Annotated in this window: 55 protein-coding genes and 1 tRNA gene (1 of these 56 running past the window's edge); 19 read left to right on the top strand and 37 right to left on the bottom strand. The window is 40.1% G+C overall.

Annotated elements, in window-relative coordinates; genetic code table 11:
• Positions 1–474, bottom strand: partial view of an LA_2272 family surface repeat-containing protein gene (locus B3394_RS05560; RefSeq protein WP_286913921.1) — the 5' portion only. 312 nt of this gene lie to the left of the window's left edge; the window shows 474 of its 786 coding nt (coding positions 1–474); the start codon lies at positions 472–474; its stop codon lies off the left edge, out of view.
• Positions 475–577: 103 nt separating this feature from the next.
• Between B3394_RS05560 and B3394_RS05555 the strand changes: the two genes are divergently transcribed.
• The 3 genes from B3394_RS05555 (at position 578) to rpe (ending at position 3,407) form a co-directional block, all read left to right on the top strand.
• Positions 578–1,537, top strand: a complete 960-nt coding sequence (locus tag B3394_RS05555) for a hypothetical protein (RefSeq protein ID WP_286913920.1) — start codon at positions 578–580, stop codon at positions 1,535–1,537.
• Between the two features lie 79 nt (positions 1,538–1,616).
• Positions 1,617–2,480: a sigma-70 family RNA polymerase sigma factor gene (locus tag B3394_RS05550; RefSeq protein ID WP_020212501.1), complete on the top strand. Its 864-nt coding sequence runs from the start codon at positions 1,617–1,619 to the stop codon at positions 2,478–2,480.
• Positions 2,481–2,744: 264 nt separating this feature from the next.
• Positions 2,745–3,407, top strand: a complete 663-nt coding sequence (gene rpe / locus B3394_RS05545; RefSeq protein WP_286913918.1) for a ribulose-phosphate 3-epimerase — start codon at positions 2,745–2,747, stop codon at positions 3,405–3,407.
• 58 nt (positions 3,408–3,465) lie between these two features.
• Here the strand turns inward: rpe and B3394_RS05540 are convergent, their stop codons facing one another.
• The 6 genes from B3394_RS05540 to B3394_RS05515 all read right to left on the bottom strand — a co-directional run bounded on the left by B3394_RS05540 (position 3,466) and on the right by B3394_RS05515 (position 11,384).
• Positions 3,466–4,485, bottom strand: coding sequence for a T9SS type A sorting domain-containing protein (locus tag B3394_RS05540; RefSeq protein ID WP_177730007.1), 1,020 nt, complete (start codon positions 4,483–4,485; stop codon positions 3,466–3,468).
• 73 nt (positions 4,486–4,558) lie between these two features.
• On the bottom strand, positions 4,559–4,978 hold the full coding sequence (locus B3394_RS05535) for a CBS domain-containing protein (RefSeq protein ID WP_177730008.1): 420 nt from the start codon (positions 4,976–4,978) through the stop codon (positions 4,559–4,561).
• A gap of 88 nt (positions 4,979–5,066) precedes the next feature.
• A complete protein-coding gene (locus B3394_RS05530) occupies positions 5,067–6,368 on the bottom strand; it encodes a TolC family protein (RefSeq protein WP_273245113.1) in 1,302 nt (433 codons plus the stop codon).
• 2 nt (positions 6,369–6,370) lie between these two features.
• Positions 6,371–9,448, bottom strand: coding sequence for an efflux RND transporter permease subunit (locus tag B3394_RS05525; protein WP_177730010.1), 3,078 nt, complete (start codon positions 9,446–9,448; stop codon positions 6,371–6,373).
• Between the two features lie 48 nt (positions 9,449–9,496).
• Positions 9,497–10,555: an efflux RND transporter periplasmic adaptor subunit gene (locus B3394_RS05520; protein ID WP_286913910.1), complete on the bottom strand. Its 1,059-nt coding sequence runs from the start codon at positions 10,553–10,555 to the stop codon at positions 9,497–9,499.
• A gap of 175 nt (positions 10,556–10,730) precedes the next feature.
• The gene (locus B3394_RS05515) at positions 10,731–11,384 is read right to left on the bottom strand and encodes a zinc-dependent peptidase (protein ID WP_286913905.1); all 654 of its coding nucleotides are present in this window, start codon (positions 11,382–11,384) and stop codon (positions 10,731–10,733) included.
• 36 nt (positions 11,385–11,420) lie between these two features.
• Between B3394_RS05515 and B3394_RS05510 the strand changes: the two genes are divergently transcribed.
• Positions 11,421–11,672, top strand: a complete 252-nt coding sequence (locus B3394_RS05510; protein ID WP_286913904.1) for a hypothetical protein — start codon at positions 11,421–11,423, stop codon at positions 11,670–11,672.
• Between the two features lie 43 nt (positions 11,673–11,715).
• On the opposite strand, the gene B3394_RS05505 is transcribed toward B3394_RS05510, so the two are convergent.
• From B3394_RS05505 to mraZ, 15 genes are all read right to left on the bottom strand, one after another.
• A tRNA-Arg gene (locus B3394_RS05505) sits at positions 11,716–11,789 on the bottom strand.
• A 50-nt stretch (positions 11,790–11,839) separates the two neighbouring features.
• A complete protein-coding gene (locus B3394_RS05500; protein ID WP_177730012.1) occupies positions 11,840–12,289 on the bottom strand; it encodes a GatB/YqeY domain-containing protein in 450 nt (149 codons plus the stop codon).
• Between the two features lie 191 nt (positions 12,290–12,480).
• Complete coding sequence (ftsZ, locus tag B3394_RS05495) at positions 12,481–14,463, bottom strand: cell division protein FtsZ (RefSeq protein ID WP_177730013.1); 1,983 nt, start codon at positions 14,461–14,463, stop codon at positions 12,481–12,483.
• Between the two features lie 12 nt (positions 14,464–14,475).
• Positions 14,476–15,876, bottom strand: coding sequence for a cell division protein FtsA (ftsA, locus tag B3394_RS05490; RefSeq protein WP_177730014.1), 1,401 nt, complete (start codon positions 15,874–15,876; stop codon positions 14,476–14,478).
• Between the two features lie 3 nt (positions 15,877–15,879).
• Entirely contained in the window at positions 15,880–16,605 is a 726-nt protein-coding gene (locus B3394_RS05485; RefSeq protein WP_286913895.1) for a cell division protein FtsQ/DivIB, read from the bottom strand.
• A 14-nt stretch (positions 16,606–16,619) separates the two neighbouring features.
• Positions 16,620–17,981: a UDP-N-acetylmuramate--L-alanine ligase gene (gene murC, locus B3394_RS05480; RefSeq protein ID WP_177730016.1), complete on the bottom strand. Its 1,362-nt coding sequence runs from the start codon at positions 17,979–17,981 to the stop codon at positions 16,620–16,622.
• A gap of 35 nt (positions 17,982–18,016) precedes the next feature.
• Positions 18,017–19,111: an undecaprenyldiphospho-muramoylpentapeptide beta-N-acetylglucosaminyltransferase gene (gene murG / locus B3394_RS05475; RefSeq protein ID WP_286913894.1), complete on the bottom strand. Its 1,095-nt coding sequence runs from the start codon at positions 19,109–19,111 to the stop codon at positions 18,017–18,019.
• Between the two features lie 4 nt (positions 19,112–19,115).
• Positions 19,116–20,411: an FtsW/RodA/SpoVE family cell cycle protein gene (locus B3394_RS05470; RefSeq protein WP_273245109.1), complete on the bottom strand. Its 1,296-nt coding sequence runs from the start codon at positions 20,409–20,411 to the stop codon at positions 19,116–19,118.
• Between the two features lie 49 nt (positions 20,412–20,460).
• A complete protein-coding gene (gene murD, locus B3394_RS05465; protein ID WP_286913892.1) occupies positions 20,461–21,792 on the bottom strand; it encodes a UDP-N-acetylmuramoyl-L-alanine--D-glutamate ligase in 1,332 nt (443 codons plus the stop codon).
• 2 nt (positions 21,793–21,794) lie between these two features.
• Positions 21,795–23,027 (bottom strand): phospho-N-acetylmuramoyl-pentapeptide-transferase, encoded by a 1,233-nt coding sequence (gene mraY, locus B3394_RS05460; protein WP_273245108.1) that lies wholly within the window; start codon positions 23,025–23,027, stop codon positions 21,795–21,797.
• Positions 23,028–23,033: 6 nt separating this feature from the next.
• Positions 23,034–24,497 (bottom strand): UDP-N-acetylmuramoyl-L-alanyl-D-glutamate--2,6-diaminopimelate ligase, encoded by a 1,464-nt coding sequence (locus tag B3394_RS05455; protein WP_286913883.1) that lies wholly within the window; start codon positions 24,495–24,497, stop codon positions 23,034–23,036.
• Positions 24,494–26,494 (bottom strand): penicillin-binding protein, encoded by a 2,001-nt coding sequence (locus B3394_RS05450; RefSeq protein WP_177730022.1) that lies wholly within the window; start codon positions 26,492–26,494, stop codon positions 24,494–24,496. The genes B3394_RS05455 and B3394_RS05450 overlap by 4 nt, the downstream gene beginning before the upstream one ends.
• Entirely contained in the window at positions 26,485–26,829 is a 345-nt protein-coding gene (locus B3394_RS05445; RefSeq protein WP_177736106.1) for an FtsL-like putative cell division protein, read from the bottom strand. The genes B3394_RS05450 and B3394_RS05445 overlap by 10 nt, the downstream gene beginning before the upstream one ends.
• A gap of 24 nt (positions 26,830–26,853) precedes the next feature.
• The gene (gene rsmH, locus B3394_RS05440) at positions 26,854–27,762 is read right to left on the bottom strand and encodes a 16S rRNA (cytosine(1402)-N(4))-methyltransferase RsmH (RefSeq protein WP_177730023.1); all 909 of its coding nucleotides are present in this window, start codon (positions 27,760–27,762) and stop codon (positions 26,854–26,856) included.
• Positions 27,737–28,207: a division/cell wall cluster transcriptional repressor MraZ gene (gene mraZ / locus B3394_RS05435; RefSeq protein ID WP_177730024.1), complete on the bottom strand. Its 471-nt coding sequence runs from the start codon at positions 28,205–28,207 to the stop codon at positions 27,737–27,739. Before mraZ ends, rsmH begins: the two co-directional genes overlap by 26 nt.
• Positions 28,208–28,619: 412 nt before the next feature.
• Between mraZ and B3394_RS05430 the strand changes: the two genes are divergently transcribed.
• The gene (locus B3394_RS05430; RefSeq protein WP_286913872.1) at positions 28,620–29,384 is read left to right on the top strand and encodes an alpha/beta fold hydrolase; all 765 of its coding nucleotides are present in this window, start codon (positions 28,620–28,622) and stop codon (positions 29,382–29,384) included.
• A 73-nt stretch (positions 29,385–29,457) separates the two neighbouring features.
• Complete coding sequence (gene yihA, locus B3394_RS05425) at positions 29,458–30,075, top strand: ribosome biogenesis GTP-binding protein YihA/YsxC (protein ID WP_177730026.1); 618 nt, start codon at positions 29,458–29,460, stop codon at positions 30,073–30,075.
• A gap of 28 nt (positions 30,076–30,103) precedes the next feature.
• On the opposite strand, the gene gldC is transcribed toward yihA, so the two are convergent.
• Together gldC and gldB are read right to left on the bottom strand one after the other, a co-directional pair.
• Positions 30,104–30,439: a gliding motility protein GldC gene (gene gldC, locus B3394_RS05420; RefSeq protein ID WP_177730027.1), complete on the bottom strand. Its 336-nt coding sequence runs from the start codon at positions 30,437–30,439 to the stop codon at positions 30,104–30,106.
• Complete coding sequence (gldB, locus tag B3394_RS05415) at positions 30,439–31,398, bottom strand: gliding motility lipoprotein GldB (RefSeq protein ID WP_286913870.1); 960 nt, start codon at positions 31,396–31,398, stop codon at positions 30,439–30,441. Before gldB ends, gldC begins: the two co-directional genes overlap by 1 nt.
• A 165-nt stretch (positions 31,399–31,563) precedes the next feature.
• Here gldB and nadE point away from each other — a divergent pair, with 165 nt between their 5' ends.
• Positions 31,564–32,370 (top strand): NAD(+) synthase, encoded by an 807-nt coding sequence (gene nadE, locus B3394_RS05410; protein WP_177730029.1) that lies wholly within the window; start codon positions 31,564–31,566, stop codon positions 32,368–32,370.
• A gap of 76 nt (positions 32,371–32,446) precedes the next feature.
• Positions 32,447–33,076: a LuxR C-terminal-related transcriptional regulator gene (locus B3394_RS05405; RefSeq protein ID WP_136402182.1), complete on the top strand. Its 630-nt coding sequence runs from the start codon at positions 32,447–32,449 to the stop codon at positions 33,074–33,076.
• Here B3394_RS05405 and dnaG read toward each other — a convergent pair.
• The 5 genes from dnaG to B3394_RS05380 form a co-directional block, all read right to left on the bottom strand.
• Positions 33,073–35,055, bottom strand: coding sequence for a DNA primase (dnaG, locus tag B3394_RS05400; RefSeq protein WP_286913862.1), 1,983 nt, complete (start codon positions 35,053–35,055; stop codon positions 33,073–33,075). The two genes, B3394_RS05405 and dnaG, sit on opposite strands and share 4 nt — an antisense overlap.
• A 118-nt stretch (positions 35,056–35,173) precedes the next feature.
• Positions 35,174–36,232 carry a hypothetical protein gene (locus B3394_RS05395; protein WP_286913861.1) on the bottom strand — a complete coding sequence of 353 codons (1,059 nt, stop codon included), beginning with the start codon at positions 36,230–36,232 and terminating at the stop codon, positions 35,174–35,176.
• 35 nt (positions 36,233–36,267) lie between these two features.
• Complete coding sequence (locus tag B3394_RS05390; protein ID WP_286913859.1) at positions 36,268–36,954, bottom strand: hypothetical protein; 687 nt, start codon at positions 36,952–36,954, stop codon at positions 36,268–36,270.
• Positions 36,941–37,501 carry an RNA polymerase sigma factor gene (locus tag B3394_RS05385; RefSeq protein ID WP_177730033.1) on the bottom strand — a complete coding sequence of 187 codons (561 nt, stop codon included), beginning with the start codon at positions 37,499–37,501 and terminating at the stop codon, positions 36,941–36,943. The genes B3394_RS05390 and B3394_RS05385 overlap by 14 nt, the downstream gene beginning before the upstream one ends.
• Positions 37,502–37,640: 139 nt before the next feature.
• Positions 37,641–38,621: a polyprenyl synthetase family protein gene (locus B3394_RS05380; RefSeq protein WP_177730034.1), complete on the bottom strand. Its 981-nt coding sequence runs from the start codon at positions 38,619–38,621 to the stop codon at positions 37,641–37,643.
• A gap of 113 nt (positions 38,622–38,734) precedes the next feature.
• Here B3394_RS05380 and B3394_RS05375 point away from each other — a divergent pair, with 113 nt between their 5' ends.
• Entirely contained in the window at positions 38,735–39,574 is an 840-nt protein-coding gene (locus B3394_RS05375) for a hypothetical protein (RefSeq protein ID WP_286913853.1), read from the top strand.
• A 40-nt stretch (positions 39,575–39,614) separates the two neighbouring features.
• Here the strand turns inward: B3394_RS05375 and rlmN are convergent, their stop codons facing one another.
• On the bottom strand, positions 39,615–40,658 hold the full coding sequence (rlmN, locus tag B3394_RS05370; protein WP_177730036.1) for a 23S rRNA (adenine(2503)-C(2))-methyltransferase RlmN: 1,044 nt from the start codon (positions 40,656–40,658) through the stop codon (positions 39,615–39,617).
• A gap of 79 nt (positions 40,659–40,737) precedes the next feature.
• On the opposite strand from rlmN, the gene B3394_RS05365 reads away from it, so the two are divergent.
• The 9 genes from B3394_RS05365 (at position 40,738) to B3394_RS05325 (ending at position 50,281) form a co-directional block, all read left to right on the top strand.
• Complete coding sequence (locus B3394_RS05365; protein ID WP_177730037.1) at positions 40,738–41,379, top strand: O-methyltransferase; 642 nt, start codon at positions 40,738–40,740, stop codon at positions 41,377–41,379.
• 773 nt (positions 41,380–42,152) lie between these two features.
• Positions 42,153–42,854: a VIT1/CCC1 transporter family protein gene (locus B3394_RS05360; protein ID WP_273245081.1), complete on the top strand. Its 702-nt coding sequence runs from the start codon at positions 42,153–42,155 to the stop codon at positions 42,852–42,854.
• 316 nt (positions 42,855–43,170) lie between these two features.
• On the top strand, positions 43,171–44,169 hold the full coding sequence (locus B3394_RS05355) for a sensor histidine kinase (protein ID WP_286913844.1): 999 nt from the start codon (positions 43,171–43,173) through the stop codon (positions 44,167–44,169).
• Positions 44,166–44,930 (top strand): LytR/AlgR family response regulator transcription factor, encoded by a 765-nt coding sequence (locus tag B3394_RS05350; protein WP_286913840.1) that lies wholly within the window; start codon positions 44,166–44,168, stop codon positions 44,928–44,930. Before B3394_RS05355 ends, B3394_RS05350 begins: the two co-directional genes overlap by 4 nt.
• A gap of 416 nt (positions 44,931–45,346) precedes the next feature.
• Positions 45,347–45,712 carry a DUF2147 domain-containing protein gene (locus tag B3394_RS05345; protein ID WP_286913839.1) on the top strand — a complete coding sequence of 122 codons (366 nt, stop codon included), beginning with the start codon at positions 45,347–45,349 and terminating at the stop codon, positions 45,710–45,712.
• Positions 45,713–45,834: 122 nt separating this feature from the next.
• Entirely contained in the window at positions 45,835–47,151 is a 1,317-nt protein-coding gene (locus B3394_RS05340; protein WP_286913836.1) for a TolC family protein, read from the top strand.
• A 23-nt stretch (positions 47,152–47,174) separates the two neighbouring features.
• Entirely contained in the window at positions 47,175–48,284 is a 1,110-nt protein-coding gene (locus B3394_RS05335; protein ID WP_286913830.1) for an efflux RND transporter periplasmic adaptor subunit, read from the top strand.
• Positions 48,285–48,336: 52 nt separating this feature from the next.
• Entirely contained in the window at positions 48,337–49,578 is a 1,242-nt protein-coding gene (locus tag B3394_RS05330; protein WP_286913828.1) for an ABC transporter permease, read from the top strand.
• Positions 49,579–49,603: 25 nt separating this feature from the next.
• Positions 49,604–50,281, top strand: coding sequence for an ABC transporter ATP-binding protein (locus B3394_RS05325; RefSeq protein ID WP_273245069.1), 678 nt, complete (start codon positions 49,604–49,606; stop codon positions 50,279–50,281).
• A 358-nt stretch (positions 50,282–50,639) separates the two neighbouring features.
• Here B3394_RS05325 and B3394_RS05320 read toward each other — a convergent pair whose 3' ends face one another.
• From B3394_RS05320 to B3394_RS05290, 7 genes are all read right to left on the bottom strand, one after another.
• On the bottom strand, positions 50,640–51,206 hold the full coding sequence (locus B3394_RS05320; RefSeq protein ID WP_286913998.1) for a phosphatase PAP2 family protein: 567 nt from the start codon (positions 51,204–51,206) through the stop codon (positions 50,640–50,642).
• Entirely contained in the window at positions 51,206–51,499 is a 294-nt protein-coding gene (locus B3394_RS05315) for a Sec-independent protein translocase subunit TatA/TatB (RefSeq protein ID WP_177730045.1), read from the bottom strand. Before B3394_RS05315 ends, B3394_RS05320 begins: the two co-directional genes overlap by 1 nt.
• A 111-nt stretch (positions 51,500–51,610) precedes the next feature.
• Complete coding sequence (locus tag B3394_RS05310; RefSeq protein ID WP_286913826.1) at positions 51,611–53,881, bottom strand: M1 family metallopeptidase; 2,271 nt, start codon at positions 53,879–53,881, stop codon at positions 51,611–51,613.
• 23 nt (positions 53,882–53,904) lie between these two features.
• Positions 53,905–54,408, bottom strand: a complete 504-nt coding sequence (locus B3394_RS05305) for a DUF6702 family protein (protein WP_286913824.1) — start codon at positions 54,406–54,408, stop codon at positions 53,905–53,907.
• 15 nt (positions 54,409–54,423) lie between these two features.
• Positions 54,424–55,218 carry a hypothetical protein gene (locus tag B3394_RS05300; protein ID WP_177730048.1) on the bottom strand — a complete coding sequence of 265 codons (795 nt, stop codon included), beginning with the start codon at positions 55,216–55,218 and terminating at the stop codon, positions 54,424–54,426.
• Complete coding sequence (locus tag B3394_RS05295; protein ID WP_286913817.1) at positions 55,208–55,951, bottom strand: carboxypeptidase-like regulatory domain-containing protein; 744 nt, start codon at positions 55,949–55,951, stop codon at positions 55,208–55,210. The genes B3394_RS05300 and B3394_RS05295 overlap by 11 nt, the downstream gene beginning before the upstream one ends.
• 36 nt (positions 55,952–55,987) lie before the next feature.
• Entirely contained in the window at positions 55,988–56,734 is a 747-nt protein-coding gene (locus B3394_RS05290) for a carboxypeptidase-like regulatory domain-containing protein (RefSeq protein WP_177730050.1), read from the bottom strand.
• A 166-nt stretch (positions 56,735–56,900) separates the two neighbouring features.
• Between B3394_RS05290 and pepE the strand changes: the two genes are divergently transcribed.
• A complete protein-coding gene (gene pepE / locus B3394_RS05285) occupies positions 56,901–57,608 on the top strand; it encodes a dipeptidase PepE (RefSeq protein ID WP_177730051.1) in 708 nt (235 codons plus the stop codon).
• Positions 57,609–57,671: the final 63 nt, after the last annotated feature.

The following is a 57,671-nucleotide window of genomic DNA, read 5'->3' as shown; positions in this document are numbered from 1 at the left end:
AAAGCCCCCCGAACTCACATTCAATCCGTTAATCCGGGTATGTATTATGGCGTCATCCCGCTTTAAAAAGGTCCTCCTTAAAGAAAAACTGTCATAAGGCTCCTTTCTTGCTCCAACAATAAGACTTTCAAAAGCAATACCCAGTCCAAAAGTAAATAACCCGACTGCTATCGGGCTGGCTTCGATATTTAAACCGTTCACTTCCTGAAATTTTATTTTACTGTTTCTATAATGTCCCACACCTAAAGTCAATCCGTTTACCTTATTGACCCGACTGTGAATTGGCGACAAACTGAATATCCGGACACTGTCTGCCCGACTGCCCTTTTCAGACAGTTCTTCAGCATACACCGTGCTATGCCCGTCATCAACCGCTACAGCTAACTGCTCATCAGTTGTAAACTTTGCCGTTTCCTGCGACAAAACAGCGTTTGAAAGCAGCAGCATAAAAAAAGCAACGAATTTTAGTTTCATAATGTTCCTGTTTAAAATTACCATCCAAACCTATTGCAATTTTCACATGTAAAATTGTGCATAATAATATTTAAAAGTTTTAAATTTGTGATTATCGCAAATCATGAAAGAACAGGAAATCCTTTTAAAAGCTATCCGGAAACAGCTTCCGGACAATACTTCGCTGATTAACGAGCTCTCCGCAGTCTTAAACATAAGTTATGATGCCGCTCATCGCCGCATTTCCCAAAAAAGCAAATTCACCATAGAAGAAACCGTAGCCCTTTGCCGGCATTATAAAATCTCTATGGATACCTTATTTTTCCAAAACCGGAAAGTAATCGTAGAGAAAACGAAGGAAATCAATTCGATGGATGACATGATTGAATATTTCAAACATTCTTCCGAAAAATTACAGTTGTTCACGGCACTTTCCGAAACAAAGATGTTTTATTCGGCAAAAGACATCCCGCTTTTCTATACTGCCGATGGTACGTTGCTGTCTAAATTCAAACTATATGTGTGGATGAACCTTCTAAACGGCAATAAAAACCAGGAATCCTTTGAGAAATTTTCGATTGACGGACAGTTGTCTGAATATACCCAGATCCTGAAAAAAGTGTACGAATCGGTTGAAGTGCATGAAATATGGAACGACACGACCATAAACAGCAGCCTGCAGCAGATCTTATATTTTTTTGAAGCCGGTTTGGTCACCTTTCAGAATGCGATCGTACTATATGACGATTTAAAAGCCATACTGAATAAAGCGGAAGAAAAATGTGCTAAAAACCCCTTATATAACCTTTATTATAACGAACTGCTTATCTTAAACAATAATGTATTGTTAACCGACGGTAACCGGCAGGCGCTTTTTATCCCATATACCATGCTGGGCTATTTTATTACGGACGATGCCGAAACCTGTTCCGGCACGCAACGCTTTTTTTCACACCAGATCCAGAATTCAAAATCACTCAAACAGTCCGGCACTAAGGATCGTAAGCAATTCTTTAACAAATCCTTACACAAAATAGATTTTTATATCGAGCGTCTTAAAAACGAGGTCAAAATAGATTTTTAAAATATTTTTTAAATTAATGTAACTTTTTTATAACCTGTTACGTATAATTACTGAATACTTAAAAAGAGGAGATTCTTAAATGAGACAACTTAAAATTACCAAGCAGGTAACTAACCGTGAAACTGCTTCCTTAGACAAGTACCTACAAGAAATTGGAAAAGTTGACTTGATTACCGCCGATGAAGAGGTAGAATTAGCACAAAGAATTAAAGCCGGAGACCAGAGAGCCTTAGAGAAATTAACAAAGGCCAACCTGCGTTTTGTGGTATCGGTTGCTAAACAGTATCAGAATCAAGGTTTAACTTTACCCGATTTGATTAATGAAGGTAACTTGGGGTTAATTAAAGCTGCACAACGTTTTGACGAAACACGTGGTTTCAAATTCATTTCGTATGCGGTTTGGTGGATTCGTCAGTCTATTTTACAGGCTTTGGCAGAACAATCTCGTATTGTTAGATTACCATTAAACAAAATTGGCTCTATCAATAAAATCAACAAGATGTATGCTTTATTAGAGCAATCTAATGAACGTGCTCCTTCTGCTGAGGAAATTGCAAAAGAACTGGACATGACTGTTAATGATGTTAAGGAGAGTATGAAAAACTCCGGGCGTCATTTATCCATGGATGCTCCGTTAGTGGAAGGTGAAGACTCTAATCTTTATGACGTATTACGTTCCGGTGAATCACCAAATCCTGACAGGGAACTGATTCACGAATCTTTACGTACAGAAATCGAAAGAGCTCTGGAAACCTTAACACCTCGTGAGGCTGACGTAGTAAGATTGTATTTCGGATTAGGTGATCAGCACCCGATGACATTGGAAGAAATCGGAGAAACTTTTGATTTAACCCGTGAGCGTGTACGCCAGATTAAAGAAAAAGCGATCAGAAGATTAAAACATACCTCCAGAAGTAAGATTCTAAAAACTTATTTAGGATAAATTTTATATGAAAATTAAATGTTTATTATATCTTTATAACTTGAACATTTAAGCTAAAAATATTTAAAGTAACAACAGTTTCAATAACTGTTCGTTTTTTGATTGATGATTGAAACTCCGGCTGATTACCGGAGTTTTATTTTTATAGCAGCTTTTATAATCCTGTCAACAGAAGCCGGCTGCCGGATTTAACAATTCTTATGCACTTCTGTTCCTGATAATTTTAACATTATAACTATCTTTGCACAAACACAACACAACATAATGAAAAATAGTATTATAGCTCCTTCTGTACTGGCTGCTGATTTTGCTAATCTGCAACGCGATATAGAAATGATTAACAACAGTCAGGCCGACTGGTTTCATATTGATATTATGGACGGCGTTTTCGTTCCGAACATCTCTTTCGGAATGCCGGTTCTTGAAGCAATCAACAAACATGCTAAAAAAACAATCGATGTACATTTGATGATCGTAGATCCGGATCGTTATATCAAAACCTTTAAAGATCTGGGCACGGATATCCTTACCGTACATTACGAAGCGTGCACGCACCTGCACAGAACCCTTCAGGCAATAAAAGTAGAAGGTATGAAAGCCGGTGTAGCCTTAAACCCGCACACCAATGTCGCTTTACTGGAAGATGTGATTAACGACATCGATTTAGTATGCATCATGAGCGTAAATCCGGGATTTGGAGGTCAGTCTTTTATTGAGAATACCTATAAAAAGGTAAAACAGTTAAAAGAGATCATCACCCGTAACAATGCGGCGACCATTATTGAAATTGACGGTGGTGTAACCGATAAAAATGCACGACAGCTGGTGGAAGCCGGTGCCGATGTACTGGTTGCAGGAAGTTTTGTATTTAAAGCTACTGACCCGATCGCTACCATTGCCGATTTAAAAAAGATCACAACCTTATAGTTTGAACATAAAAAAAGCAGTCCGGATGGACTGCTTTTTTGTTTTATATAGGTGTTCCTTATTCTTTGATCAATTTGGTTTTAACAATTTCATTATTGTCAACATCAAACGTTTTTACCAGATACACTCCTTTATTTAATCCGGAAATATTAACCGGATAATTGTCTGCATCTGCAACAACCAGTTTCTGATCCATTACTTTAGCACCTTTTAAATCATAAATTTCAACACGTCCCGGCACAGCCTGCGTGGCATTGTAATTTACTCTTAAGTTAAAAGACTCCAAAGCCGGATTCGGGTAAAGGGAAACTTTATTATTTGAAATAAAACTCTCTGTTCCCAAGAATGCCTGGTAGTTAATGATAAATGGCATATCCACCGACAAACCCGAACCTCCGTCTGCCAATGCTGCCCATGCTGTTCCACTGTGCTGTTTTGCATTCCATGCCGGTAAATTCACTGTTCCCGGAATGGTTACAGCAGGAAAGAAAATAGACGAATCATTGGTAGCATGAACCTGGTAATCTACCCAATAGGTTCCCGGAGCAAGGTTAGCCGTGATGTTACCGCTTACACGCCAAACTTTACGGGTTGTACCGGCATTGTTATTCCCAATCCGATACATTAACGCATCTCCGCTGTTTGCAGCGCTGTAAACGTTTGTAATCAAATCTCCCGCAACAATACTTGAAGTTCCTACAGACGGGTCGCCGTTCCATATCTGAACTCTTAACTGGTCAATTGGCGGTGTTGTTCCCGTATAACTTGTCTGGTAACAGAAAAAGTCAACAGAAGTGACATTTAACGCCGAGGTAATTGTGAAATTATCCGCTAACCGGAAGTTACTGGTACCAGCCGTGTTGAAAATACCTCCGGATCCCAAAGTGGTATTGGTAACTCCGCCCACACTCTGTAATTCACTCCAGGTGTAGCCTGCCGGCGATGTTGAAGTACCGTTTGATGTAGTGGTACCGGTGCTCACAGCACCATTGTTGTAGAAATTCTGCGCGGAAGCAGTCACTCCTAATAAGGCCAAAGATAATGCGGCCAACACATTCTTTTGAGTAGTTTTCTTCATAATATTCAAATTAATTGTTTTTCAGCATTAAAATTAACAATTAATTTGAATATTACTCACTATGATAACAATATTAATACTGGCTAACCAAATATTTAATAAGATCTGTAGTCGTTACAATACCTACAAGCAGGTCGCCTTCCACTACCGGTAAGGCATGGAACTCTTTGTTCGCTAAAATTTCGGCTGCTTCTTTTATGGTACTATCCGGCGAAATCGTTACTAATTTCTTAGCCATTACCTGTTCAATAGTAAACATATTATACACGGTAGTATCGACAATTTCATCATCGTCGTCTACTGCATCCACGAAAGAAATGCGGAGCAGATCGGTATAACTTAACATCCCTACAATAACGCTGCCGCGAACTACAGGAATATGCCTGATGTTATTTTTTTTAAAGAGTAACTCCGCCTTGGTTAAATCATCAGACACGTTGAGTTTAACCACATTTTTAGTCATAATGGACGATACCGGAACACGATGTTTCATAACTTTATGTTTTTGATTATGAGCTAATTTAGCCTAATAAAGTTACAAAAACATTGACAAAAATCATGTTTAAATAGAAAGTTCTTGCTTAAAATTCCACCGATCCGGTTAATTCTTTTAAAGCCACTTCTGAAATTTTTGCCTGGAATTTTGCCGCACTATGACGCGTACGTGCCGTAATATAGTTCAATTGTGCATTACGGAATTCTATAGTAGTGATGGTACCGATTTTGAATTTCTCCAAAGTAATTTCCAGATTCTGCCGGGCAATTTCTTCGTTCTTTTCTTCCAGTTTGGACAGTTCCAGATTGGTTAAATACGACTGGTAAACCGTTGCCAGCTGAACATTCAGATTCTGCTTTTGTTTATCCAGCAGAAAGCTTGAGTTCTCAACCTGCAAATTGGCTATTTTCTCATTACGGTGCTGTAAAAAACCATTGAAAATATTCAGCGTGGCACTCAATCCGTAATTCAGTCCTTTTGTAGAAGATTGGGTCACGAAACCTAAACTGGATTCTGTTTCCGAGAAATTATAACCGGTATTGACCCGCACCACCGGGTAACGGCTCGATTTTACCTGTTTTAAGTCGAGTTCCGCCACTCTTTTGTTAATAATGGCTATTTGTACATCCGGGTTTTGTTTGTCGGCTAAAGCGATCAAATCGACCAATACCAGTTTGTCATCAATTTTCACGGTTTCCACCACACTAAAATCGGTGGTAACCGCTCTTGCCAGCAATTCGTTTAAAGCCGATTTTGTATTGGCAAAAAGTTCTTTCTGGCGCAGTAAATTTGATGCATCCGTATTCAGGTCCACCTGTGCATTCAGCACTTCCAGTTTGGATGCTTTCCCAATTTTAAAACGGTTGTCGGCCGTTTGCAGTCTTTGCTTGGAAATAACGATAGTGGTATCCAGCGTTGCCAGCTGTTGCTGTTGCTGTACCAGATCATAATACATGGATAATACATCGGCAATTTTGGTTACTATAGCCGATTTTAATTGTGCTTCACCCTGCTTTTCCAGTTCTTTCAGCTGATCGTAACGGGCGAACATTTTAAATCCGTCAAAAACGGTCCAGCCTAACGTAACGCCATAATTCAAGCTGTTGTTTTTGGCATTATCCAGTTTTCTTTCCGTTCCGTCCGCCTGTGTTTGCGTCGAATTCTGGATATTGTTGTTCTGGGTTAATGTGGCGTCCAGTTTGGGCAGCATTCCGGCATTGGCAATGCCCACATTTTTTTCACTTATTTTAGCCTGATTTGCTGCTATTAAAATATCGTAATTGTTTTTCAGCGCAATTTCAACAGCTCCCTGCGCTGTTAAAACTTCCTGCGCATCAGCCGTTCCGACAAATAATACCGCTATAAAAATAAATAGATAACTCTTCATAATTAATCCTTAATATTATCAAACTCCGGGCGATGTTTACGGGCTCTGGACCACATTAAATAAATAGCCGGAATAACAAATAATGTCAACACCAATGAGAATATCGTACCTCCAACGATAACGATTCCCATACCCATTCTACTTTGTGAAGCAGCTCCAAGCGACATCGCAATTGGCAGTGCACCCAAAGCAATCGCCAAACTCGTCATCAGGATCGGTCTCAAACGCGATTCGGCAGCTTCCACTATTGCTTCATATTTATCTTTTCCTTCTTCCCTCAGCTGGTTGGCAAATTCCACGATTAAGATACCGTTCTTCGTTACCAGACCAATTAACATAATGGTCCCAATCTGGCTAAAGATGTTCCAGGTCTGACCAAACAACCAAAGCGACAATAAGGCTCCGGCAACCGCCATTGGAACGGTCAGGATAATGATAAAAGGATCTATAAAACTTTCAAACTGTGCCGCTAAGATCAGGAAGATCAGGAGCAGGGCCAAACCAAAAGCAAAGGAAGTATTCGAGCTACTTTCCACAAAGTCGCGGGATTCTCCTCCCAGATCGGTTGTAAAACTATCGTCCAGTACTTTCGCACGCACTCGCTCCATGGCTTCAATACCCTCACCCAGACTTTTTCCCGGTGCCAGACCAGCCGAAACGGTAGCCGACATATAACGGTTGTTGTGGTACAATTGCGGCGGACTGCTTTGCTCTTCAATCGTTACCAGGTTGTCCAGCTGAATCAACTGTCCGTCTTTATTACGCACAAACATTGATGTTAAATTCATCGGAGCACTTCTGTCTTTTTTATCAAACTGTCCCATTACCTGGTACTGTTTTCCGTTCATCATAAAGTATCCGAAACGCTGGCCGCTCAAAGACAACTGTAAAGTCTGTGCCACATCAATTACCGAAACACCCAGGCTTTGGGCTTTTTCCCGGTCAATGCTCACATAAATTTCGGGTTTATTGAATTTCAGATTCACATCGGTAATGGAGAAGGTAGGATCTTTCGATATTTCATCCATAAATTCCGGAATCTTTTCCTGCAATTTTTTAAAGTTCGGCGCCTGAATGATGTATTGAATCGGCAATCCGCCTCTTCTGTTTACCGCAATAGTAGGCGATTCCGAAACAGCAACTTTTGCTTCCGAATATTGTTTTGTCCATTTTGACAAATCATCTGCGATTTGCTTCTGGGTTTTCTTTCTTTCATTAGGCTCTACCAGTGATAATCTCGCCACACCACTGTTCACCGATGACGAACCAAATCCCGGAGAGGTGATAATCAAACTCACTTTCTTTTCCGGTACCGAATCGTTGATCAACTCCGTTAATTCCGTCATAAAACGGTCCATATAATCGTAGGTTGCCCCTTCCGGAGCCGTTACCCTAAGACTCAGAAAGCTTCTGTCGTCATAAGGTGCCGTTTCTTTCTGAATGATGGTAAAGAACAAAGCAATTAAACCGATACAGCCTATCAGGATCGGGAAACTCAGCCATTTTCTTTTTAAGAAACCTACTAATGAATTGGCATAGCCTTTATTCAGTTTTTCAAAATAGGGTTCGGTAAGGTTGTAAAACTTCGATTTTTTCTGTTCGCCGCCTTTCATCAGGTAGGCATTCAGCATAGGGGTTAACGTCAGGGACACAAAGGCCGAGATCAATACGGCAGCCCCGATAACCACTCCAAATTCCCGGAACAGTCGTCCTACGAATCCTTCCAGGAAAATCACCGGTAAGAATACCGCAGCCAGTGTAACTGAGATTGAAATTACGGCAAAGAAAATCTCATTCGATCCTTTTACGGCAGCTTCAATAGGGCTCATTCCCTCTTCAACTTTCTTAAAAATATTTTCCGTTACCACAATCCCGTCATCGACCACTAATCCCGTTGCCAGTACAATTGCCAGCAAGGTCAGTACATTTACCGAGAATCCGAAGATATACATGATAAAGAAGGTCGCAATTAACGAAACCGGAATATCAATTAACGGACGGAAGGCAATGGCCCAGTCTCTAAAGAAAAGGTAAATGATCAATACTACCAGGATAACCGAGATTAACAGGGTTTCTGCTACTTCCAATACTGCTTTTTTCACGAAAACCGTATTGTCAATGGCAATATTCAGTTTAAAGTCTTTCGGAAGGTCTTTTTTTAACTGGTCGTACTGCACATAAAATTTTTCGGCTATATCCAGATAGTTGGTTCCCGGTTGCGGGATAATAGCCATACCAACCATTGGCTGACCGGAGTCGCTTAATTTTGTTTCCAGGTTTTCCGCTTCCAGGGATGCTTTTCCAACATCGCTTAAACGGACAATTTTATCACCAGCTGCACGGACAATAATATTGTTGAATTCTTCTTCTGTCGATAAGTTTCCAATTGTTTTTACCGTTAGCTCTGTATTTTCACCTGTCAGTTTACCCGATGGCAATTCGACATTCTGCTTGTTCAGTGCATCCCGCACGTCCGAAACAGTACAGCCGTATGAAGCCAGTTTTACCGGATCGATCCAAAGCCGCATTGCATATTTGCGCTGTCCCCAGATCTGTACGCTACTTACTCCGGGAATGGTTTGCAAACGCTGTGCGATAACATTATCAGCATAGTCGCTTAATTCCAGTACGTTTTTGTTGTCACTCTGCACCGTCATCGTGATGATGGGCTCCGAATCGGCATCTGCTTTCGAAACTACCGGCGGCGCATCAATATCCTGCGGCAGGCTTCTTACAGCCTGGGCAACTTTATCACGCACGTCATTCGCCGCTTCTTCCAGGTTTTTATCCAGGTTAAACTCAATGGTAATATTACTGCTTCCCTGGTTACTTGAGGAAGTTATATTCCGAATACCGTCAATCGAGTTGATTGCTTTTTCAAGCGGTTCGGTGATCTGCGATTCGATAATATCGGCATTCGCGCCGGCATAGCTTGTTCGTACCGAAATCTGCGCCGGGTCAATAGACGGGAATTCGCGGACTCCCAGATAGGTATAGCCAATTACTCCGAAAAGTATCAACATTAAGTTGATTACTATCGTCAGAACCGGTCTTTTGATACTTATAGTAGATAAACTCATTTTGATGTTGTATGCATTACTTTAAGGCCTGCGGACAGGTCTTAAATATTATTTTAGGGTCACTTTTACCGGAGCATCATTTTTCAGGGTCATCACTCCGCTTGTCAGGACAGTATCTCCTGCTTTCAAACCAGAAGTAACCAGAATATTCTTATCGGTTCTGGCCCCTGTTGTCACAACAATTTCTTTTGCTTTTCCGTTTTCGGAAATAAATATTTTCTTACCGTTCTGAATTGGAATCAACGCTTCTGTAGGTACCAGAAGGGCATCGTTGATGTTTTCCAATGGCAACGCTACGTTTGCATACGTTCCCGGCAACAGTTTTCCGTCCGGATTTTCTGCAACCGCTCTCATCTGAAGGGTACGGGTAGTCACATCCACTTCCGGCTCGACCGCGTAAACTTTTGCTTTAAACTGTTCTTTGGAACCGGCTACCGTAAAGCTAAGGGTAGCATTTACTTTCATTTGTGTGGCATATTTTTCCGGAATCGAAAAAGTGATCTTCACCTGGTTCATGTTTACCAGTTTTGCCACTACTGTAGTGGGCGTCACATAGGTTCCTTTTGAAATGGAACGCAATCCTATTTTCCCTGAAAACGGAGCCTTAACGCTCGTTTTGGCAAGCTGTGCCTGAATAAGCTGGGTTTGTGCCTGAGCCGAACGGAAATCGGCGCTGGCAATATCGTATTCTTCCTGGCTAATCGCCTCTTTTTGTAGTAGTAATTTTGCTCTTCTTTCGTTTTCCGAAGCAAGAGCCTGTTTGGTTTTTGCCTGTGAAAGCTGCGCTCTTAATTCAAGGTCGTTAATCTTAAAAAGCATCTGTCCCTGAGTAACGTGTGTACCTTCATTAAAGTTAATGCTTTCCACTATTCCGGAAACTTCACTTCTGATTTCAACCTGTTCATTGGCTTCAATGGAACCGGAAAGGGATAAATTATCGGAGAAAACCTGAGGTTTCAGGACTATTCCGGCAACCATAGCGGCTTTTTTACCATCGCCTTTTCCTTTTCCTTCACTATTTTTTTCTTTGTTGGCAGATATACGATATGCTATCAATCCTCCTAAAGCTACTATCAGAACGAGATATACAATATTCTTAACTTTCATAGTTATTTTTTATAATGTAGTGTTATAGTAAGTTTTTGCTATACGAAACAAAGCTAATTTTTAAAAACTGTATTTCTTCAATCATTAAATTTTATTTAACAATATTTTTAGAAATTTAAATTTATCACAATCAAGCTGCAACATTTACCGGCAAATTTGTTGTTTTTTCAAGCAATCAGTAATGCTCCTTAAAATTGATCATCCTTTTTACATTACTGTATAATTCCGGGAAATACTGCTTAAACGTTTCGGGGGTTTCAAAAAAATATTCCAGGATTACAGCCAGAAATTCAAATTCGTTGGTAAAGGCATAATTCCGGAAATAACCGGATGCCAGCAGTCTGTTCCGGTTGGGTTCGTGTTTCACTTCTTCTATGATTTTCGCGCACATATCGGCAAAAATAACAGCACTGATGTCGTTGCTTCTCAATCCCTGAAAATGCAGGGCATGTGTAAATTCGTGAAGTCCGAGGTTCAGGTTATCGTTTTCGTACAGGTATCCTTCTACAAAGTCTTCCCATGAAAACACGATTGCTTTTACGGCCGGATTGAATTCGCCTTTGTGATATTCGCCTTTAGACGTCGAATAATACCGTGTTGGGAAAATAATAATTTTATCAAAAAAGCGGTACAGGTACTGCCGCATTCCGAAAGTGAGCATTGTGGAAGTCGCTGCAATGAGCACTTTCATCTCTTCGTTTACCACGAGTCCTTCTTTCCCGATAAACCGGTATTTTGCTATAAAAACAGCAACGCGATGTTCAAAATAGCTTTTTTGCTTTTCGGGTAATCTCTGGTAAAAAGAAAATTTCGTTTGAAGGATAAACAACCGCTCATAGTTTAACCGCCTTGGAAAAGGGTAAAAATGAACATAAAACGGTTTCTTGAAGATATAAGCATAAAGGGGTTCTGTAAAGCGGACAAGGACCATCAGGAGGATCATCAGGAAAAAAAAGACCAGAATCATCTTTCCTTCCGGGGTGTCATTCTTATGATCTTGAACAAGCAAAAGAAAGAGTACACCCATTTATACCAGCTAAAAATTACTAAAAACACCCGTTTCAGGACTGTTTCCCATTGTACTTTCAGGAAAACAGCAGGAGCAATTAACGTGTAATTAATTACAAAACAATAAAGATCAAGTATTTAAACTTTAATTGTGACCACGGAGGGGTTCGAACCCCCAACCCTCAGAGCCGAAATCTGATATTCTATCCAATTGAACTACGCGGTCATTTCATTTCAGGTTGCAAAGTAAACAATCTGAATTGAATTTTTATACTATTATGCCAAAAGCTTTTTAACAATTGTTGAAATAGTTTTCCCGTCAGCTTTTCCAGCCAACTCTTTTGATACCATTCCCATTACCTGACCCATGCTTCCCATTCCTGAAAAACCACCGTCGGCAATAATTTTAGACACTACTGCTTCTACTTCTGCTTCCGATAATTGTGCCGGTAAAAACTTTTCAATTACCGCCACCTGAGCCAATTCCGGCTCTGCCAGGTCTGCACGACCCTGCTCTGAAAATATCGCAGCACTGTCTTTTCGCTGCTTAACCAGTTTCTGCAATAATTTTATTTCATCTTCTGCCGAGATATCTTCTTTAGCACCTGAAGAAGTCTGCGCCAGTAATATTTCTGATTTAATCGCTCGTAAAGCTTCTAAAGCAACAGTATCTTTTGCTTTCATGGCGTTTTTCATTTCGTCCATGATTTGTGTTTGTAAGCTCATCTTTTTTGAATATTAATTGTTTTTGTTCTCCGGATGATCCGGAAAAGCCTCTTAAACAGCCTAAAAACTCTTTAAGCATCCTCAGCATCGGACAGCATTTGCCCCCGATTTGAATTGGCTTTGCGAAGATAAAAAAAATAACCCAAAATCAAATTTGATTTCGGGTTAAAGGTTTCTCAAAATTAGGTTAGTTAATCTACGTTGTCGTGCAGGAAGGAATTATTGGAACGCAACTGTAAGTCATCGTTACTATCCATCCCTAAAGACATCCGTGATTTGCTGTTATCTACAGGTGCCGAATTTAAATCAACGCCCATTCTTTTATAAGCCGGTTCTTTTTCCAATTCATTAACACGTGAAGCACTGTTATTGAATTTATAATTGAACTCTTTCATTTTTCTTTTACGCTCTTCAGCCCGCATGCGAAGTGTTTCTTCAATCGTCATTTCCACAGGAGAAATTTCATCAAAAGAGGTATTCGGCGCTACCGGCTCCACTTTTTTCATCGTGAAGTTCAGTTCTTCCGCGATGGGCTCTTCTTTGATTTCAGCAACCGGTTTGGACGTGATCAGTTCATTCTCTTTCTCCATATAGTCTTCCAAAGAGTATTTTACTACTCCCGACTTATTCACTTCGGTAACCGGAACAACCTGTACCGGCTGATTCACTTTGATTTCTTTTGTTTCGTTGCTCAGCTCATACGATACTCTTTCCTGGTGAAAAGCAGCGGTGTTACTGATAGGCAAATCAAAAGAGAACGTGATCTGCTCTTCTGTTTTCGGCACCACAAACTGCGGTTCAAAAACTTCAATTTCACGCACATCTCTCATTACCGGAGCAGCTGCTACTGGAGCTTCTTCTTTTACCGGAGAAACGATTTCAAAAAACACATCTAAATTATTGATAAAGTCTGCCGTTGGCAATTCTTCTTCAATAACCGCTGCTATCGGTTCTTTTTTTTCAAAAACCTCTGTTGTTTCTTCTTCTAAAGAGAAAACGATTTTTTCTTCTACCGGCAATTGCGACGTTGCTTCCGCAAGTATTGCCTGAGCATTTTCTCTTTCAATTGGTGATGAAAAATCAAATGACGGTAAAAACGGTTTGCTTGTTAAATCCTGAACCATTTTTTGCTCACCTTCTAAAGTGTGGATGATCTTTTTAGGTTCTGTATTCACGATATCCGCCTGTTGCTCTACATTAAATCCGGTAGCAATAATAGTCACTGCAATTGCATCACCTAAGGATTCGTCTTCACCAACCCCCATAATGATATTCGCATTGTGACCGGCTTCCATCTGGATGTGGTCATTGATTTCTCCGATCTCGTCAATCGTAATCTCGTTTGTTCCGGATACAATCAGCAACAATACATTTTTAGCGCCTGTAATTTTATTGTCATTCAATAAAGGCGAGTCCAAAGCATCCACGATAGCGTCTTTAGCGCGGGTTTCACCGCTCGCCATTGCCGATCCCATTATAGCTGTTCCGCTGTTTGACAATACTGTCTTCGCGTCTTTTAAGTCAATATTCTGCGTATAGTGATGTGTAATAACTTCTGCAATTCCTCTTGAAGCGGTTGCCAATACTTCATCCGCTTTCGAGAATCCTGCTTTAAAGCCAAGGTTTCCGTATACTTCTCTTAATTTATTGTTGTTGATAACGATTAAAGAGTCAACTTGTTTTCTAAGTCTTTCCACTCCTAACAACGCCTGCTCCTGACGTACTTTCCCTTCAAACTGAAAAGGAATCGTCACGATACCAACTGTCAGGATATCTCTTTCTTTGGATAACTGGGCAATAACCGGTGCAGCACCTGTTCCTGTTCCACCACCCATTCCGGCTGTAATGAATACCATTTTAGTATTCGTATCCAGCATTTTCTCAATTTCCTCTATACTTTCTAAAGCCGATTGCTGTCCTACTTCCGGATTTGCCCCGGCTCCAAGACCTTCTGTCAAACTAACGCCAAGTTGAATTTTATTAGGCACCGAACTGCTTTGCAAAGCTTGTGAATCTGTATTACAAACCACGAAGTCCACTCCTTTAATCCCTTGTTTAAACATGTGATTGATGGCATTACTACCACCTCCACCTACACCAATAACTTTAATTACATTTGATTGATTTTTTGGTAAATCAAATGAAATGCTTCCAAATTCTGAGTTGCTATTCATATCGTATCGGTTTTATTCTGCGTTATCTAAAAATTCTTTAATCTTATCTATATACTTGTCAAAAAAGCCTCTTTTTATTTTGTCCTTCGTTGATTCGGCATCAACATCTTTGGCGTTATAAACCGGCTTAACTGGCTCCTGTTCCTGTACTATTTCTTCTTCTTCAATTTCCGGCTCTCGTATTACCGGCTGTCTTACTTCAACCTTTGGCGTTTCCACTCTTATTTCTGCCAGTGGTGTTGCGCTTCTGGTATTGTTTCGGATACTGTTCATTACCAATCCCACTGCTGTTGCATATAACGGACTGGAGATCTCTTCATCCGAATTTCCGGCCAAATGCTCATTCGGGTATCCGATCCGGGTATCCATTCCGGTGATGTATTCGACCAATTGTTTGATATGATTCAATTGGGCTCCGCCTCCGGTCAATACTATTCCTGCAATCAGTTTTTTTCTTGGGTCTTCATGACCGTACGCTTTGATTTCGGCAAAAACCTGTTCTACAATTTCCACTACTCTCGCATGGATAATTTTGGACAGATTTTTTAGTGAAATTTCTTTCGGCTCTCTTCCTCTTAATCCCGGGATAGACACAATTTCGTTGTCTTTATTTTCTCCCGGCCAGGCAGAGCCAAATTTTATTTTCAGCAATTCGGCTTGTTTTTCAATAATCGAACAGCCTTCTTTAATATCGTCTGTAATCACATTTCCTCCAAAAGGAATGACAGCAGTATGCCTGATAATGCCGTCTTTAAAAATAGCCAGATCAGTTGTTCCGCCTCCAATATCGATTAGCGCAACACCTGCTTCTTTTTCTTCCTGACTTAAAACCGCATCGGCAGAAGCCAGCGGCTCCAGAGTTAACCCGGATAAATCCAGTCCGGAACTCTTGATACATCTGCCCACATTTCTAATGGAAGAAGCCTGCCCTACCACAACGTGAAAACTTGCTTCCAGTCTTCCTCCGTACATCCCGATAGGTTCTTTAATTTCCGACTGTCCGTCGATTTTAAATTCCTGCGGTAATACATGGATAATTTCTTCACCCGGCAACATCGCCAATTTGTGTACCTGATTGATCAGTAAATCAATATCGGCATCACCAATTACTTCTTCCGGATTATTTCTGCTGATATAATCACTGTGCTGAATACTGCGGATATGTTGTCCTGCAATACCTACCACCACATCATTAATTTTATATCCTGAATCTGCTTCAGCTTCAATAATTGCCTGCTGAATAGACTGAATCGTTTGTGTAATATTATTCACAACTCCACGAGCCACACCAAGGCTTTTGGATTTTCCTACTCCTAAAATCTCTAATTTTCCGTACTCATTTTTCTTGCCAATCATTGCAACAATCTTGGTTGTTCCAATGTCTAAACCTACTGCAATACTCTCTTTTTCCATATTCTAATTTTTGGTGCACACTACTTGTTGTGTAAACTTCAGATTTATTGTTTTATAATTTCCAATCAGGGTATCCTTTATCGCGTGTTGAAAAAAGGCTTTATAGTTATCAAACTTCTTGTCAACATTGATTGTTCTTCCGAAAAGAATCTGATAATTATAATTTCTGTTCGTCATGATAAGGCCACCGGTTGGTGAAATTTCTATCCCGATGATGTTTTTTTTCAGAAATTCATCGTCATGTATTTTTCTGAAAACATCGGTCAGCTGTTTCTTGTTTTCAGTGGTTATTTCACCTGAAATCAAAGGAACTCTTGCTGTAAAATTATCCGACAAAGGCATTTGATTACCCTCATAGTCAATATAATAAGAACTTCCTTCACTATCTACTCTCGCAATAGGGGTCTTTTGTGTTACGACAGCCTTTAGAGTCCCGTCAATAGTAGCAAACACCTCTGCTTTTGCAATCATTTCATTACTATCGAGAATATGCTCCAATCTATTCAAATCTAGCTTATCTTTCCTTATGCCCGTAACCTTGTTAAAATTTTGTATTAACAAGTTATCAACCGTTTCCGGCGTTATGAAAAGATTATTATCTCCTAAAAACCGGACTTCCGATTTAACCAAATGGCGGCTTTCATTCCGTTTCGATGAAAAGGAATACAGGAAAATCACTACCCCGATCATGAGTACCAATCTTACATCTGTCCATTTAATTTTTTTCATCGTTTTTATCCTTTTTAATCTATTTTTTTAGCGGTTTTCAATGCTGTTTTTATCTCCGGAACCATCTCTCCCACATCACCGGCTCCTATTGTTACCATCACCGGAGCATCCGATTCCTGCATTAATGCAAGCAATGCTTCTTTTGATACTAATTTCTTATTCGGATTCTCGATTTTATCCAGCAGCCATTGCGAGGTAATCCCTTCCATTGGCAGTTCTCTTGCCGGATAAATATCCATTAAAAAGATCTCATCAAACTGTGACAGGCTCTTAGCAAAATCATCTGCAAAATCGCGGGTTCTGCTAAAAAGATGCGGCTGAAACACGGCAAGCACTTTCTGTCCGGGATACAACTCCCTTACTGCCTGGTGCACGGCATTTATTTCTGTCGGATGGTGTGCATAATCATCGATATACACAAATTCCGGTTTTCTGATCTGAAACGAGAAGCGTCTTCTCACTCCTTTGAATGTTAAAAAAGCTTTGGCAATGTCAGCCGTTGGGGTACCGTATGTTTTTGCCATCGCCAAAGCCAGCAATGCATTAGTCAAATTATGTTTCCCTGGTAAACCAAATTTCAAATCTTTAATTTCTTCGGTTGGCGTGCTTACATCAAACACATACCATCCGTCAATAATTCTGATATTTTTCGCTACAAACAGGGAATCATCATTTACACCAACCGTGATGGCTTCCAATGGTAATCCGTTTGTGACAAACAAATGCTTTTTATCTTCTACTTTATTCGCAAATTCAATAAACGAGGCTTCAATGGAAGCTTTATCGCCATAAATATCCAAATGATCGGCGTCCATTGAGGTCACACAGGCAATATTGGGATGCAGGTGTAAAAAAGAACGGTCAAATTCATCGGCTTCCACCACCGTTACCGTTTTTCCGCTGCCAATTAAATTGGAGTTATAATTTTCTACAATTCCGCCCAGGAATGCCGTCACATCCACACCGCTTTCGTATAAAACGTGGCCTAAAATACTGGATGTTGTTGTTTTTCCGTGCGTTCCGGCAACTGCAAAACAAAAGGTATCTTTGGTAATGATGCCTAAAACTTCTGCCCGTTTTTTCACCACAAATCCGTTATCCAGAAAGTAGTTCCACTCGGCATGCTGTTTGGGCACTGCCGGCGTGATAACCACCAATGTATTTTCTTTATTTAAAAATGCTTCCCCAATTTGCGCTACATTGTCTTCAAAATGGATCGCAATACCGCTTTCCTGTAATTCCCCGGTTAGATGCGTCGGCGTTTTGTCATAACCCGCTACATTTTTACCAATGTATTTGAAATAACGCGCTAAGGCACTCATTCCGATGCCTCCGATTCCGATGAAATAGACGTTATGTATCTGGTTTAAGTTCATTTTATATTGTTTGCCCGGCCGTTACCCGCCCCGGCTTATTTTATCAATTTTACAATTTCATCCGCGATTTGCTTCGTCGCATCCGGCAAGGCCAGTTGTTTGATATTTTCACTCAACTGGTTTCGCATTCCTTCGTTGTCCAACAGGTTTTTAAAAACCGTTTCAAACTGTTCCTCCAATTCGGATTCTTTCAATAGTAAAGCTCCGTTTTTATCCACAATGGCTTTGGCATTCTTGGTCTGATGGTCTTCGGCTACATTGGGCGACGGAATAAAAACAACCGGTTTCCCAACGATACACAATTCCGATACCGATGAGGCTCCCGAACGGGAAATCACGATATCTGCCGCAGCATATACCAGATCCATACGGTCAATAAAGGCCACTACCTGTACATTCTCTTTTTCGGAAAAATGCTTGTATTCTTCAAAATACAGTTTCCCGCATTGCCAGATTATCTGGATGTTTTGCGCTAAAAGCCATTCCAGCTCTTTTGCAATTAACTGGTTGATTCTCAAGGCGCCTAAGCTTCCACCTAAAACCAGCAGTGTTTTTTTATGAGCATCCAGCGCAAAGTGCGCAATCGCTTCTTCTTTTTTGGAGGCCACCGAAATCAGATCCTGACGCACCGGATTACCGGTTAGCTTCATTTTATCTTTCGGAAAAAAGGCTTCCAGGTTTTCATAGGCCACACAAATGGCATTTGCTTTTTTACCCAGCAGCTTGTTTGTAATTCCCGGATAGGAATTCTGCTCCTGAATAACGGTTGGAATCCCCATACCGGAAGCCACTTTCAAAACGGCTCCGCTGGCAAATCCACCGGTCCCGATGACAACATCGGGTTTGAATTGTTTCAGAATCCCATAGGATTTTGCCAGGCTTGAGATCAGCTTGAATGGAAACATGGCATTCTGCAAGGTCAGTTTTCGCTGAATTCCGGCAATCCAAAGTCCTTTTATCGGGTAACCGGCCTGCGGCACCTTTTGCATTTCCATTTTATCCTGAGCACCAACAAAAAGGATTTCTGCTTTTGGAAAGCGAACTTTTAATTCGTTGGCAATAGCAATAGCCGGATAGATATGTCCTCCGGTTCCGCCGCCACTAATTATGAATTTAGGGTTCTCTTTCATTTTATTATTTTTTATTCAGAACAGCATTCATCGGATTATCTCCTACATCTTCAATCGAATAGTCTTCCACTGCTGCCGGTTCTTTATTTTCTTCTTCTAATTGTCTGTCAATAATGCGTTGTAATGCTTCTTCTCTTTGTTTCTTTTCTTCTTCTTCCAGCGCAATTTCTTCTTCTTTTTTGGTCACACTAAGAATAATCCCGATCGCGATACAGGTCATCCAGATGGAACTACCCCCGCTACTGATCAGCGGCAGCGTTTGTCCTGTTGTTGGCAACAGCTCGACCGCAACACCCATATTTACCAATGCCTGAAAGACAATTGGAAATCCTAAGCCAACGATAAGCAGTTTTCCAAACAGTGTAGGCGCTTTGTGTGCCGTAATCAGGAATCTGAAAAACAGCATCAGGTATAAAAACAAGATCGCCAATCCGCCTAACAAACCGTATTCTTCCACGATAATCGCGAAGATAAAATCGGAAGAAGATTGCGGTAAAAAGTTTTTCTGAACACTTTTACCGGGACCAACACCGTAAATTTTACCCGAAGCAATTGCAATTTTGGCTTTTTCTATCTGGTAATCGTCTTCATTCGGCTCGTCCGAGCTAAAGCGTTCGATACGGCTCATCCAGGTATCCACACGATTGGGCATGGCATCCGGGAAGGCTTTTGCAACCAGCACGAACATGATTAAGCCTGCTAATCCTGCTCCTATAATAACCCCTAAATATTTCATTGGGTATTTCCCGACAAAAACCAGCATGCAAACCATTGAAAATATCAAGGCCGCTGTGGAAAAATTGGCCGGCAAAATTAAGATTATTACTGAGAAAACAGGCAACCAAAGCTCAAAAAGTGACGACTGAAATGTATATTCTTTTTCTTCAATTTTTGAAAGGTACCGCGCTACATAAATCATCAGTACAATCAGCGCTAATGCAGAGGTTTGAAAACTCACCCCGATAAACGGAACCTGGATCCAGCGGCTGGCATTTGCACCCCCGATTGTCGTTCCCTGCACCATTGTATAGCCCAGCAGCAGTACCACTATGGGCAAGGCTACTTTTGAGATGGCTTTAAAATAGTGATAGGGTGTTTTATGTACAAAATAGATCAGGCAAAATCCAATGAAAATATGAACCAAATGTTTCATCAGATAGCCAATAGTAGAGCCTTTACCTACAACGTAAACAAGATTCGTACTGGCACTGAAAACGGGCATAAAAGAAAACAAAGCCAATAAGGACACGAATGCCCAGATCCCTTTATCGCCTCTTAAATTGGTTAATAATGCTTTCATTTTTTATGTTTAAACGATGGCAGCCCATCTGTTTTTTATTTTAAATTCCTTACAGACTTTGAACGGCATTTTTAAATTGCTTTCCTCTGTCTTCATAGCTTTCAAACAGGTCAAAACTGGCACAAGCCGGAGAAAGTAAAACCGTATCTCCTTTTTCGGCCATTTTTTGTGCTATTTTAACAGCTTCGGTCATGCTTGTTGTTTCTACCATCACATCCACCACATTACTGAATGCTTCAATAATTTTGGAATTGTCAACACCCAAACAAACAATTGCCTTAACTTTTTCACGAACCAGCGGCATTAATTCCGCATAGTCGTTTCCTTTATCAACACCACCTACAATCCAAACCGTTGGTGTATTCATGCTGTCTAAAGCAAAAAATGTAGCGTTTACATTTGTTGCTTTGGAATCGTTGATGTATTGTACATTCTGAATTTTCAACACTTTTTCCAAACGGTGCTCCACTCCCTGAAAATCGGATAAACTTTCTCTGATCGTTGCCTTTCTGATACGCATTAATTGCGCTACTGTTGTTGCTGCCATTGCGTTTTTTACGTTATGTTTTCCTTCAAGTGATAGTTCGTTTATAGGCATGATAAATGTTTGGTTGTTAATGTTCGTGTTAATAGTATTGTCTTTTATAAAGGCGCCTTCTTCCAGTATTTTTGTCAGTGAAAAAGGGACTTTTTTTGCTCTTATCTCATTTTTGGAAAGCCAGTCCGTTATTGCTTCATCATCGGCATCATAAATAAGATAATCGTCTTCTGTCTGGTTTTTGGTTATTCTGAATTTCGCTTCGATATACAGGTTGTAATCATAATTATACCGGTCTAAATGATCCGGACTTATATTGGTGATCACGGCTATATGCGGTCTGTAATTCACGATTCCGTCCAGCTGAAAACTACTTAACTCCAGTACGTAGGCTTCAAATTTGTTTTCGGCGATCTGCCAGGCATAACTTTTTCCGATGTTTCCCGCCAGACCTACATTCAAACCGCCTTGTTTCAGCAGATGATGGGTGAGCATCGTGGTCGTGGTCTTACCGTTGCTTCCGGTAATGCCCACCGTTACGACATCGGTAAACTGATTGGCAAATTCTATTTCCGAAATAATCGGAATATTTCTTTTCATTATTTCTTTTACGATGGGCGATTTATCCGGAATACCGGGACTTTTCATTACCACATCTGCATTTAAGATCAAATCTTCCGTGTGCATCTGCTCTTCCCAGGGAATCTGATTCAGAATCAGTACTTCTTTATAATTGTTCCTGATTTTTCCGAAATCGGATAAGAATACCTCATATCCTTTTTTCTTTCCTAAGATCGCAGTTCCAACACCGCTTTCTCCTCCTCCTAATACTACCAGCCTCATACCTATCTTAATTTTAATGAAACCAATGAGAAAATAGCCAACAAGATTGCGACAATCCAGAAACGGGTTACGATTTTACTTTCGTGATAGCCCTTTTTCTGATAGTGATGGTGCAACGGCGACATGAGGAATATTCTTCTTCCTTCGCCAAATCTCTTTTTTGTATATTTAAAGTAAGCTACCTGTAGCATTACTGATAAATTTTCTGCTAAGAATATACCGCACAATACCGGAATCAACAGTTCTTTACGAACGGCAATTGCCAATACTGCGATAATCCCTCCAATGGTCAGACTTCCGGTATCTCCCATAAACACGGTTGCAGGATAGGTATTGTACCACAAAAACCCGATCAGTGCTCCAACAAACGCGGAGATATAGACCGTCATTTCTCCCGAATTGGGGATATACATAATGTTCAGGTAATTGGAGAAAATGATGTTACCGGAAACGAATGCAAAAATACCGAGCGTGAGCACCGATATCGCGGAGGTTCCGGCGGCCAAACCATCGATTCCATCGGTCAGGTTTGCCCCGTTTGATACTGCTGTAATGATAAAGATCACTACCGGGATAAAAATCAACCAGGCATAGCTTTCATAGTTATCACCGGTCCATGCTAATAATTCGGCATAATCAAATTCGTTATTTTTAAAGAACGGGATCGTTGTAGCCGTCGATTTTTCTTCTGCCAAAGCCGGCGCTATAGTTGCCGTAGTGCTTCCTACATTGAAAATATTTTTAGTAGCCGTATCGGTTCTAACGGTAACTGCCGGGTGGAAATACAATACAGAACCTACAATGATTCCCAATCCAACCTGTCCGATAACTTTAAATTTCCCTTTTAATCCTTCTTTGTCTTTTTTGAATATTTTGATATAATCATCCACAAAACCGATGGTTCCCATCCATAAAGTGGTTACGATTAACAACATCACATAAATATTATCCAGTTTTGCCAGCAATAATACCGGAATCAACGTAGCCATGATAATGATCAGACCACCCATTGTTGGTGTTCCTGCTTTTTCTTTTTGTCCTTCTAATCCCAGTTCACGAACGGTTTCCCCGATTTGTTGTTTTCTTAAAAAGTTGATGATTCTTTTTCCGAAAATAGTCGAGATCATCAGTGAAAGAATTATAGCCAACCCTGAACGGAATGTGATATACTGGAAAACTCCAGTTCCTGGAATATCTAAGGTTTTATCTAAATATTGAAAGAAATAATACAGCATATCTTATTATTTATTGAGTTGTTCTAATAATTCTTTTACAATTTTCATATCATCAAAATCATGACGTACGCCCTGGATTTCCTGATATGTTTCGTGTCCTTTTCCGGCAATCAAAATGATGTCATTTGGCTGCGCTAACTGACAGGCGGTTTTTATGGCCTGTTTTCTATCGACGATGGAAAGTGTTTTTTTGAAGTTTTGCGGCTCCACTCCTTTTTCCATGGCTTCAATAATGGCTTCCGGTTTTTCGCTTCTTGGATTATCGGAAGTAAAAATGGCTTTATCACTCATGGTTGAAGCGATATTGGCCATGATTGGTCTTTTTGTTGTATCCCTGTCGCCGCCACATCCCACAACCGTAATGAGCTGTTCGTTTTTGGTGCGGATATCGGCTATCGTTTTTAATACATTGTCCAAAGCATCCGGCGTATGGGCATAATCCACAATAGCCGTGATATTGGTTTCGGAAACAATAAACTGGAAACGTCCTGAAACGCTTTCCAATTCACTCAGCAGGCGCAATACTTCCTGATTTTCCAATCCTAATTCTACCGCTACGCCATAAATCGCCAACAGGTTATAGGCATTGAAAGAGCCGATCAATCGTACCCACACTTCCTGTTCGTTGATTTTTAACAGCAATCCGGATAATTGGTTTTCCAATATCTGTGCTCTGTAATTGGCATACGATTTTAAAGCATAGGTCAGTTTCTTTGCTTTAGTGTTTTGCAGCATTACCGTGCCGTTTTTGTCATCGCTGTTCACTAAGGCAAAGGCGGTTTTGGGCAGGTTGTCAAAAAACGATTTTTTCACATCGCGGTATTCCGCAAACGTTGGGTGATAGTCCAGGTGATCGTGTGACAGGTTCGTAAAAACACCGCCAACAAAATGCAGTCCTTCCGTTCTTTTCTGGTGAATTCCGTGTGAACTCACTTCCATAAAACAATAATCACAGCCTTCATTTACCATTTCATTCAAATAATGATTGATGGTCAGGGAATCCGGTGTTGTATGGGTTGCTTTGTATTCTTTAGTATCTACCAGGATTTTAACTGTGGATAATAATCCTACTTTAAAACCTGCTTTTTTAAACAATTGGTATAGCAGGGAAGCAATGGTTGTTTTACCGTTTGTTCCTGTTACGCCAACGAGTTTCAGGTTTTCTGAAGGATTGCCATAAAAATTAGCGCTCATAAAAGCTAAGGCTAAACTGGTATCCTGAACCTGAACATAGGTTATGCCTTCGGCAACCGTTTCCGGAAAATGCTCGCAGATCACTGCTTTAGCACCAAGACTTAAGGCTTTTTCAATATAATCATGACCGTCAGAAAGCGTTCCTTTTATCGCAACAAAAACATCACCGGATTCGATTTTTCTGGAATCAAATTCGATTTTATGCACAGCGATATCGGTTGTACCTTTTACAGCTTCGATGGCTACTTTGTATAATATGTCTTTTAAAGCGATCACGATAATTCTAATGTTATAATTTGATTTTTAGTAAATGCCTGTCCGGGCAAAATGGACTGTTGTTTTACTTTTCCTATTCCTTTTACTCTCACTTTCATTCCAAAATTTTCCAACAGCGCAACGGCATCCATTCCCGCCATTCCTTTTACATTCGGAACGATGGTTTGTTTGTTCTGAACTTTATCATAATATGCCGCATAACTCTGCTCCTGGTTTAGTATTTTACGGTTCAGTTTTTTCACTTCATTGGTCGAAGGCACATCGGTAAATATCTTTTGGGCAATTCGTTTAAAAACCGGGCCGGCTACATCCGCACCATAATACAAGCCTTTGGAAGTATTTGGTTTGTGTACCACCACGATACAGGAGTATTTCGGATTGTCTGCCGGAAAATATCCTGCAAACGAAGAGGCATAATACATTTTTCCGTCGCCTTTGTGATAATCTACCTGGGCAGTTCCGGTTTTTCCTGCCATCGAAAAGTCTTTGGAATACAGTTTCGAACCGGTTCCTCTTTTAACCACATTGGCCAAAACAGCCTGTACTTTTCTCAAGGCATCATCGGAGCATATTTTCGGGTTTAAAACCTGTGTATCAAATTTTTTAATGGTTTTATTCCATTCTTTTATTTCTCTTACAAATTGTGGTTTTACCATGACACCGTTATTGGCAACGGCATTATACAGGGTTAAGGTTTGCAATGGTGTGATCGAAACCCCATAACCAAAAGCCATCCACGGCAAGGCAACACCCGACCATCCTTTTTCTCCCGGCTGCGGAATAAACGGTCTTCCTTCTCCTTTAAACGGCAGGCCTAACGGTCTGTCCAGTCCCAGATTATTCAGCCTGTTTACAAACTGTCTCGGGTTGTCTTTATAGTTATCATATACTGCCTGTACCATCACGGTATTCGACGAAACTTCAAATCCTCTTGCCAGTGATATTTTTCCGTATCCGCCTTTTTTAGAATCGCGGACATGACGGTTATAATAGGTTATATCACCACCTTTTGAATCAAACACTTTACTGGTATCAATTTTTCTATCGTCCAGTAAGGCAATTAAGTCAACCAGCTTAAAGGTCGAACCCGGTTCATGCGATTCGGCAACGGCATAATTGATGGTTTCATAATAGCCGCCATCGCTGGTGCGTCCCAAATTGGAAATTGCTTTTATTTCGCCGGTAGTCGTTTCCATTACCACTACACAACCGTGATCGGCTTCATAAAGCTCCAGTTGTTTCAGCAGTGCGTGGTGGGCAATATCCTGGATGTACACATCTATCGTTGAGATAATGTCGTAACCGTCTCTTGGCTCCACTTCGTTGTTATCACTAATCGGTTTCCATTGATTTTTGGCAATTTTCTGCATCAATCGCTGTCCGTCTTTTCCGTTCAGATACGCTCCGAAAGCGCCTTCGATCCCTACTCTGGTCTCTTGTCCGCCTTCACTCTGACGTTCGTATCCGATTGTTCGTTCTGCAATTTTCCCGATAGGATGCTCACGAACGGTTTTTTGTTCGGTGATCATCCCGCCTTTGTAAGCTCCCAGATTGAAAAGCGGAAAACTTTTCATTCTCATGTATTGCGTATAGCTCAGCTTACGGGCAAGCAGGTAGTAGCGGTTTTTATTGGCTCTTGCTCTTCTCAGCTCCGTCTGGAAATAACCTGATGATTTCCCCAGCAGTTCGGAAAGCGAATCGGCAAGCGGTTTTACATTTTTTTCAAAGTCTTCTTTTTTAGAAGCTACAGCATCAAAACGAACGGTATAATTCGGGATGGAGGTAGCCAGCAAGCTTCCGTCTGCAGAATATACATTTCCTTTATTAGCCGGGATTACAAAGTTTCTTACCGTACGTTCTTTCGCCAGTTTGCGGTAATATTCTCCTTCCACCCATTGAATATTGGTGAGTTTTATAGCAACGAAAATAGCCATCACGAAAATCGCGAAGGCTACAATGTAAATTCTGTAAGAGATATTTTTATCTTCTACTGCCATATTTTTTTCAGAATATTCTTTTCTTCTTCTTTAACCTTTATCTTCTTTGGCGGAACCGACGAGGGAAAAATTTCCTTTTCTTCCATTTTTGCCGATATCGTAGATTCCATTTTCAGCTCCATCAGCTCCGATCTCCTGTCTACAAATTCCGACCGCAGCTCTTTCACTTCACTGGTAAGCTCTGTGATCTGGAATGTTTTCTGTTCGTACCGGTGTGAATTTGCAATCATTATCATCGCCAGTAAAATCAGGAAAACAATAAACCGCCAGTTTTTTAAAGCATCGTCACTGATCAGGAACTTTGCTTTTAACAGACTATATACCCCTTCTTTCATCATTGCCATGGCTACTTCTTTATATTATCGTTTTTCTGCGATGCGCAACTTCGCGCTTCTGGCTCTGTTATTAATTGCGATTTCCGTATCCGTTGGAACAATCAGTTTTCCTATTAGTTTAAAAGGCACTTCAAAACGTCCGAAAAAATCACGTTCCGGCTCTCCTTCAAACATGCCGTTTTTCATAAAACGTTTTACCAGCCTGTCTTCCAAAGAGTGGTATGAAATCACACTCAAACGTCCTTCCGGGTTCAGAATCTCCAATGACTGCTCTAAAAATTCTTTCAGCACATCCATTTCCTGGTTTACCTCAATCCGGATTGCCTGGTAAATCTGTGCCAGTATCTTATTACTTTTATGAGCCGGCAAAAAACGGCTCAACACCTGTTTAAGCTGCTCGGTATTTTTTATCGGTTTTTCTTTTCTTGCTGTAACGATAGTATTCGCCAGTGCTCCTGCATTTTTAAGTTCTCCATAATCAAAGAATACTCTTCTCAGGTCTGCTTCATCATATTCGTTTACCACATTATAGGCACTCACCGATCCTTTTTGATCCATTCGCATATCCAGCTCTGCATCAAAACGGGTCGAAAATCCTCTTTCTGCCACATCAAACTGGTGTGAAGAAACACCAAGATCTCCCAGAATCCCGTCCACCTGTTTTACATTGTGAAAGCGCAGAAATCTTTTAATGAACCGGAAATTTTCATTTATTAAGGTAAAACGTGCGTCATCGATTGCATTTGCCAGCGCATCCTGATCCTGATCGAAAGCAAACAGCTTTCCGCCAGGCCCCAAACGGCTCATGATCTCTCTCGAATGCCCGCCGCCGCCAAACGTTACATCCACATAAATACCGTCCGGTTTTATATTCAAACCATCAACTGTTTCTTTTAATAATACCGGATTATGATATTCCATTGTCGTCGTCATTTAAATTACCCATTACTTCCTCTGCTAAATCTGCAAAATCCATATCATCTCCTGAAATTGATTTTTCATACAAATCCTTGTCCCAAATCTCAATGATATTTACCTTTGAGGTCAAAACCAAATCTTTCGAAATCCCAGCATATTCAATCAAATCTTTTGTAATCAATAATCTCCCGGCATCATCAATTTCCACCATTTTCACACCAGCCATAAACTTTCGGATAAAGTCGTTATTCTTTTTCACAAAGCGGTTTAGCTTGTTGATTTTCACCATCATTAAATCCCATTCCGATTTTGGCCACAACTCGACACACTGATCAAAAACAGAGCGTTTTAGAACAAATCCAGCCTCTAAAGAAGGCAATTGCTTCTTTAAAGGCGCAGGCACCATAAGCCTTCCTTTTGAATCTATTTTACACTCATATGTCCCGATAATGTTTGTCAAGATCCGGCGATTTTGATTTGATTTATAGCAAAAGTACAGATTTTTTTACCACTTTTTACCACAAACACCCACTTTGTTGATAAGTTTTTCCACTCAAAAGTCAAAATGTAGGAAAACTATCTAATCTTCTCATTTCGAACAATTAGCAATATTTCACTGTTTTCAATCAAACACAATAATATCCTCAAAAAAAGAGGCTTTTCGCAATTTATTTTCAATAAATACCAAAAAAATAAAAAGCCGTCCCGGCACGATTATTTTCACTTTAAAACAACTGATAATTAGCACTTTATAACCGAAATAGGAATTTACTTAAAATTAAACGGAAAGTATTTTCGATTTTACATTTCAAAACTTCGTATTTATGGAGAAAGTCCTATCTTTGTGAGAATTTGAAACCGTATCATAATACATGGAGCACACGTTAAAAAAAGAAGGCAAATACTCTTATTTTGAAGCAGGAGAAGGAACGCCTATCATTATTTTACACGGACTTATGGGAGGATTGAGCAATTTCGACGGAGTTGCAAATTTTTTCCCGCAATACGGGTACAAAGTTGTAATCCCTGAATTGCCGCTTTACACCAACAACATTTTAAAAACCAATGTAAAGGCTTTTTCAAAGTTTGTAAAAGACTTTATCACGTATAAAGGTTACGACAAGGTAATACTGCTTGGAAATTCTCTTGGCGGTCATATTGCCCTGTACCACACTAAAATGTATCCGGAAAAAATGGCCGGTCTGGTCATTACCGGAAGTTCCGGTCTTTATGAAAGCGCCATGGGTGAAAGTTACCCGAAAAGAGGCGACTACGAATATATCCGAAAAAAAGCAGAAGACGTTTTCTTTGATCCTAAAGTAGCTACTAAAGAAATTGTTGACGATGTTTATGCCACGGTAAACGACCGCATGAAACTGTTAAAAACGTTAGCTATTGCCAAAAGTGCCATTCGTCACAACATGGCAAAGGATTTACCAAAAATGATAACACCAACCTGTATTATCTGGGGAAAAAACGATAAAGTTACACCGCCGGATGTTGCAGAAGAGTTCAACAAGCTTTTGCCCAATTCCGATCTTTACTGGATAAACGAATGCGGACACGCCGCCATGATGGAGCATCCCGATGAGTTTAACCGCCTGATGCTGGAATGGCTGAAAAAAGCAAATTTATAACTTATATATTCGGTACTTTTGTAAAAAAACAGTACCGAATTCTATTTTTACAAACACTGAAATCCCGGATACAATGAAAATCAATACCGCCGAATTTATAATCAGTAATTCCGAGGTGAGCAAATGCCCTAAAGATCCTTTACCGGAATATGCCTTCATCGGCCGTTCCAATGTGGGCAAATCTTCCCTGATTAACATGCTGACCAATCACAAGAATTTAGCAAAAACATCGGGAAGACCTGGAAAAACGCAATTAATCAATCACTTTAAAATTAACAGCAATTGGTTTTTAGTGGATTTACCGGGTTATGGTTATGCACGTGTATCCAAGAAAACCAAAGAAATTTTCCAGAAGTTCATTACCGATTATTTCGAAAAAAGAGAACAGCTGGTTTGTGCTTTTGTATTGATCGATATCCGGCTGGAAGCGCAAAAAATCGACCTGGAATTCATCAATTACTTAGGTGAAATTGAAGTGCCGTTCTGTATTATTTTTACAAAGGCCGACAAAATAAGCAAAGGAAAAGTAGAGCAGAATATTGCCGCTTACCGAAAGCAGTTATTAGCCAACAACTGGGAAGAAATGCCGCAGCATTTTGTAACGTCCTCCCTGGAAGCGACCGGAAGAGAGCAGCTGCTAGCTTTTATTGACGAAGTGAACGACGGTATTTTCAAGAATAACAATCTATAAAAAAAGAGCGGTTTATAACCGCTCTTTTTTATTTTTTCAATTCCAGTTTCTCTGCAAAATAATCACAGAAATCTTTCATGGTTGCCGTCATTTTCTCGTCGTCCGTAGCGCGGTAAAAAGTATCCGCCATAGCCACTAAGGTCTGATGAAAGAATACTTTCATCTCATCTACCGGCATATCCTTGGTCCACAAATCAATACGCAGGGTTTCCTGAGCTTTACTATCCCAGATTGACAACAACATTGCTTTCGCTTCTTCTGCATTCACTCCGCCGTCCTGCGCTGTCCAGCTCAATTTCTCAGGAACTCTGTTTTCATCCAGTTCAACAAGGAATTTTATTTCAGATGTAATAGTCTTTGACATTATTTTTTAGGTTTGTATTTTGAGTTATCAAATATTTCTTTGGCATCGGTAACCAGCAACTGCTGTACATTCACATTCGGGTTGTTTTTCATATACGACCGGACAATCTGCCAGCCTATCCAGGTACCTACTCTACCCGGCGATTCGGCATCAATTTCAAGATAGAATTTTGAAAAAGGAGCCGTCGATATAAAACGCTGCATCAGCTTCGGGTTCGTATCATAGAGTATTTTCTCATTGACAAAAAACTTCCACATTTCCGATTCGTTTTCCTGACACCATTTTAACTGATCTTCGGTATAGGCTATTTTAACAGCATCGGAATCATCCGGCAATAATAAATCTTTCAGGTATAATTCTTTTCCGAAATAAATCATCTGCGACAATAAGGTGCGGTCTTTCGGGGCACTTATTTTTCCGGCTGCAAAACTGGCCACAATATCCGGCATCATTTGGGAAGACTCGAAATTCTGCTTGTAATATTCCGGAAATTCATATAATCTGTTCGTTTTTCCCAAATACATATCCAGTGAAATAATCACCAGGCTATCGGCAAAAATCGCTTTGTTCTCATAGTCCATTTCCGAAACCAGCGTTACTACTTTTGGCGTTTTATATTCCGGGAAATAGTATTGAATGTGTTTGAAGAGCGCTACCAGATCACCTTCAAAAGCATCGTTATTCGGGTATTTCTTTTTCACCTCGCCATACAGTTCCCGGTAAAGCGGGTCCTGCATTTTATTGATCCATACCGTATCCGGATTACCCGCAGGGAAGAAATATGAGAACTCTTTTTTAATTTTAGGAAAGTCCGTTACCGGCGATTCATAAAATACTTTATCAAAGCGTTCAATTTCCACTTTCACCGGTATTGCCGCGACAGCTTCTGCAACCTTATCTTCTTTTTTGCATGAAAACAACACGAAAACAGCTGCTATTCCAAGTAAATATTTTTTCATATCGTTCATTTGTTTTAATCGCTGCACATCCAATTGTTCCTGCGAACCGATGGTCTATTTTAAAATAGAAGCGACTCCAAATTTGTTAGCTAAAATTTTCTATTTTTATCCAAAATAATTTTTGCAAATATACACTACGGTTTTATAAAATCTTCATAATTTATCATGGTTAATTCGAACACAATCCAAATCGAAAAAATTAACGCCCATATTGTAAACTGGTTATTGCATTATGCCACTAACGCAAAAGTAAAAGGTTTTGTTGTGGGGATTTCCGGCGGTATCGATTCTGCCGTAACCTCAACGCTGTGTGCGCAAACCGGACTGCCTACTTTATGTGTGGAAATGCCGATACACCAGGCTCCGAGCCAGGTTTCCAGAGGAAAAGAGCATATTGCGCAGCTGCAATCCCGCTTTGCCAATGTGAGCAGCGCTCTGGCCGATCTAACTCCGGCTTTTGAAACTTTTAAGGCGATGGTTCCTTCTTCGGACGATGAAGCGATTTTAAACCTCACACTGGCCAATACCCGCGCCCGGCTACGAATGACTACCCTGTATTATTTTGCCGGCTTAAACAGCGCCCTTGTTGCCGGAACAGGCAATAAAGTAGAAGACTTCGGCGTAGGCTTTTACACCAAATACGGTGATGGCGGTGTCGATCTCAGCCCGATTGCCGATTTAATGAAATCGGAAGTCCGCCTGCTTGCCGCTTATCTGGATGTTCCCGAAAGCATTATTACGGCAAAACCTACAGACGGTTTGTTTGGAGACGACAGAAGTGATGAGGATCAGCTGGGTGCGAGCTATGACGAACTGGAATTTGCTATGCTTGCATACGAAAATGGCCGGACAGCAAATGATTTTGAGGGCAGAGCACTGGAAGTCTTCAATATTTACCGTAAATTAAACGCTGCTAACCAACACAAAATGAACCCAATACCGGTTTGTCTGATCCCAAAAGATTTGAAATAAATTTCTTTCACTGATTATCAATAGTTTATATTTTTTTAGTAACTTTACAGATAATTACTATTAAAAACCTATTGAAATGATAAAAGTTTGTTTAGCAGATAATCACCCCGTCGTTCAATATGGGGTGAAGTCCTTTTTCAAGGATAATTCGGAGATCAATTTTGTCGGAGTTGTTAGTAATTTATACGGCCTGGAAGAATTACTACGGAAAAAAAACGTAGATGTTGTTGTTTTGGATTTGGAGCTGGATGGTTTAACCAGTATCAGTACTGTGAAAACCTTAACTAAGGAATATCCAAACACGAAGATTGTTATTTTCACAAACTTAGCTGAACAAATTTATGCACCCAATGCATTAAAAGCAGGAGTATCCGCTTATATGCATAAAAACTCGAAATTAGAGGAGCTGGAGTTTGCCATAAAAAGTGTTTTTGTCGGAAATATAATTTTTAGCGAGGCTGTAAGGAAAAACTTAGCTTTATTAAATAAAGGACGTAAAACTGACAGACTGTACCGCAAATTGTCTTCTCGTGAAATTGAAGTGCTACGCTACTTAAGCGATGGAAAGAAAAACAAAGAGATTGCCAAATTACTGAACCTGAATGAAAAAACGATTAGTACTTACAAGTTGCGTTTGCTGACAAAACTTCATGTTACTAACCTGGTTGACCTGGTTAACAAAGCCAAAACACTGGAAATCGTTTAGCTGTAACGCGACATCACACGGCCTAATTTTTTTGAAAAAGAATTAATCAGCTTGTGATAATCAACAGCCATCATTAAGATTTCGGAATTGTCTACTGAAGGTTCCGGACTTATTGAGTTCTTAAGTTCATTAATGATTCGATCAACAAGAAACCAACGTAAAGTCAGTATTGTTTCGGAAACGTATTGACTTATCGTTTGGTTTTTTTGTTTGACTATGATTTGCTGCACTTCCCAGTTGTGCAGCGACTCGCGCTCCTCCTCCATAAGGATATTCGTTACCTCCCTTGCCAGTTCCGGCTCCAGACGCATCAAATACTGCTCTATTTCGAATTTCTCATTCTGATGGTAATAGTTGATCAGGTTGTTATAAATAGCCCGGAAAGATTCATTGGCCAGCTCGACCTCATCTTCCTGCAAACTCATATAAATGCGCTGGTAAACTTTATAGCTATTGTTTTCGCTGACTTCAAGCATTTCTCCTTCTTCATTCGCTTTTAGCAAGACATCTTCAAATTCTTCTACAGCACTGCCGTAAAGCAACAGGATTTCAATTATTTTACGTTCCAGTTCATACAGAATATCAATTTTGGAAACCGCTTCCGTTTCTTCATTGCGGACAACTTCAAAAGAAGCTTTCTGCTGTTCCTGCTTTTGTTTTTTACCGGCATCCGTGATATCTTTCTGCACCAGCTGTGCCAACGTGTTAACTAGCACCTGTTCTGAAATATCCATAATACGGGAACATTCCTGGATGTATATTTCCCGTTTAATCCTGTCCGGAATTTTGGAAATACTGTTGACCATATCCCGGATCAGATCGGCTTTTTTAATCGGATCGTTGTTTGCTTCCTTCATTAACAGGGAAGCTTTGAACTGTATAAAATCCTTGGCGTTGGCTTCCAGATATTGCACCAGTTCTTCATAAGGTGTTTTCTTTGCAAAACTATCCGGGTCTTCCCCGTCAGGAAAAGAACATACTTTTACATTCATCCCCGCTTCCAGGATAAGGTCTACCCCGCGGATTGAAGCCCGCAAACCGGCTGCATCGCCGTCAAAAAGCACCGTAATATTCTTTGTCAGCCGGTTAACCAGACGAATCTGATCTGCCGTTAAAGCGGTTCCGGATGACGCTACAACGTTTTCAATTCCGGATTGGTTAAACTGGATCACATCCGTATAGCCTTCCACCAAATAGCAATTGTCTAATTTGGCGATAGCCTGTTTTGCATGGTATATTCCGTAAAGAACCTTGCTTTTATGGTAAATCTCACTTTCGGGCGAGTTTAAATATTTGGCTGCTTTTTTATCATTCGTCAGTATACGTCCGCCAAAGCCTAAAACTCTTCCGGACATACTCTGGATCGGGAACATTACACGCCCTTTAAAGCGGTCAAATTGCTTATCTTCCTTAACGATGGTCAATCCGGTTTTATCCATGTATTCGAGCTTATAACCTTTCCCTAAAGCCTCTTTGGTAAAAGCATCCCAGGATTCCGGAGAATAGCCCAGTCCGAATTTTTTAATGGTTTCACCGGAGAATCCTCTTTCTTTAAAATACGAATAACCGATAGCCTTACCTTCTTCCGAATTGAGCAGCACGTTATGAAAGTACTTTTGGGCAAACTCCGACACGAGGTACATGCTTTCCTTTTCATTCGCTTCCTGTTTGTCCTCCTGCGACTGCTCCGTTTCTTCCAGCTCAATATTGTACTTTTTCGCCAGGTAGCGAATGGCTTCCGGATAGGAAAAATGTTCGTGTTCCATCAGGAAAGTAACCACATTCCCTCCTTTTCCGGAGCTAAAATCCTTCCAGATCTGTTTTACCGGCGACACCATGAACGAAGGGGATTTTTCATCAACAAACGGGCTCAACCCCTTGAGGTTGCTTCCGGCACGTTTTAGCTGAACGAAATCACCGATTACCTCCTCAACACGGGCGGTTTCAAAAACAGTTTCTATAGAATTTTGTGCAATCATACGAAGGCAAAGATACAAAGGGGAATAGGATTTGTACAAAAATAAAATCCATTCCCGGAAATAAAAAAGGTGCTCTGTAACGAACACCTTCTAAAAAAAGTATATAACTAACCAAACTTTAATTTAAATCAAAACGCAATCCTAGCGAAATATTGTTCTGATCGGCAGAATTATTTTTAAATAATGGATTTAAATCGTATTTCAGGTACAAACTTGTTGAACGATATCCCACATAGGCACTCAATCCGTACACAAATCCATTAGTGTTAAAATTGCTTTTTTGTTTTTCTTCCACTTCAAATCCGTCACGCTGGTATTCCAAAAACTGTCGGGTTTGTAAATTGGCTCCGATATATCCTCCAATTCCGATCCGGCCGCTTCTGTGGGTTCTGAATCTTGTTTCGCCTTTTTCATTTACTTTTTTAGGGGTAAAGTCAAATTCCAAATGTGCCGGAAAAATCAGCTGGATATTTCGCAAACGGGATTCGCTTAACCAGGTAGTGGAAGTAACCAGTTCCGTCTGATCATTATTCTTTACAAAATATTGGTTGTCTACCGCACGCAGGTTATTATACACTAAAGACATTCCGTATTTTGCATGCAACAGGTTGTTATTTTTCATGATACGGGTATTGAATGTCAATCCGAATTCGTAAAAATGTGAACCCCAGTATCTGAATTTTGAATTTGCTACCGCTCCTCCGGTTACCAGGTTATTCACTCCTCCGGCCAGAACCAGTTGTGACGTGGTTCTTTTTTCAATCACTTCTTTTCTTTTTCCGTTCCCGTTCCCTTTTCTGTAGCGCACTTCTATGATGCTCACTCTTTTGCTGGTCACAGAATCAGCACTTGCTTCCTGGATCTTCCCGTCTACTTTTTCCTTGATTAGTGTATTCAAACGGGATTCTTCAAAGGCTACTCTTTCTTCAATTCTTTTCGCATGAAACGTTGCCGCTTCCATTTTCATTTTATCGGCTTCCTCTCTTGTAATACTTTTGTTTTCCAGCTGCGTATTGATCACATCCACCTTGTCTTTTAATATTTTCTTTTCTTCTCTTGTGATGTTCTCAATGTTTTCAGCAATCACTTTAGCACGCTGTTCAAAGGTTTCCTGAGCCTGTATTTTAGTGACTACAAGGCATAGCAATACCACTACATAAAAAATAATTTTTTGCATAATTTAAAATTTAAACTGTTCGATTTTTGATTGATTTACTCTTTATTTCTATTGGCAACCGCAGATTTTACGGTTTTGAAGTTCCTGCTTATGGTCTGGAAAGTATTTTCACGATAGGTCGTGTTCAGCTCTCCTTCCACTGTTGACAGCAGGGAATTGGCATCTACCGTTACATTCTGTTTTTTAAGTTCGCTTTTGGGCTGATTGCCATCGACAGCTGCCAAAAGTTCATCCACATTTACAGCAACTCTGTTTTTCTGAATACTTTTCTGAGGTACGACAGCGATCATTTCTTCATTTATTTTTTCTTTCGCCATGTTTTTTTCCACACGGATTTCCGGATTTCCGGTCGCTTTTCCGGTATTCGTCATCGCAACAGCTTCTTTTATTTTTACCGGTGTTACCGAAACCGGTAACTTTTCCGGCACTGCTTCCGGCGCTGAGGCTTCAGGTTGTTCCTGAACCGGATTGCTTTCTACTATGGTGGTGGTGTTTTCGTTTAGCTCAACATTGTTTTTTTGCTGATCAAATAAAAAAAGTCCCACAAATACAAACCCGATAAAAGCCGCTGCGATATACAGCCATGTAAAACGGCGCTTCGGTTTTTTCTCCTCGGCTACCGAAAGCATCGCATCCAGCCTGTCCCATGCCGTCTCAGAAGGCTGAAGCGTTCTGGAGTTCAGTTTCATCCTGAAATCTTCTTCTCTTTTATTCGGTTCCATTCTGATAATTTTTTTGTCTGTTAATTTGTTCCTGCAACATTTTTCTGGCGTGGGATAATTGCGACTTGGATGTTCCTTCACTTATGCCCAGCATTTTTCCTATTTCCTGGTGTTTATACCCTTCAATAGCATACAGGTTGAATACCATTCTGTAGCCATCGGGTAAATTATCTATTAAAAACTGAATATCTTCTACAGATAACCGGCTTTCAATATTGTTAAATCCCCCTTCTAAAAAGGTTTCTTCTTCACTAAACTTAATTGGCTTCTGAACCCTGATGTGCGAGATACACTCATTCACCATGATTCTTCTGATCCATCCTTCAAAACTGCCTTTGTGCTCAAAATTCTTTAAGCCGGTAAATACTTTCATAAAAGCGGTTATCATGACATCTTCAGCCTGATGAACATCTTTTAAGTACTGACGGCACACACTTAACATTTTGGGAGCATGCTGGGAGTATATCTTATGCTGTGCATGCCGATTGTTTTCGACCGCCAAAGCAATAAGCTCCTTTTCTTCCTGATGTAAGTTGATTACTTTCAAAATCGTTATTCAGATGTTTCTATTAGTATAGACGAGCGTTGTATGAAAATGGTTGTATTGCCATAGTAAAAAAAATCACTTTTCAAATTAAAGCATTGAAAAACAATTTATTACAACAGTAAAATTATCGAAAAAAAAATTATTTTTTTCTTTCAATAACGTAATTAACCATCAGGATCAGTGCCTCTTTATAGGGAGAGGGAGGGAAATTTTCCAGAAGCTGAAGGGCTTCCTGCTGGAATTCGACCATTTTTCCTTCGGCATAAACAAGTCCGTTGCGTTCTTTTACAAATGCAATAACTTCCCGAACACGTTTTTTGTCCTTGTTGTGGTTTTTAATGGAGTTGATACACCAGCTTTTTTCTTTGGAAGTACAGTTGTTCAGAGCATAGATTAAAGGCAATGTCATTTTTTGCTCTTTAATATCGATCCCGGTAGGTTTACCGATGGCATCATCCGTATAGTCAAACAAATCGTCTTTAATCTGAAATGCCATTCCGATCAGTTCGCCGAATTTCCGCATTCGTTCCACGACTTCGGTATCTTCGGGTTTTACCGCGCAGGCACCTAATGCACAGCAGGCTGCGATGAGCGTTGCTGTTTTCTGGCGGATGATTTCGTAGTAAACATCCTCAGTAATATCCAGACGTCTTGCCTTTTCAATTTGAAGCAGTTCTCCTTCGCTCATTTCACGAACGGCAACCGATATAATTTTCAGCAGATCAAAATCGTTATTATCAATTGACAGCAAAAGTCCTTTGGACAGCAAATAATCGCCTACCAAAACGGCAATTTTATTTTTCCATAAGGCATTGATGGAAAAGAAGCCTCTGCGGCGGTTACTGTCGTCTACCACATCATCGTGTACCAAAGTCGCGGTATGGATTAATTCGATAACCGACGCTCCGCGGTAGGTTCTTTCGTTTACCACTCCTTCGGAAACCATTTTGGCCGTCAGAAAAACAAACATCGGACGCATTTGTTTTCCTTTCCGGTTAACGATATAGTATGTAATCCTGTTAAGCAATGCAACCTTAGATGACATTGATTCATGGAACTTCTTTTCAAAAAGTTCCATTTCCTTAACTATGGGCTGCTTTATTTGCTCTACGATTTTCATTGGTTTCAAATATACCAATTTGAGAGGAAAGTAAAAAATCATAATTCACATACTAAACCAAACTGTTTTACCGTTTATAATAGCCTACCTACTAAACTAAAAATCAATTATATATGAAAAAAAGTCTGTTTTTTCTAGGACTGTTTTTAGCTTTAGTTTTTACAGGAAGCTGTGACAAAGACAGTGATGGTTCAGGTGCTACGTCTTCAACTCCAATTACAAAGGAGGAGTTTAGAACGGATGCAAAGATTGACAAAATGGTGGATGATGTTGCTACAGTAGTAGAAAACGGTTATATCCTACCGCAAAATGGTTCCGGTAAAATGACCAATACGGCACAAATGTTACCCGGATGTGTTGTTACGACTTCGGCAATTATTGACAATACCTGGAATGTGAGTATTGATTTTGGAACAGAGGGCTGTTCTTTTATGGGCGCTACTTTAAAAGGAAAAATCATTATTAGTTTTACAAATGATTTTGAAACAATGTCGCATACGATAACGTATACTTTCGAGAATTTTTATTACAATGATATTGCCATTACCGGCAACCGCACCATGACGCGTACTCACGCGAATGCCAACGGTAATCCGGAAACAAGCATGTCATTAGACATGACAATCACGTATCCGAACGGGGACGTATACCACAGAACCGGTACCCGTACCAAAGAATGGAGTGAAGGTCATGATACTCCCGGCATCAGCGATGATGTCTTTTTAATCACAGGAAGCTGGAGTACTACTTTCCCTAACGGAAATGTAAACAGCACTACGATAACAACACCTCTGAAAATAAAAAGGGATTGTGCCTATATCGTGGCGGGAGTGATTACAATTACCAGAAATGCCAATACGGCAACTATTGATTATGGTGACGGAACTTGCGACAACCAGGCCACCATGACTATTAACGGCGAAACTTCGATTATTACCCTAGATGGTTTTTAACCATTGAAAAAGCCCCGGATCCGGGGCTTTTTTTATTTTTTTAAGCTTCTTTATTTGCCAGCTGGCCACAAGCCGCATCAATGTCTTTTCCTCTGCTTCGGCGCACTTTGGCCACAATATCATTTCGTTCCAGAGCCGTGATATAATTTTCTATAGCCTGCGGAGCAGCCTGTTGAAACTCCCCGTCATCAATCGGGTTATATTCAATCAGGTTTACTTTACACGGAACGTATTTACAGAATTTCACCAACGCATCAATCGATTTTTTATCGTCGTTGATTCCTTTCCAGACCACATATTCGTAGGTCACCCTGCTTTTGGTTTTGGAATACCAGTATTCCAGGCTTTCTCTCAGGTCCTTTAACGGGAAGTTTTCCGAAAACGGCATGATTCCGGAGCGGATCTCATCGATAGCCGAGTGCAGCGAAACGGCGAGTTTGAATTTCACCTCATCGTCTGCCAGTTTTTTAATCATCTTCGGAATTCCGGAAGTCGAAACGGTAATCCTTTTCGGCGACATTCCCAGACCTTCCGGTGCCGTGATTTTTTCAATCGCTTTTATCACGTTATTGTAGTTCATCAGCGGTTCGCCCATTCCCATGAATACAATATTAGACAGCGGTCTGTTGTAATACAGTTTGCTTTCATTATCAATAGCCACAACCTGATCGTATATTTCATCCGGATTCAGGTTACGCATCCGTTTCAACCGTGCTGTTGCACAGAAGTTACAGTCCAGACTACAGCCAACCTGACTGGACACGCAGGCCGTTGTTCTGGTTTCGGTTGGAATCAACACGCTTTCCACAATTAGTCCGTCATGCAAACGCACGGCATTTTTAACCGTTCCATCCGAACTGCGCTGCATCTGATCTACTTTGATGTGATTGATCACAAAATTCTCCTCCAGCATTTGTCTTGTGGGTTTAGCCACATTTGTCATGTCATCAAATTTGTGAGCGCCTTTACTCCACAACCATTCATATACCTGATTCCCTCTAAAGGCTTTGTCACCATTGGCAACAAAAAAATCACGTAACTGCTCTTTACTTAAAGCTCTTATGTCTTTCTTCTCCGTTTGCATGGCGCAAAGTTAGTAACTATTTATGTATTTGGTAATTTATGCGTTTGGTAATTTGTAATTTTGTAAAAAATTTAAGCTTATGCATTTTATATCGGAAACTTTAGAAGATTATGTAGCCCTGCATTCGGAAAATGAACCGGCATTATTAGCGGCATTAAATAAAGAAACCCATCAGAAAATATTACAGCCCCGCATGTTAAGCGGTCATTTACAAGGGCGTGTCCTGAGCATGCTTTCCAAACTGATCCGTCCCAATGCCATACTGGAGATCGGAACCTATACCGGTTATGCGGCATTATGCCTGGCGGAAGGTTTACAGGAAAACGGTACTCTGGATACTATTGACATTAACGAGGAACTCTACGATTTCCAGCGAAAATACTTTGACCAGTCGGAATGGAAAGACCAGATACACCAGCACTTAGGCAATGCTCTGGAAATCATCCCAACCTTAAATAAAAAATTTGATTTGGTATTTATCGATGCCGATAAGGAAAACTACATTCATTATTTTGAAATGATCGTTCCGTTAATGCATAAAGGCGGTATTATTTTATCTGATAACGTTTTATGGTCCGGAAAAGTACTGGAGCCTTTAAAAGCAAACGACAAAAGCACAAAGATATTACTGGACTACAACAAGCTCCTGAAAGACGATCCGCGTGTAGAAACGGTTTTATTACCCATACGCGACGGACTGACGGTGAGCCGCGTTTTATAAGAACAAGAAGCAATTGGCAATTGGCGAAAAAGCAATTAGCAATTGGCGAAAAAACAATTGGCAAATAGCAAAAGGCAATTATAAGGTTTGATATATGAGGTTTGAAATTTGATTTACGATGTATTACTTCACACCTCATACTTCATATATCATATATATAATTTACAGTAATCTGTTTCCACAATCAAAACTTGCCTTTTACCTCTTGCTAATTGCCTCTTAAAGTTAATATACGAAGTTTGAAGTTTGATATACGATATTTCACACCTCATACTTCTTATATCTTATATAATTTACAGCAATCAGCTTCCGCAATCAAGACTTGCCTTTTACCTCTTGCTAATTGCCCCTTAATGTCGATATACGAGGTTTGAAGTTTGATTTACGATATCCCTTCACACCTCATACTCCTTATATCTTATATAATTTACAGTAATCAGCTTCCGTAATACAAGACTTGCCTTTTACCTCTTGCCAATTGCCCCTTAAAGTTAATATACGAAGTTTGAAGTTTGATTTACGATATTCATACTTCTTATATCATATATATAATTTACAGCAATCAGCTTCCGCAATACAAAACTTGCCTTTTACCTCTTGCCAATTGCCCCTTAAAGTTAATATACGAAGTTTGAAGTTCAATATACGACATTCATATATCTTATATAATCTACAGCAATCAGCCTCCGCAATCAAAACTTGCCTTTTACCTCTTGTTTTTAATTAGGGGGTATCATTAAAATGAGTACTTTTAATATACTAAACCTGATACCATGATCACTATAGATAACTATTTAGACAACCATTACATCCACAAAAGTAACTGGTTACGGGCAGCTGTTCTTGGAGCAAATGACGGAATTATTTCCATTTCCAGCCTTGCAATTGGTGTTGCAGCAGCAAGTACAGCAAGGGAACCAATTGTTCTGGCAACAGTCGCCGGGCTTGTAGCGGGTGCATTGTCAATGGCGGCAGGTGAATATGTTTCTGTTAGTTCTCAAACTGATATTGAGAAAGGTGACATTGAAAGAGAGAGAAAAGAGCTTAAAGAGATGCCGGAAGAAGAGTTGAAGCTATTGTCTCAAATTTATGAAAGAAGAGGCTTAAAGAAAGAAACAGCGATGCAGGTCGCAATAGAGTTAACAGAAGCAGATGCGTTAGGGACACATATCAGAGACGAACTGGGTATTAACGAAATCAGTAAGGCAAAACCCATACAGGCAGCATTAGCATCAGGGGCAGCTTTTACAGGTGGCGGTCTATTACCTTTATTAGTAATTCTTTTTGCACCGGTAAAAGGCATGGAATACTGGCTATATGGATTTACTATCATTTTTCTTATAATTTTAGGGATTACCGCTGCAAAAACAGGTGGCTCAAGTCCCTTAAAAGCTATGATAAGAATCACCATTTGGGGAACAATTGCAATGGGACTTTCCGCATTTGCAGGCTATCTCTTTGGTGTAACTGTTTAATTTAAAAATGCAATCATATAGACGGAGTACATTGGCATTTACCGACAATCCCCCCTACAACTCTATTTGTAAAAATTAGATAGAAAGCTTTGAGGTTGGCAATTCGGCAACAATGGTCACTGCCCGCTTTCGGTGGTTATATATTCCCGGATTAAACGGACGCTTTATTATGCATACAACATCAATACTGAAAGAATGTAACCGTTATTGAGGCACGTAAGATATAAGCCGCGAGATGTCTGCTTTATATGCGTTTTTGCCTGCTCTACGGTTTGCCTGCAGTATTATTAGCATACTAAGCTTTATATTTGTTATTGTGAAAAAACAAAACTGGATTCCCGGCCTGATCGTATCATTGGGTGTGTCGCTCATTGCAGCACTCCCCAGAGTGATTCGTATGGAAAAGTTTCAATTTCATCCTATTATAATAAGCGTTGGTTATAATTTTACTTTTTGTATTTTCTGCTGGTTAGCGCACCAGTTTATATTAAGTAAATCAAAACAATTTAATATCAATAATGGGGTAATTGCTGCCTTTTCCATTGTCGTCGTCAGTAGTTTTGTTTTTTTACTGGATATGATTTTCTCCCTGGTAAGTGATAACCCTTTATTATTACCCGATGCTGAAGGAGGCAAACGATTATATATATTGCTGTTACGGGGAATAGTAATCAGCGGGTTATTTTATTTCATTATTTACTACCTCCATATACTCTCAGAAAAGCAGCGGAATATGCTTGAGATCGCGGCACTTAAACAGGCACAACTGGCAGCTAACATATCCTCATTGAAAGAGCAGCTGAGTCCGCACTTCCTTTTCAATACACTCAATACACTCAGTACCCTCACACAGGAACAAAGTGTAAAAGAATATGTTTCTGAGTTGGCAAATGTGTACCGTTATGTACTCCGGTATAAGAATATTGATACCGCTACCATAGAACAGGAGCTTAATTTTATAGACTCTTATCTTTATATCATTAAAATGCGGCTGGAAGATGCTATTGAGATAGCTATTAATGTAGATGAGCAGGTCTTTAATAAGAAAATACCACCGCTCACGCTCCAGCTTCTGGTTGAAAATGCTATTAAACACAATATTGCTTCACCAACAAGAAAACTGAGGATTGCTATAAAAAATACCGGTAATGATTTGCTGGAAGTAACCAATAACCTGCAACCCAAGACATCCGTACAACATACCACTGGTATCGGGCTGGCCAATGTGATGCAACGCTATCACCTTCTCTTTGGTAAGGAAATCGGAATAGAAAAGAAAGATACAGTGTTTACCATAAAATTACCACTTATATGATTAACGTGTTAATTATCGAAGACGAAGCCAAATCAGCAAGAGAACTTGCCAATATGATAGGCCATATAGACCGCGACATACAAATCTTAGCCACATTGGATTCCATAGAGCAGGCACTCAATTGGTTTGCCGAAAATGAACAGCCTGACCTGATCTTTTCGGATATTCAGCTGGCCGACGGATTATGTTTTGACATTTACAACCAGATTGACATTAAAAGTCCCGTTATCTTTTGTACAGCTTTTGATGAGTATTTGATAAATGCCTTTGATACCAATGCGGTTAGTTACCTGTTAAAGCCCATTACCCGCAATCAGGTTGAAAGAGCATTGGATAAATTCTATTCACTGAAATCAGCCTTTGAAACCCTGCAGGAAAGGCAAAAACTAACAGGTTTACTTCAACAGATTAAGCATCAGTACAAAACAGCCCTGTTAGTATATCAAAAGGAAAAAATAATACCTGTACAGGTAAAAGATATTGCGTTCTTTTATCTGGATAAAACAATAGTGAACATTACAACCCTAAATGGTCAGCGATATTATCTTTCCGGAAAGCTTGAGGAACTTAACAAAGTGCTGGACCCGACAGTATTTTTCAGGGCCAACCGCCAGTTTCTGATTAACAGGGCCGCCGTTGCAAATGCTGAAAGGTTCTTTGCCCGGAAACTGGTCATCAAGCTAACGGTAAAAACCCCGGAAGACATCGTCGTAAGCAAAGCTAAAGCAGCTGAATTTTTACATTGGCTGGAGGGAGCTTAAAACATTATGTTAACTGCTCATTTTAATGGATAAATTAACAAACACCCGGTATAGCCTGTAATCGTTCAATTGGCTTTTTTTTCGTCTTAACATAACCATCGTTCATTTTTAAAATTATCAAAAAATAAAGAAGACAACCTTTTCACCACTACTGCTCTCCCTACAGTACTATCGTGGACATCAATGCAGCCAACCAGAATTGACATATACAAGAATAACACACTGATTTATTGCCTATTACTACAAATAGAATAACCATTAACACTTCCCGGAAAATGCAGTTCTAAAGTAAGTACGATGGTATTTTTTTACCTGTAATGCCTGCCTCAAAGAGCTGTTTGCCTGCTTTGACCAATAACCGCTTTAAGAAACATAATAGAATACCCAAATTGCATCATATTTTAAATGAGGAAGCAATGAAAACTTTCTATCTGGCAGTCTTTATTATTACCACATTTTTTGTTCCTAAACAGACACAAAACAGTCGGGATGCTGTTTTGGGAAAATGGACAAATGAAGACAAAACCCGCGTTGTGGAATTTGTAAACACTGGTAACAGTTATAATGCCATAATCAGGAAAGCTCCGGACGAGAGCATCGTTGGTAAAAATCAGATTACCGATATTATCTATAGCAATGGCATATACAACGGAAAGGTCAATTTCCCTAAAAAAGGCAAAAGCTATCCTTGCAGGCTCAGGATAAAAAACGATGGTTCAATTGAATTGACGGTAAAGGTTGGATTCATAAACAAATCGCAAATATGGACAAGAATAAAATAGAAGAAAACAAAAAAACCTTTAAACGAAGGCTTTACCATTCTTTTTCGGTTTTTACCGTGTCCAAAATTACCCTCAATTCTTCATTTTTATATTTAAAGCAAAAATAGCGTAACGGAATAGCGATGAAATCCAAATTACTCATTATAATCCTTTTGATCTGTGCCGGTGGCCTTAACACCCAGGCACAGTTACGATTTTCTACATTAAAGGAAGTATTGGACTATGCTGATCGAAATGCAATCAGCATACAGAGTGCTATGCACCAGGAAAAAATTGCAGAATCAAAGTACAGGGCAACGAAAGCGGCTTTACTACCATCGGTTAATGGTTTTGCCGGGTTTAATGACAACATCATCCTCCAGCCTACGCTGGTTCCTGCAAACCTGTTTAACCCGGGTGCTCCTGCGGGGACTTTCAAAGAGTACACTTTCGGCAAAAAATACATGTACAGCACAGGCGTGCAGGCAAGCTGGGATATCGTCAACTTTCAAAAGTGGTTTGCTATAAAAACGACGGAAGCGACACAAAAGCTAAATGAGGCCAATACCGTCAAGGCAAGATACCAGGCGTATAACCAGCTTGCGCAAACCTACTATTCTATTTTGCTTACCAAGAAGTATATAAAAATATGCGAAAGCAATATTACAGCATCAGACAGTATCTATAAAATTGCAGAAGATAAATATGAGGCGGGAATCTTTACTGAAGAAAACCTTAATCGCAGCAAAATCCAGCAAATGCAGACGGAACAGCAGGTTAGCAGTCTTTCTTCCTCTTTAGGGCAATTGTATAATCAATTGCAGTCCCAATTGAATTCTACAGATAGTCTTATTCTGACGGATGAGCTTTCTGCAGTTCAGCCCGGTTTAGAGCAGGAAGAAGTTATTAGTACTGTCGCTCCGGATGTACAGATAGAGCAAGCCCAATTGGAACTGAACAGACGGCAGCTGGAAGGAGCAAGATCAATGCAATATCCTACATTTACAATAGGCTACCAATTCAACCGGAATTGGGCCATGGATAAAATGTTTGACCTTTCCAGCGCTAATAATCTACCCCAACAATTCTGGAATGTCAAACTGGATATTCCTGTTTTCAATGGTCTGTCCACAAGAGAAAAAGTTGTTCAATCCCGGATACAATATCGTCAGCAGCAGCAAGTGCTGGACAACAAGAAACTTACAGCCCAAAAGGAAGACGACAACCTTAAGATCCAATTCAGGCAGAGTACTGAAGATTTAAAGAAGCAGGAGGAAATTCTGAGACTCCAATACAGGAATGACAACCATTCAAAAAACAGGTACGAAAGTGGCATTATCGGGCTGGATGAACGGTTGGATAAATTCAAGGATTTACTTCAGGAGCAAAACCAGTATATGCAAAATCTCAGTAATTATTACATCAATTATTATACGCTTTACATCCGAAAGCTGTTCTAACTTTAAATTTTTAACCATAAACAATGAAAGCAAATAGCATCATAACCATTATACCGTTGCTGTTAATATGCCTCAGCTTTACGGCATGTAACAAGCAAGAGGAAATGCATCCTTTAAGAAAAAGCCTGCAACAAGCTGTATTTGCGAGTGGACACCTGGAACAGGAAAATGAATACGTTATTGCGAGTACGGCGGATGGGATTATTAGGGAGCTGAATATTCATGAAGGGGATAATGTGACGGCAGACCAGATACTGGTGCGCATAAAAAGCGACGTACAGGATGCGCAATTGCGGGATGCACAGATTGCATACAATGATGCCCTGCAAAATGCAACTCCGGATGCACCACAGTTATTACAGATTCAGTCACAGATCGATATCGCCAGAAAGCAGCTTAATCAGGACAAACTGAATTACGAGCGTTATGCAGCTTTAAGAAAGAAAAATTCAGTGTCACCGCTTGATCTTGAAAAGGCCGAACTACAATACAAAACTTCGCAAGCTAACCTTCAGATATTGGAGAAGAATTATATTCAGATACAGAATGCTCTTCGATTAAATGCTAACAGAGGTTTGCAACAGGTCAAAACACAACAGGCGATGTTAAGCGAGTATGTGGTCAAAGCAGATAAACCGGGTATTGTATTAGATGTTTTTAAAAAGAAAGGGGAATTGGTAGGTAAAGGCGAGGTGATCGCCAAGATTGGTAGCGGTAAACACATCCTGAAACTCTTTGTTGCAGAAGATGATATTACCAAGATCAGTATCGGGCAGCAGGTCATCGTGCAAATGAATAATTACCCGGACACCACGTTCACGGCTTCCATTATCAGAATACTTCCTGAATTCAACCAGACAGAGCAATCCTATATTGCAGAAGCTGTATTTGTGAATCCACCGAAACTGCTGCTCTCGGGAACACAGTTGCAGGCAAATATTAATCAGGCAACTATCAGAAATGTTTTGGTCATTCCATCATCAGCTCTGGTGAGAGGTCGTTTTGTAGAGCTAAAGGACGGAACAGAAAGAGCCATCAAAACCGGGCAAAATTTAGGAAGTTGGGTAGAGGTAAAATCAGGGCTAACCGAACAGGATATTATTCTTTTACCTAAGGAAAAAAAGACAAAATAAAGGGTACGGATACTTGGCTAACCGTAGCGAAAGCTTATTAAAAAGAAAAGAAATGATGAGCGTAAATACAAAAATATCCTGGGTGCATCTTACCTCAAAAGTAAGACAGCTGATTGTTGCAGTACTAAGCGTCACATTTGGTATTTCAATGTACATTTTTATGAATAGTTTCATGAACGGTGTAAACAGCGCACAAACTGAAATTACGTTTACGTCAATGGCCCATATAAAGGTGTATAATGATCTGGGGGGATCTCCTTCAAAAGCTTTTCTATTGAATAGCAGCAATGACACCATCCGTAATGTAAGTAATGTAAAACACATCAATTATACTGAAGGAATAAGAAATGCGGATGAGGTAAAACAGTTACTGCAAAAAAACATGGAAATTGTTGCTGTTACCGAACAGGTGAACCAGAATGTGTTTTTCAGAAATGGGGTAACCAAAATAAGCAGTACCCTTTCGGGTATAGATGTAACTAATGAAATTCAGATGTTCAATAGTGTACAGTATATGACTGAGGGGGATTTGTACGAACTGGGCAGACGTTCTGATGCTGTAGTATTGGGAACCGGGTTGGCAGAAAAGCTTAATGCAGCGGTAGGAGACAATGTTATGCTTTCAACACCGGACGGAGTTAACAAAATACTTAAAGTGATTGGCCTGATACAGACCGGCTCGGGCAATGTAGATAAAAGCCGGGCAATGATATCCATCAATACCGCAAGGCAGTTGTTGTCAAAGAATAAAAGTTACGCAACAGAAGTATTAGCCAATATAAAGAATTACAATGATGCACAAATTGTTGCCAATACGCTTCGTCCTTATATCAGTTATAAAACGGAAGCCTGGCAGGAAGGTAACGGACAATTGGAATCAGCCAATATTCTGCGGGATACCATGGCAATTACTGTTTCACTCACCATATTAATCGTAGCCGGTTTTGGAATTTATAATATTATGAGTATGACCGTCAACGAGAAAATGCGTGAAATAGCAATACTAAAAGCCATAGGGTTCGATGGCAAAGACATTGTGCGGATTTTCCTGATGCAATCCATTGTTATCGGTTTTATAGGAGGCTTTGTTGGTTTGTTATTAGGGTTTAGTATTGCTTCCATTGTTGACCACATCCCTTTCAGCATAGCGTCATTTGATACACTACCGGTTTCTTATCGTCCGATTGATTATATAATGGCGATGGTCTTTGGGATGATCATTACATTTATCGCAGGATATATCCCTGCCAAAAAAGCTTCGAAAGTAGATCCTGTGGAAATACTCAGAGGCTAATGCTTAACACCAATATCTTAAGGAAATGAATATAGCTTTGTCAGCAAAAGGAATAAACAAATATTTTCACGAACCTGAAACATTTCAGGTATTAAAGGACGTGAGTTTTGAAATAGACCGGGGTGAGTTTGTTGCCATTGTTGGAAAATCCGGTTCTGGTAAATCCACCCTGCTTTACCTGCTTTCCACAATGGATACCGATTATGAAGGCAACATTGCTATTAATGGAACAACAGTAACGGGGCTTACACAAAATCAACTCTCAAGGTTCAGAAACGAACATATCGGTTTTGTGTTCCAGTTTCATTATCTGCTACCGGAGTTCTCTGTACTGGACAATGTAATGTTACCGGCATTGAAGCTCGGAAAAAAATCAAAGGAAGAAATAGAAGCAAAGGCAATGGAACTACTAACCCTATTAGATGTCAAAGGACACGAAACAAAGAAAGCTTCTAAAATATCCGGTGGTCAGCAACAAAGAGTGGCTATCGCCAGAGCGTTGATCAATGAACCGGCTATCATTATGGGCGATGAGCCTACCGGCAATCTGGATTCAAAAAATACAGCGATTGTTTTTGATATCTTCCGACAATTGGCAAAAGAGCGAGGACAGACAATTATAGCCGTCACCCACGATGAGGAATTTGCTGCCAACTGTGATCGAATTATTGAAATGGTAGATGGAAAAATAATGCCGTTATAACTAATTTACAGCAACCAGCTTCCGCAATCAAGATTTGCCTTTTACCCCTTGCTAATTGCCCCTTAAAGTTCAAGTTTGAAGTTTGATATACGACATCCATACTTCATATATCTTATATCATACATATAATTTACAGCAACCAGCTTCCGCAATCAAGGCTTGCCTTTTACTCCTTGCTAATTACCCCTTAAATTTGAGGTTTGAAGTTTGATATACGATAGGCGTACTTCATACTTCTTATATCTTATATCATAAATATAATTTACAGCTATCAGCTTCCACAATACAAGGCTTGCCTTTTACCCCTTGCTAATTGCCCCTTAAATTTGAAGTTTGATTTACGATATTGTATCTCATATTAAATATCCGGAAAATATTTCTTTCTATAGGCTTCATACCCTTTTGAAAACAAATACCCGGTACAGATTCCGAAAATATATCCGGAAAGGATATCACCCGGAAAATGCAGTCCCAGGTAAATTCTGCTGTATGCAAATATCAGCGGGAACAGGAAGAACAAAAAGGCATATTTATAGTACTTTCTCAGGATTAACACAATAAAGGTTGTCGACGCTATAGAGTTAGCAGCATGCCCTGAAAAGTAGCTAAATGACGAGCTTGGTTTTACCGCTCTGATAGTGTCTTTAATTTCCGGGTCATTGCAAGGACGCAAACGCTGTACGCTATTCTTCACCAGATTGGTAACCTGATCTGTAAAAGCGATCAGCAAAGCTAAAAACACGATTACCAATAGTAAGTGCTTCCATCCCAGTTTCTTTTGCAGCAGGTAAAACACATACAGGAAGATGGGTGTCCAGTACAGTTGTTTGGTAATGATCAGCCAGAGTCCGTCAAAGTTTTCGGAGCCAAGGCTATTTAAAAAAACGAGAAGTTGCTTGTCCAGCTCAATTATATGCTCCAAGATTACATTTGTCTTTTGATAGGTCCGGAAATATCTTCAATATCTTCTTTGGCTTTTTCAATTTCTTTTGTAATGCCGCTTGTAAAATCCAGGTCTTTCGTAAAATCCAAATCCTTCGTTATACCGTTCTCTTCCGCACTTTTCTGAATTTCGTTTTTAATATCGTTCGTAGCATTCTTTATCTGTGCCATACCTTTTCCAAGCGTACGCGCAATTTCAGGAACCTTATCAGAACCAAACAACATCAAGACCACTAATATTATGAAGAAAATTTCTCCGCCTCCTATACCAAACATTTTTTTCCGGTTTGAAAGTTATAAAGTAGCAAATTTACAAAGTTAGATTAGTTTAACTCCCCTGTTTTTGATTTTTATTAACACAAAAAAGCACTCTGACGAGTGCTTTTTTTATTTTTTTTCAAATTCATCAAACTTGGATTTGACTTCTTCTTTTGGCCAGACATTGTTGCTAACGTCAATATCTGCTGTTTCCAGCTTCGGATCCAGCTGTATTTTTTTAACGGGTTTTCCGGTTGCAAAAACACGTTTTGCTGTCTGATTTCCTTTTCTCCAGATCTGAACCGGGAAATGGTGCAGCTCCTTTGTTCCGTCTTCAAACTGTAATTCAACAATGATTGGCATCATCATTCCGCCCGGTTTGTCAAATTCTACCTCATAGAAATATTTCGGGGCTTTTAATGCTTTTCGCTCGTCTGCCGACAAGCCATCAACATAATCGCTTAAAGGTTTCACATCCTGTATTGCAAAAGGTTTTTTCATATCGGCTTTAAAGTCTTCGCTCTTATCCGAAACCATATATACAAACGGTCCGTTGTCCTGAAGGAAACGTCCTCTTTTTGCTGCAAAATCTTTCATCTCTTTCGTTGGCACATCTGAAACATAGAATTGTTTTACTTCTTTGATTCCGATATCCACATAATCGGTCGAATAAAACCATCCTTTCCAGAACCAATCCAGGTCTACTGCCGAGGCATCTTCCATGGTTCTGAAGAAATCTTCCGGCGTTGGATGTTTGAATTTCCAGCGGTTGGCATACGTTCTGAAAGCATGGTCAAACAATTCTCTTCCCATAATCGTTTCCCGCAGTATGTTTAAGCCTGTAGCCGGTTTGGCATAGGCGTTAGCGCCAAACTGATGGATCGTTTCCGAGTTAGACATAATCGGCTCCAGGAACTTCTGGTCGCCGCTCATATACGGTACGATCTTCGCTGCCGGACCTCTGCTCGAAGGGAAATTTTTATCCCAGCTTTGTTCTGTTAAATATTCCAGGAAGGTATTTAACCCTTCGTCCATCCAGGTCCATTGCCGCTCATCGGAATTAACAATCATCGGAAAGAAATTGTGTCCTACTTCATGGATAATAACGCCCATCATACCATATTTGATACGCTCACTCACATAACCTTTTTCATCCGGACGTCCGTAGTTCCAGCAAATCATCGGATATTCCATTCCCTGGTCTTCTGCCGAGATAGACACGGCTTTCGGATACGGATAATCGAAAGTATAACTGGAATAGCTTTTTAGCGTATGGGCTACCACTCTGGTCGAATACTGTTCCCACAACGGATTGGATTCCGGCGGATATAAGGAAATTGCCATTACATTTTTTCCGCCTATTTTAACAGCCATCGCATCATAGATAAACTTTCTCGAAGTCGAAAAAGCAAAATCCCTTACGTTCGTCGCTTTAAATTTCCAGGTTTTCTTTTTATCGGAAAAGGTTTTGGAACGCTGTTCGGCCTCCGACTGGGTCACTATTACAACCGGATTGTCATACGATTTCTCCGCCAGTTCATACCTGCGCAGCTGTTCTTCCGTTAAAACCTCTTTTCTGTTCATCAGATCACCGGTTCCTTCCATGACATGATCGGCCGGTACTGTAATATTCACTTCAAAATTCCCGAAAGGCAATGCAAATTCCCCTTCTCCCCAAAACTGCATGTTCTGCCATCCTTCCACATCATTATAAACCGCCATTCTCGGGTAAAACTGTGCAATTACATACAGATTATTCCCGTCTTTTTCGAAATGTTCATATCCGGAACGACCACCGTCAACGCGGTAGTTATTAATGTTGTACCACCATTTGATGGAAAATGAGATCTTTTCTCCCTTATTAAGAGGCTTGTCCAGATCAATACGCATCATCGTCTGGTTGATGATGTATTTCATCGGATTTCCTTTGGCATCCTTAACAAACTCGATGTTATGACCACCCTGGAAAGGCTCCTGTAAAAAATTCTTGGCAAAACCGTCAGGAGTCAGCGCACCGTTCATTCGCTGATCGGCCACTAACGGGGATTTGGAATCCGGTTTCTTTTCGTTCTGATCCAATTGCACCCATAAATACGTTAACGGATCGGGAGAATTGTTATAATACGTGATGGTTTCTTCACCGCTTAGCCTGGTATTCTTATCATCCAGCTCAATGTTCATTTTATAATCTGCCTGCTGCTGGTAGTAAGCCGGTCCGGGTGCACCGGATGCCGTTCGGAACATATTAGGGGTTGCCATTTGTGTGTACATCTGACTGAACTTATTCGTGTCATAATGTCCCGGCTCCCGTTTCTTGTCTGTATTTTTTGTTTCCTGAGCAATAGTAATTAACGGAATTGCTAATGCCAATATTGAAAAAATAGAGGTCGATTTTTTCATAATCTGAATCACTTTATTAAGTTCTAATATTCGATAAGTTCTTTTGGTTTACTATTAGTAAGCAAAAGACTCTTTTTGTTACTGTTAACACTCGTATGAATTATATTTTGCTGATCCGGAAAAATTTCCGTCAGCACTGTATTGTAAACTTCCAGGGTGTTTATTTTTTCAGATACCGGCACCGTAAGGTAACAGATTACCACATCGTCTTCTGTTTCTCTTCCCAAAAACCGGATTGTTTTTTCGGTGTTGTTGATTTTGATGCGCACCTTTTCAGCCAGGTATTTTTTTAGTAATTCTTCTGTTTCCGGGGCTTCTTTAGGCGTTGCCAGGTAAATTTTCTTTTTGCTTTTTTTCTCCAGCGCTTTCTCTAAATCATCTGTAAAAATCCTTGCCGTAATCTGCATGGTCTTTTTCTCCGGGACATAGTTCATCTGGAAAATAGAAACATAGAATTTATGCAGGCTCATAGCGCTGAGTCCTGTAAAAAGTACTATCAAAAGTCCGTATCGCAGCATTTTTATCATGCTTCAAAGATAGAATTAATTCTTTTTCTGCAACAAACGATACTCATTACTCTTACTGATTAAAAAGTCGATAAGTTCAAACTCTTTCTGAGGGGCTAAAAGTGCCCTGTTCGCGTCGCCTGCATCACAGTAGGTCAGGAATGGCCCGATCTGCTCTTTTTTAAGTTTCAGGACATTGGTAAAAAAACTATCAGACAGCTTTTCCCTGACGGCATCCGCAAAAATCTTATCGGTAATAAACTGTGTTTCTTTTTTGCCTTCTTTCCGGGTACTCTTAAACAGTTTACCTATTAAAGCACCCACTTTTATAAAGTCGACTCCCGTTAGCGGGCTCAGGTGTGTAATTAACGGAGCTTCTGCCGGCTTGGACAGATAATCGGGTTTAAAGTCGGTATCAAATAGCATTTTCTGGGTTACAGCAACCTTCACATTCCGGTCTTTCAGTTTCTGGGTATCGCGCTCCAGATCGCCCGAAAGCCGTTTTACAATCACTTCATTCAGCTGGTTAACTTCCACCTGTAGTTTCAGTTTCAGTTCTTCCAGATCGAAATCCCGCTTTTCCAGTACTATGAGCAGCGGACTAAACGACAGACTGGTAAAAACCAGTGTATCTTTTGCCCTGGCATAAATTTGAAAAGCACCGGCTTTGTCGGTCACTGCCTTGTTTTTCGTTGCTGTATTTAAGACCGTGATGTTATCCACATCCAGACTGTCAATAAAAATTTTCCCTCTTAGCAATTCTCTGTCGGTATTCTGGGAGAATCCTAAAAAGGAGCAGAACAATAAAATCAGAAGCAGCTTATTTTTCATCGGTGATTATTTTTTTGTATTGCACAGCTAATTCGTTTAATAAAAAGGTGGCCAATGTTTTATTCTTTGCTTTTATAGCCGCTGTAAATCGTTCGTTTTCTACGGTATAAAAAATAAATCCCTGTACATATTCTTCCGGAATTTTCAAGGTATTCACAAAATAATCTTCTTCATACATGCCTTCCAGCCTGCTCCGGAATACTTCTTTTTTCTCTACTTCCAGTTCTTTCTTCAGCATTAATGTTCTGCCGGAAAACCAGTTAAGCAGCGGATCCAGGGAAGCCGAACTGCTTAATCCCAGCTGGGCATCCACACCGGAAGCGGTTTTTAGCTTTCTTTCTGCCGGAGTATATTTTTTTTGTCCTCTGGGAACCAGTCCCAGACTTTCGGAAGTAATTTTCCCATAAGGATTAATTACCACTTCACTCAGCTGCCGCACCATTACTTCCAGTTTGATATAAAAAACGGTTTCCTTAAAATCTTTTTCTTCCAGTTTAATCTTTTTCCCTTTAAACTGAACGGCAGAAATTATCAGGGTATCGTTAGGCTGGGCATGAATGGCAAAATATCCTCCATTCTCTGTTACTACTGCCTTTTCCGTATTTTTATTAATCACATGCACCCCATCGAGATCGGTAGAATTCGCCATGATCTTACCTTTCAGAACGGTTTGGCTCTGCGACCATGAAGTTACAGAAAATAGCAACAAAAACAAAGGAAATATTCTTTTCATATTGAGTATCAGGAAAAAAATCCGGCGGGCAACAACTTATTCAGCGATTATTTTCAGGTATTTTACAGCCAGTTCCGTAACCAAAAACGTTGCCAGGGTTTTGTTCTGGCTTTTCACGGCATTTTTAAACGGCAAATCATCCAGGGTATATATCCAGAAACCGTCGATATTTTCTTTTGGAATTTTCAGTTCTTCAACCAGATAATCTTCTTTAAACCAATACTGCAGTTTTAAAGTCAGGAGTTCCCGCCTTTCCACTTCCAGCTCTTTTTTAAGCCTTGTTGTTTTACCCGATATAGCATTCAAAATAGGATCAAAAGGCAGCTGTCCACCCAAAAGTCCCAACAGCTGTATTGGTTTAAAATCGCCGGCCGTTTTCAGCCTTCTTTCCGCCGTAGTATATTTTTTTTGCCCCGGCGAAACCAGTCCCAGGCTTTCCGAGGTAATGGTCTGCTTTGCTACCACTACCTCATCGAGCGCTCGGACTTTCACAGTCAAGGGCACTATAAAGGGTATTGTTTCAAAGTCTATTGCCTGCAGGACCAACCGCTGATCCTGGTATTGAACAGCAGAAATATACAGGGTATCCCCTACATTTCCACGAATCGTAAAAGAGCCGTTCTTATCGGACATAACCGTTTTTTTAGTCTGTTTATTCGCAATCGTAATTCCTTCGAGTTCGCCTGCTTTCCCGGCAGTTAATTTTCCTTTAAGCGCCTTTTCATTCTGAGAAAAGACTAAAGACGAACAGGACAGTAAAAAAAGGAGTAATGGTTGCTTCATTCAGATTCTTATAATATGCAATAAATAGCGGTTAACAGGGTAAAAGTATCGGCTTATTCTCAAAATTTATTGCCAACAACTTGGTAAAATTATGTTAATTATACGAATTTCGAATTCGCACCGATTTCTAATAAAACGTATCTTTGAATGATTAGAACTCACAACAATGAAGAAAATAATAATTGCAAGCACCTCAACGCTGCACAGCGGAAGCTATTTAGAATACCTGCTTCCTGCGCTTCAATCGCATTTTACAGCCGTAAAAACACTGCTTTTCATCCCTTACGCAAGGCCGGGCGGTATTTCTCACGAAGATTATACCCAAAAAGTAAGCGAGGCTTTTTCAAAAATCAATATAGCGGTAAAAGGCCTACACGAATTTGAAGATCCCATCGAAGCCGTAGCAAAAGCAGAAGGAATTTTTACCGGCGGCGGCAATACCTTTTTACTGGTAAGCCAATTATACCAGACCAAAGTTATCGGCGCTCTTGAGACAGCCGTAAAAAACGGCACACCCTATTTAGGCACTTCGGCAGGAAGCAATATCTGCGGTTTAACAATGGGAACCACTAATGACATGCCTATTGTTTATCCGCCAAGTTTCAAAACACTGGGTTTTGTTCCATTTAACATCAATCCACATTATCTGGATCCGGATGTAAATTCCACACATATGGGTGAAACCCGCGAAACCCGGATTAACGAATTTCATCATTTCAATACCCAGCCGGTACTGGGATTAAGAGAAGGAAGCTGGCTTGTTGTAAACAACGACACCATTACATTAAAAGGTGACTTAACGGCCCGTTTGTTCCGACGCAACCAGCAGCCGGAAGAAATGGCAACAGGAAGCGATTTAAGCCATTTACGATAAGGCTATAAAACAAAAAACCCGAAACTTAGTTTCGGGTTTTCTTTTGGAGCGGAAGACGAGGCT

Source organism: Flavobacterium sp. UBA4197, from assembly GCF_002379575.1.
Classification (GTDB): Bacteria; Bacteroidota; Bacteroidia; order Flavobacteriales; family Flavobacteriaceae; genus Flavobacterium; species Flavobacterium inviolabile.
The sequence above is the reverse complement of the archived record's forward strand: the minus strand, read 5'-3'. Positions and strand labels throughout refer to the sequence as shown.

What these genes read in the sequence shown, in the direction of transcription:
- B3394_RS05555 (WP_286913920.1), top strand. Translation starts at nt 578, where the DNA reads ATGAAAGAACAGGAAATCCTTTTAAAAGCTATCCGGAAACAGCTTCCG.
- B3394_RS05550 (WP_020212501.1), top strand. Translation starts at nt 1,617, where the DNA reads ATGAGACAACTTAAAATTACCAAGCAGGTAACTAACCGTGAAACTGCT.
- rpe (WP_286913918.1), top strand. Translation starts at nt 2,745, where the DNA reads ATGAAAAATAGTATTATAGCTCCTTCTGTACTGGCTGCTGATTTTGCT.
- B3394_RS05540 (WP_177730007.1), bottom strand. Translation starts at nt 4,485, where the DNA reads ATGAAGAAAACTACTCAAAAGAATGTGTTGGCCGCATTATCTTTGGCC.
- B3394_RS05535 (WP_177730008.1), bottom strand. Translation starts at nt 4,978, where the DNA reads ATGAAACATCGTGTTCCGGTATCGTCCATTATGACTAAAAATGTGGTT.
- B3394_RS05530 (WP_273245113.1), bottom strand. Translation starts at nt 6,368, where the DNA reads ATGAAGAGTTATCTATTTATTTTTATAGCGGTATTATTTGTCGGAACG.
- B3394_RS05525 (WP_177730010.1), bottom strand. Translation starts at nt 9,448, where the DNA reads ATGAGTTTATCTACTATAAGTATCAAAAGACCGGTTCTGACGATAGTA.
- B3394_RS05520 (WP_286913910.1), bottom strand. Translation starts at nt 10,555, where the DNA reads ATGAAAGTTAAGAATATTGTATATCTCGTTCTGATAGTAGCTTTAGGA.
- B3394_RS05510 (WP_286913904.1), top strand. Translation starts at nt 11,421, where the DNA reads ATGAACATAAAACGGTTTCTTGAAGATATAAGCATAAAGGGGTTCTGT.
- B3394_RS05500 (WP_177730012.1), bottom strand. Translation starts at nt 12,289, where the DNA reads ATGAGCTTACAAACACAAATCATGGACGAAATGAAAAACGCCATGAAA.
- ftsZ (WP_177730013.1), bottom strand. Translation starts at nt 14,463, where the DNA reads ATGAATAGCAACTCAGAATTTGGAAGCATTTCATTTGATTTACCAAAA.
- ftsA (WP_177730014.1), bottom strand. Translation starts at nt 15,876, where the DNA reads ATGGAAAAAGAGAGTATTGCAGTAGGTTTAGACATTGGAACAACCAAG.
- B3394_RS05485 (WP_286913895.1), bottom strand. Translation starts at nt 16,605, where the DNA reads ATGAAAAAAATTAAATGGACAGATGTAAGATTGGTACTCATGATCGGG.
- murC (WP_177730016.1), bottom strand. Translation starts at nt 17,981, where the DNA reads ATGAACTTAAACCAGATACATAACGTCTATTTCATCGGAATCGGAGGC.
- murG (WP_286913894.1), bottom strand. Translation starts at nt 19,111, where the DNA reads ATGAAAGAGAACCCTAAATTCATAATTAGTGGCGGCGGAACCGGAGGA.
- B3394_RS05470 (WP_273245109.1), bottom strand. Translation starts at nt 20,411, where the DNA reads ATGAAAGCATTATTAACCAATTTAAGAGGCGATAAAGGGATCTGGGCA.
- murD (WP_286913892.1), bottom strand. Translation starts at nt 21,792, where the DNA reads ATGAGGCTGGTAGTATTAGGAGGAGGAGAAAGCGGTGTTGGAACTGCG.
- mraY (WP_273245108.1), bottom strand. Translation starts at nt 23,027, where the DNA reads ATGCTGTATTATTTCTTTCAATATTTAGATAAAACCTTAGATATTCCA.
- B3394_RS05450 (WP_177730022.1), bottom strand. Translation starts at nt 26,494, where the DNA reads ATGGCAGTAGAAGATAAAAATATCTCTTACAGAATTTACATTGTAGCC.
- B3394_RS05445 (WP_177736106.1), bottom strand. Translation starts at nt 26,829, where the DNA reads ATGAAAGAAGGGGTATATAGTCTGTTAAAAGCAAAGTTCCTGATCAGT.
- rsmH (WP_177730023.1), bottom strand. Translation starts at nt 27,762, where the DNA reads ATGACGACGACAATGGAATATCATAATCCGGTATTATTAAAAGAAACA.
- B3394_RS05430 (WP_286913872.1), top strand. Translation starts at nt 28,620, where the DNA reads ATGGAGCACACGTTAAAAAAAGAAGGCAAATACTCTTATTTTGAAGCA.
- yihA (WP_177730026.1), top strand. Translation starts at nt 29,458, where the DNA reads ATGAAAATCAATACCGCCGAATTTATAATCAGTAATTCCGAGGTGAGC.
- gldC (WP_177730027.1), bottom strand. Translation starts at nt 30,439, where the DNA reads ATGTCAAAGACTATTACATCTGAAATAAAATTCCTTGTTGAACTGGAT.
- gldB (WP_286913870.1), bottom strand. Translation starts at nt 31,398, where the DNA reads ATGAAAAAATATTTACTTGGAATAGCAGCTGTTTTCGTGTTGTTTTCA.
- nadE (WP_177730029.1), top strand. Translation starts at nt 31,564, where the DNA reads ATGGTTAATTCGAACACAATCCAAATCGAAAAAATTAACGCCCATATT.
- B3394_RS05405 (WP_136402182.1), top strand. Translation starts at nt 32,447, where the DNA reads ATGATAAAAGTTTGTTTAGCAGATAATCACCCCGTCGTTCAATATGGG.
- dnaG (WP_286913862.1), bottom strand. Translation starts at nt 35,055, where the DNA reads ATGATTGCACAAAATTCTATAGAAACTGTTTTTGAAACCGCCCGTGTT.
- B3394_RS05395 (WP_286913861.1), bottom strand. Translation starts at nt 36,232, where the DNA reads ATGCAAAAAATTATTTTTTATGTAGTGGTATTGCTATGCCTTGTAGTC.
- B3394_RS05390 (WP_286913859.1), bottom strand. Translation starts at nt 36,954, where the DNA reads ATGGAACCGAATAAAAGAGAAGAAGATTTCAGGATGAAACTGAACTCC.
- B3394_RS05380 (WP_177730034.1), bottom strand. Translation starts at nt 38,621, where the DNA reads ATGAAAATCGTAGAGCAAATAAAGCAGCCCATAGTTAAGGAAATGGAA.
- B3394_RS05375 (WP_286913853.1), top strand. Translation starts at nt 38,735, where the DNA reads ATGAAAAAAAGTCTGTTTTTTCTAGGACTGTTTTTAGCTTTAGTTTTT.
- rlmN (WP_177730036.1), bottom strand. Translation starts at nt 40,658, where the DNA reads ATGCAAACGGAGAAGAAAGACATAAGAGCTTTAAGTAAAGAGCAGTTA.
- B3394_RS05365 (WP_177730037.1), top strand. Translation starts at nt 40,738, where the DNA reads ATGCATTTTATATCGGAAACTTTAGAAGATTATGTAGCCCTGCATTCG.
- B3394_RS05360 (WP_273245081.1), top strand. Translation starts at nt 42,153, where the DNA reads ATGATCACTATAGATAACTATTTAGACAACCATTACATCCACAAAAGT.
- B3394_RS05350 (WP_286913840.1), top strand. Translation starts at nt 44,166, where the DNA reads ATGATTAACGTGTTAATTATCGAAGACGAAGCCAAATCAGCAAGAGAA.
- B3394_RS05345 (WP_286913839.1), top strand. Translation starts at nt 45,347, where the DNA reads ATGAAAACTTTCTATCTGGCAGTCTTTATTATTACCACATTTTTTGTT.
- B3394_RS05340 (WP_286913836.1), top strand. Translation starts at nt 45,835, where the DNA reads ATGAAATCCAAATTACTCATTATAATCCTTTTGATCTGTGCCGGTGGC.
- B3394_RS05335 (WP_286913830.1), top strand. Translation starts at nt 47,175, where the DNA reads ATGAAAGCAAATAGCATCATAACCATTATACCGTTGCTGTTAATATGC.
- B3394_RS05330 (WP_286913828.1), top strand. Translation starts at nt 48,337, where the DNA reads ATGATGAGCGTAAATACAAAAATATCCTGGGTGCATCTTACCTCAAAA.
- B3394_RS05325 (WP_273245069.1), top strand. Translation starts at nt 49,604, where the DNA reads ATGAATATAGCTTTGTCAGCAAAAGGAATAAACAAATATTTTCACGAA.
- B3394_RS05315 (WP_177730045.1), bottom strand. Translation starts at nt 51,499, where the DNA reads ATGTTTGGTATAGGAGGCGGAGAAATTTTCTTCATAATATTAGTGGTC.
- B3394_RS05310 (WP_286913826.1), bottom strand. Translation starts at nt 53,881, where the DNA reads ATGAAAAAATCGACCTCTATTTTTTCAATATTGGCATTAGCAATTCCG.
- B3394_RS05305 (WP_286913824.1), bottom strand. Translation starts at nt 54,408, where the DNA reads ATGATAAAAATGCTGCGATACGGACTTTTGATAGTACTTTTTACAGGA.
- B3394_RS05300 (WP_177730048.1), bottom strand. Translation starts at nt 55,218, where the DNA reads ATGAAAAATAAGCTGCTTCTGATTTTATTGTTCTGCTCCTTTTTAGGA.
- B3394_RS05295 (WP_286913817.1), bottom strand. Translation starts at nt 55,951, where the DNA reads ATGAAAAGAATATTTCCTTTGTTTTTGTTGCTATTTTCTGTAACTTCA.
- B3394_RS05290 (WP_177730050.1), bottom strand. Translation starts at nt 56,734, where the DNA reads ATGAAGCAACCATTACTCCTTTTTTTACTGTCCTGTTCGTCTTTAGTC.
- pepE (WP_177730051.1), top strand. Translation starts at nt 56,901, where the DNA reads ATGAAGAAAATAATAATTGCAAGCACCTCAACGCTGCACAGCGGAAGC.